At 65.6% G+C, this 55,101-nt stretch carries 56 protein-coding genes (1 of these 56 cut by a window edge); 38 read left to right on the top strand and 18 right to left on the bottom strand.

Annotated features, from left to right (window positions below):
• Positions 1-1,196, bottom strand: partial view of an RNA polymerase factor sigma-54 gene (gene rpoN / locus ACE039_RS22580; RefSeq protein WP_448709262.1) — the 5' portion only. The gene continues 232 nt to the left of window position 1, outside the view; the window shows 1,196 of its 1,428 coding nt (coding positions 1-1,196); its start codon is at positions 1,194-1,196; its stop codon lies beyond the left edge, outside the window.
• 16 nt (positions 1,197-1,212) lie between these two features.
• Here rpoN and ACE039_RS22575 point away from each other — a divergent pair, with 16 nt between their 5' ends.
• The 3 genes from ACE039_RS22575 (at position 1,213) to leuA (ending at position 5,135) form a co-directional block, all read left to right on the top strand.
• Positions 1,213-1,869: a hypothetical protein gene (locus ACE039_RS22575; RefSeq protein WP_448709261.1), complete on the top strand. Its 657-nt coding sequence runs from the start codon at positions 1,213-1,215 to the stop codon at positions 1,867-1,869.
• A 181-nt stretch (positions 1,870-2,050) separates the two neighbouring features.
• A complete protein-coding gene (locus tag ACE039_RS22570) occupies positions 2,051-3,028 on the top strand; it encodes a tripartite tricarboxylate transporter substrate binding protein (RefSeq protein WP_448709260.1) in 978 nt (325 codons plus the stop codon).
• 394 nt (positions 3,029-3,422) lie between these two features.
• Entirely contained in the window at positions 3,423-5,135 is a 1,713-nt protein-coding gene (gene leuA, locus ACE039_RS22565) for a 2-isopropylmalate synthase (protein ID WP_105559373.1), read from the top strand.
• A gap of 132 nt (positions 5,136-5,267) precedes the next feature.
• On the opposite strand, the gene ACE039_RS22560 is transcribed toward leuA, so the two are convergent.
• Complete coding sequence (locus ACE039_RS22560) at positions 5,268-6,596, bottom strand: amidase (protein ID WP_485823387.1); 1,329 nt, start codon at positions 6,594-6,596, stop codon at positions 5,268-5,270.
• Between the two features lie 322 nt (positions 6,597-6,918).
• Here ACE039_RS22560 and ACE039_RS22555 point away from each other — a divergent pair, with 322 nt between their 5' ends.
• From ACE039_RS22555 to ACE039_RS22530, 6 genes are all read left to right on the top strand, one after another.
• Positions 6,919-7,932: a LacI family DNA-binding transcriptional regulator gene (locus ACE039_RS22555; protein WP_485823386.1), complete on the top strand. Its 1,014-nt coding sequence runs from the start codon at positions 6,919-6,921 to the stop codon at positions 7,930-7,932.
• 30 nt (positions 7,933-7,962) lie between these two features.
• Entirely contained in the window at positions 7,963-8,760 is a 798-nt protein-coding gene (locus ACE039_RS22550) for a phosphodiesterase (RefSeq protein ID WP_448709257.1), read from the top strand.
• 136 nt (positions 8,761-8,896) lie between these two features.
• The gene (locus ACE039_RS22545; RefSeq protein WP_105559377.1) at positions 8,897-9,952 is read left to right on the top strand and encodes an ABC transporter ATP-binding protein; all 1,056 of its coding nucleotides are present in this window, start codon (positions 8,897-8,899) and stop codon (positions 9,950-9,952) included.
• Between the two features lie 62 nt (positions 9,953-10,014).
• A complete protein-coding gene (locus tag ACE039_RS22540; protein ID WP_105559378.1) occupies positions 10,015-11,310 on the top strand; it encodes an ABC transporter substrate-binding protein in 1,296 nt (431 codons plus the stop codon).
• 13 nt (positions 11,311-11,323) lie between these two features.
• Positions 11,324-12,199 carry a carbohydrate ABC transporter permease gene (locus ACE039_RS22535; protein WP_105559379.1) on the top strand — a complete coding sequence of 292 codons (876 nt, stop codon included), beginning with the start codon at positions 11,324-11,326 and terminating at the stop codon, positions 12,197-12,199.
• Entirely contained in the window at positions 12,196-12,996 is an 801-nt protein-coding gene (locus ACE039_RS22530; RefSeq protein WP_105559380.1) for a carbohydrate ABC transporter permease, read from the top strand. The genes ACE039_RS22535 and ACE039_RS22530 overlap by 4 nt, the downstream gene beginning before the upstream one ends.
• An 83-nt stretch (positions 12,997-13,079) precedes the next feature.
• Here the strand turns inward: ACE039_RS22530 and ACE039_RS22525 are convergent, their stop codons facing one another.
• Both ACE039_RS22525 and ACE039_RS22520 read right to left on the bottom strand, forming a co-directional pair.
• Complete coding sequence (locus ACE039_RS22525; RefSeq protein ID WP_054420998.1) at positions 13,080-13,397, bottom strand: hypothetical protein; 318 nt, start codon at positions 13,395-13,397, stop codon at positions 13,080-13,082.
• A 78-nt stretch (positions 13,398-13,475) separates the two neighbouring features.
• Positions 13,476-13,814: a DUF1840 domain-containing protein gene (locus ACE039_RS22520; RefSeq protein ID WP_485823385.1), complete on the bottom strand. Its 339-nt coding sequence runs from the start codon at positions 13,812-13,814 to the stop codon at positions 13,476-13,478.
• Between the two features lie 303 nt (positions 13,815-14,117).
• Here ACE039_RS22520 and argS point away from each other — a divergent pair, with 303 nt between their 5' ends.
• The 5 genes from argS (at position 14,118) to ACE039_RS22495 (ending at position 19,623) form a co-directional block, all read left to right on the top strand.
• Positions 14,118-15,803: an arginine--tRNA ligase gene (gene argS, locus ACE039_RS22515; protein WP_105559382.1), complete on the top strand. Its 1,686-nt coding sequence runs from the start codon at positions 14,118-14,120 to the stop codon at positions 15,801-15,803.
• A gap of 9 nt (positions 15,804-15,812) precedes the next feature.
• Positions 15,813-16,556, top strand: a complete 744-nt coding sequence (locus ACE039_RS22510; protein ID WP_105559383.1) for an SPOR domain-containing protein — start codon at positions 15,813-15,815, stop codon at positions 16,554-16,556.
• A 90-nt stretch (positions 16,557-16,646) separates the two neighbouring features.
• Positions 16,647-17,279 carry a thiol:disulfide interchange protein DsbA/DsbL gene (locus ACE039_RS22505; protein ID WP_310035560.1) on the top strand — a complete coding sequence of 211 codons (633 nt, stop codon included), beginning with the start codon at positions 16,647-16,649 and terminating at the stop codon, positions 17,277-17,279.
• Positions 17,280-17,437: 158 nt separating this feature from the next.
• Positions 17,438-18,655: an ABC transporter substrate-binding protein gene (locus ACE039_RS22500; RefSeq protein ID WP_485823384.1), complete on the top strand. Its 1,218-nt coding sequence runs from the start codon at positions 17,438-17,440 to the stop codon at positions 18,653-18,655.
• The gene (locus ACE039_RS22495) at positions 18,634-19,623 is read left to right on the top strand and encodes an alpha/beta hydrolase (protein ID WP_485823383.1); all 990 of its coding nucleotides are present in this window, start codon (positions 18,634-18,636) and stop codon (positions 19,621-19,623) included. The genes ACE039_RS22500 and ACE039_RS22495 overlap by 22 nt, the downstream gene beginning before the upstream one ends.
• Before the next feature lie 57 nt (positions 19,624-19,680).
• On the opposite strand, the gene metC is transcribed toward ACE039_RS22495, so the two are convergent.
• Both metC and ACE039_RS22485 read right to left on the bottom strand, forming a co-directional pair.
• Positions 19,681-20,874, bottom strand: a complete 1,194-nt coding sequence (gene metC, locus ACE039_RS22490) for a cystathionine beta-lyase (RefSeq protein WP_485823382.1) — start codon at positions 20,872-20,874, stop codon at positions 19,681-19,683.
• Between the two features lie 96 nt (positions 20,875-20,970).
• The gene (locus tag ACE039_RS22485; protein WP_485823381.1) at positions 20,971-21,705 is read right to left on the bottom strand and encodes a nitroreductase; all 735 of its coding nucleotides are present in this window, start codon (positions 21,703-21,705) and stop codon (positions 20,971-20,973) included.
• Between the two features lie 101 nt (positions 21,706-21,806).
• On the opposite strand from ACE039_RS22485, the gene ACE039_RS22480 reads away from it, so the two are divergent.
• On the top strand, positions 21,807-22,433 hold the full coding sequence (locus ACE039_RS22480) for a LysE family translocator (protein WP_105559389.1): 627 nt from the start codon (positions 21,807-21,809) through the stop codon (positions 22,431-22,433).
• 59 nt (positions 22,434-22,492) lie between these two features.
• On the opposite strand, the gene ACE039_RS22475 is transcribed toward ACE039_RS22480, so the two are convergent.
• Positions 22,493-23,560 carry an MBL fold metallo-hydrolase gene (locus tag ACE039_RS22475; RefSeq protein ID WP_105559390.1) on the bottom strand — a complete coding sequence of 356 codons (1,068 nt, stop codon included), beginning with the start codon at positions 23,558-23,560 and terminating at the stop codon, positions 22,493-22,495.
• Positions 23,561-23,633: 73 nt separating this feature from the next.
• Here ACE039_RS22475 and ACE039_RS22470 point away from each other — a divergent pair, with 73 nt between their 5' ends.
• Together ACE039_RS22470 and ACE039_RS22465 are read left to right on the top strand one after the other, a co-directional pair.
• On the top strand, positions 23,634-24,014 hold the full coding sequence (locus ACE039_RS22470) for a MerR family transcriptional regulator (protein ID WP_006226120.1): 381 nt from the start codon (positions 23,634-23,636) through the stop codon (positions 24,012-24,014).
• Between the two features lie 10 nt (positions 24,015-24,024).
• Positions 24,025-24,357: a YnfA family protein gene (locus tag ACE039_RS22465; RefSeq protein ID WP_448708707.1), complete on the top strand. Its 333-nt coding sequence runs from the start codon at positions 24,025-24,027 to the stop codon at positions 24,355-24,357.
• A gap of 40 nt (positions 24,358-24,397) precedes the next feature.
• Here the strand turns inward: ACE039_RS22465 and ACE039_RS22460 are convergent, their stop codons facing one another.
• The gene (locus ACE039_RS22460) at positions 24,398-25,369 is read right to left on the bottom strand and encodes a Bug family tripartite tricarboxylate transporter substrate binding protein (RefSeq protein WP_485823380.1); all 972 of its coding nucleotides are present in this window, start codon (positions 25,367-25,369) and stop codon (positions 24,398-24,400) included.
• 75 nt (positions 25,370-25,444) lie between these two features.
• The gene (locus ACE039_RS22455) at positions 25,445-26,623 is read right to left on the bottom strand and encodes a M20 aminoacylase family protein (RefSeq protein WP_485823379.1); all 1,179 of its coding nucleotides are present in this window, start codon (positions 26,621-26,623) and stop codon (positions 25,445-25,447) included.
• Positions 26,624-26,869: 246 nt separating this feature from the next.
• On the opposite strand from ACE039_RS22455, the gene ACE039_RS22450 reads away from it, so the two are divergent.
• The 6 genes from ACE039_RS22450 (at position 26,870) to ACE039_RS22425 (ending at position 36,445) form a co-directional block, all read left to right on the top strand.
• Positions 26,870-28,048: an isovaleryl-CoA dehydrogenase gene (locus ACE039_RS22450; protein WP_105559392.1), complete on the top strand. Its 1,179-nt coding sequence runs from the start codon at positions 26,870-26,872 to the stop codon at positions 28,046-28,048.
• 19 nt (positions 28,049-28,067) lie between these two features.
• The gene (gene aceK, locus ACE039_RS22445) at positions 28,068-29,978 is read left to right on the top strand and encodes a bifunctional isocitrate dehydrogenase kinase/phosphatase (protein WP_485823378.1); all 1,911 of its coding nucleotides are present in this window, start codon (positions 28,068-28,070) and stop codon (positions 29,976-29,978) included.
• A gap of 23 nt (positions 29,979-30,001) precedes the next feature.
• Entirely contained in the window at positions 30,002-31,183 is a 1,182-nt protein-coding gene (locus ACE039_RS22440; RefSeq protein WP_105559394.1) for an acetyl-CoA C-acetyltransferase, read from the top strand.
• Positions 31,184-31,400: 217 nt separating this feature from the next.
• Positions 31,401-33,008, top strand: coding sequence for a carboxyl transferase domain-containing protein (locus ACE039_RS22435; protein ID WP_485823377.1), 1,608 nt, complete (start codon positions 31,401-31,403; stop codon positions 33,006-33,008).
• A gap of 62 nt (positions 33,009-33,070) precedes the next feature.
• Complete coding sequence (locus ACE039_RS22430) at positions 33,071-35,098, top strand: acetyl/propionyl/methylcrotonyl-CoA carboxylase subunit alpha (protein ID WP_485823376.1); 2,028 nt, start codon at positions 33,071-33,073, stop codon at positions 35,096-35,098.
• Between the two features lie 111 nt (positions 35,099-35,209).
• Positions 35,210-36,445, top strand: a complete 1,236-nt coding sequence (locus ACE039_RS22425; RefSeq protein WP_105559437.1) for an MFS transporter — start codon at positions 35,210-35,212, stop codon at positions 36,443-36,445.
• 71 nt (positions 36,446-36,516) lie between these two features.
• On the opposite strand, the gene ACE039_RS22420 is transcribed toward ACE039_RS22425, so the two are convergent.
• Positions 36,517-36,933, bottom strand: a complete 417-nt coding sequence (locus ACE039_RS22420) for a VOC family protein (protein WP_485823375.1) — start codon at positions 36,931-36,933, stop codon at positions 36,517-36,519.
• Positions 36,930-37,403: a helix-turn-helix transcriptional regulator gene (locus ACE039_RS22415; protein WP_485823388.1), complete on the bottom strand. Its 474-nt coding sequence runs from the start codon at positions 37,401-37,403 to the stop codon at positions 36,930-36,932. Before ACE039_RS22415 ends, ACE039_RS22420 begins: the two co-directional genes overlap by 4 nt.
• Before the next feature lie 177 nt (positions 37,404-37,580).
• Between ACE039_RS22415 and ACE039_RS22410 the strand changes: the two genes are divergently transcribed.
• Positions 37,581-37,955: a glutaredoxin family protein gene (locus ACE039_RS22410; RefSeq protein ID WP_313460622.1), complete on the top strand. Its 375-nt coding sequence runs from the start codon at positions 37,581-37,583 to the stop codon at positions 37,953-37,955.
• A gap of 15 nt (positions 37,956-37,970) precedes the next feature.
• A complete protein-coding gene (locus tag ACE039_RS22405) occupies positions 37,971-38,393 on the top strand; it encodes a hypothetical protein (RefSeq protein ID WP_310035533.1) in 423 nt (140 codons plus the stop codon).
• Between the two features lie 37 nt (positions 38,394-38,430).
• On the opposite strand, the gene ACE039_RS22400 is transcribed toward ACE039_RS22405, so the two are convergent.
• The 3 genes from ACE039_RS22400 to ACE039_RS22390 form a co-directional block, all read right to left on the bottom strand.
• Positions 38,431-39,018 (bottom strand): mobile mystery protein B, encoded by a 588-nt coding sequence (locus ACE039_RS22400; RefSeq protein ID WP_485823374.1) that lies wholly within the window; start codon positions 39,016-39,018, stop codon positions 38,431-38,433.
• Positions 39,009-39,470 carry a mobile mystery protein A gene (locus tag ACE039_RS22395; protein WP_485823373.1) on the bottom strand — a complete coding sequence of 154 codons (462 nt, stop codon included), beginning with the start codon at positions 39,468-39,470 and terminating at the stop codon, positions 39,009-39,011. Before ACE039_RS22395 ends, ACE039_RS22400 begins: the two co-directional genes overlap by 10 nt.
• A 327-nt stretch (positions 39,471-39,797) precedes the next feature.
• Entirely contained in the window at positions 39,798-40,412 is a 615-nt protein-coding gene (locus ACE039_RS22390) for an ABC transporter ATP-binding protein (protein ID WP_485823372.1), read from the bottom strand.
• Positions 40,413-40,499: 87 nt separating this feature from the next.
• Between ACE039_RS22390 and ACE039_RS22385 the strand changes: the two genes are divergently transcribed.
• The 4 genes from ACE039_RS22385 to ACE039_RS22370 all read left to right on the top strand — a co-directional run bounded on the left by ACE039_RS22385 (position 40,500) and on the right by ACE039_RS22370 (position 42,901).
• Entirely contained in the window at positions 40,500-40,931 is a 432-nt protein-coding gene (locus ACE039_RS22385; RefSeq protein ID WP_485823371.1) for a hypothetical protein, read from the top strand.
• Positions 40,931-41,581, top strand: a complete 651-nt coding sequence (locus ACE039_RS22380; RefSeq protein WP_485823370.1) for a hypothetical protein — start codon at positions 40,931-40,933, stop codon at positions 41,579-41,581. The genes ACE039_RS22385 and ACE039_RS22380 overlap by 1 nt, the downstream gene beginning before the upstream one ends.
• Before the next feature lie 12 nt (positions 41,582-41,593).
• On the top strand, positions 41,594-42,043 hold the full coding sequence (locus ACE039_RS22375; protein WP_485823369.1) for a DUF6389 family protein: 450 nt from the start codon (positions 41,594-41,596) through the stop codon (positions 42,041-42,043).
• 93 nt (positions 42,044-42,136) lie between these two features.
• The gene (locus ACE039_RS22370; protein ID WP_485823368.1) at positions 42,137-42,901 is read left to right on the top strand and encodes a hypothetical protein; all 765 of its coding nucleotides are present in this window, start codon (positions 42,137-42,139) and stop codon (positions 42,899-42,901) included.
• 59 nt (positions 42,902-42,960) lie between these two features.
• Here the strand turns inward: ACE039_RS22370 and ACE039_RS22365 are convergent, their stop codons facing one another.
• Together ACE039_RS22365 and ACE039_RS22360 are read right to left on the bottom strand one after the other, a co-directional pair.
• Positions 42,961-44,034 (bottom strand): hypothetical protein, encoded by a 1,074-nt coding sequence (locus tag ACE039_RS22365; RefSeq protein WP_485823367.1) that lies wholly within the window; start codon positions 44,032-44,034, stop codon positions 42,961-42,963.
• Positions 44,035-44,150: 116 nt separating this feature from the next.
• Complete coding sequence (locus tag ACE039_RS22360; protein WP_485823366.1) at positions 44,151-44,765, bottom strand: class I SAM-dependent DNA methyltransferase; 615 nt, start codon at positions 44,763-44,765, stop codon at positions 44,151-44,153.
• A 238-nt stretch (positions 44,766-45,003) separates the two neighbouring features.
• On the opposite strand from ACE039_RS22360, the gene ACE039_RS22355 reads away from it, so the two are divergent.
• Positions 45,004-45,369 (top strand): hypothetical protein, encoded by a 366-nt coding sequence (locus ACE039_RS22355; RefSeq protein WP_313463078.1) that lies wholly within the window; start codon positions 45,004-45,006, stop codon positions 45,367-45,369.
• Between the two features lie 188 nt (positions 45,370-45,557).
• Here the strand turns inward: ACE039_RS22355 and ACE039_RS22350 are convergent, their stop codons facing one another.
• A complete protein-coding gene (locus ACE039_RS22350) occupies positions 45,558-46,751 on the bottom strand; it encodes an acetylornithine transaminase (protein WP_485823365.1) in 1,194 nt (397 codons plus the stop codon).
• A 218-nt stretch (positions 46,752-46,969) separates the two neighbouring features.
• Between ACE039_RS22350 and ACE039_RS22345 the strand changes: the two genes are divergently transcribed.
• The 7 genes from ACE039_RS22345 (at position 46,970) to ACE039_RS22315 (ending at position 52,992) form a co-directional block, all read left to right on the top strand.
• On the top strand, positions 46,970-47,935 hold the full coding sequence (locus ACE039_RS22345) for a Bug family tripartite tricarboxylate transporter substrate binding protein (protein WP_485823364.1): 966 nt from the start codon (positions 46,970-46,972) through the stop codon (positions 47,933-47,935).
• Positions 47,936-48,131: 196 nt separating this feature from the next.
• Positions 48,132-48,905, top strand: a complete 774-nt coding sequence (locus ACE039_RS22340; RefSeq protein ID WP_105559416.1) for an SDR family oxidoreductase — start codon at positions 48,132-48,134, stop codon at positions 48,903-48,905.
• Between the two features lie 128 nt (positions 48,906-49,033).
• Positions 49,034-49,942: a LysR family transcriptional regulator gene (locus ACE039_RS22335; protein ID WP_485823363.1), complete on the top strand. Its 909-nt coding sequence runs from the start codon at positions 49,034-49,036 to the stop codon at positions 49,940-49,942.
• A gap of 209 nt (positions 49,943-50,151) precedes the next feature.
• On the top strand, positions 50,152-50,934 hold the full coding sequence (locus ACE039_RS22330; RefSeq protein WP_485823362.1) for a transporter substrate-binding domain-containing protein: 783 nt from the start codon (positions 50,152-50,154) through the stop codon (positions 50,932-50,934).
• 18 nt (positions 50,935-50,952) lie between these two features.
• Positions 50,953-51,621, top strand: a complete 669-nt coding sequence (locus tag ACE039_RS22325; protein WP_485823361.1) for an amino acid ABC transporter permease — start codon at positions 50,953-50,955, stop codon at positions 51,619-51,621.
• Positions 51,618-52,274: an amino acid ABC transporter permease gene (locus tag ACE039_RS22320; RefSeq protein WP_448711245.1), complete on the top strand. Its 657-nt coding sequence runs from the start codon at positions 51,618-51,620 to the stop codon at positions 52,272-52,274. Before ACE039_RS22325 ends, ACE039_RS22320 begins: the two co-directional genes overlap by 4 nt.
• Positions 52,255-52,992, top strand: coding sequence for an amino acid ABC transporter ATP-binding protein (locus ACE039_RS22315; protein WP_448711243.1), 738 nt, complete (start codon positions 52,255-52,257; stop codon positions 52,990-52,992). Before ACE039_RS22320 ends, ACE039_RS22315 begins: the two co-directional genes overlap by 20 nt.
• Positions 52,993-53,042: 50 nt before the next feature.
• Here the strand turns inward: ACE039_RS22315 and ACE039_RS22310 are convergent, their stop codons facing one another.
• Complete coding sequence (locus ACE039_RS22310) at positions 53,043-54,182, bottom strand: DSD1 family PLP-dependent enzyme (RefSeq protein WP_448711241.1); 1,140 nt, start codon at positions 54,180-54,182, stop codon at positions 53,043-53,045.
• Between the two features lie 284 nt (positions 54,183-54,466).
• On the opposite strand from ACE039_RS22310, the gene ACE039_RS22305 reads away from it, so the two are divergent.
• Positions 54,467-55,101, top strand: a 635-nt coding sequence (locus ACE039_RS22305; RefSeq protein ID WP_485823360.1) for a TAXI family TRAP transporter solute-binding subunit, incomplete at its 3' end; no start/stop codon positions are given.

The following is a 55,101-nucleotide window of genomic DNA, read 5'->3' as shown; positions in this document are numbered from 1 at the left end:
CCAAAAAAACGCTTGAGCTCCAGCGTGCCAAACGGAGTGAGCATGTACTTCTGCGTTGTGGCGCGTGAAATGGTCGATTCGTGCAAGCCGAGCTCGCCCGCGATGTCCTTCAGGATCAGCGGCCGCATGGCGGCGGGCCCCTGGCTGAAAAACGCGGTCTGGCGCTCGACGATGGCCTGGGACACCCGCAGGATGGTGTCGAAACGTTGTTCGACGTTGCGGATCATCCATTTGGCCTGCTGCAACTGGGATTGCAGGCCGGCGTGGGCGGATTCCTTCTGGTTGCCCAGCATTTGCGCATACAACCCGTTGATCTGCAGGCGCGGCACGGCAGCGCTGTTGAGCGTGACCTGCCACCCGCGCCGCGTCTTGCGCACGATGACGTCGGGCACCGCGTAGTCGGCGGCCGGCACCGTCCAGGCGCGCCCGGGGCGCGGCTCCAACCGCAAGATAAGGGAGTGGGCGGCTCGGAAGGTCGCGTCGTCGCAGCCCACCGCCGCACAGAGGCGGGCGGCGTTGCCGGTAGCCAACAAGGGCAGGTGCTGCGTGCAGATCTGGCGGGCGCACGCCAGGACGGCGGGATCGGCCGCTTCCGGCAGGCGGGTCAGGTCGGGGTTGCGCAATTGCAACACCAGGCATTCGGCCATGTCGCGCCCGCCGATACCGGGCGGGTCAAAAGATTGCAGCAACGACAGCGCCGCGCGCAGTTCGTCGATATCGGGTTCGGTATCGGCGGGCAGCCAGCCCAGAATCTCTTCCAGCGGCGATCCCAGGTAGCCGTTTTCGTCCAGCTCGTCGATCAGCAGTGTCGCCAGCACGACGTCGCGGGGCGCCGCGCGCGTCAGCATCAACTGCCCCAGCAGGTGTTCGCGCAAGGTATCCGGCCGCGCCGTCTCGGGCGGGCCGGAATCGTCATCGGAATAGACCCCGCCCGAACCGGGCATTTCATCCACCGGCGTCTCACGCTCCGCGGCGGGCTCGTCGTCCTGCACGGACGATTCGCGCTCGGATTCGGCCTGCGCCTCCGCTGCGGGGGTATCGTCTTCACGCTCCAGCAGCGGATTGTCCGCGAGCACTTGCGAGATCTCGGCCTCAAGGTCGAGCGTAGACAACTGCAACAATCGTATCGATTGTTGTAGCTGTGGGGTCAGCGTCAGATGCTGACCAGGTCGCAGTTCTAAAATTGGGCGGGTCATAGGTACAATATTTTGCATGATGAATCTGACTTCGCCCGCAAGCGTTCGCCAGGACAGCCGACTTATCGGCCAAACCCTGCTCAAATTGGCGCTTCCCCGACTCGTTGTGCGCGCGATAGTCATCGCTGTCGCCGTCGTCCTCTGGTATCTGGTTGCCTCCTGGATACTCGACTTCGGCAAACGCATGAACTACGACTTCCTGCATTCCCTGGGCCAGCCGACCATGGACATGGTGCAGAAGGTCAACCCGTACATCTGGTGGGTCGTGACCGGCATCTGGTCGCTGATCGTCTTTTTCTCGGTCAAGGCCTGGTTCTCGGCCAGCCTGGCGTCGGGCGCGGCCACGCCGGTCGGTACCGACGTGCTGGCCGACCTGGCGCCGAACCTGTCCGAGGAATCGCTGGGCGTGCTGCGCTGGACCTGGGGCGACCGCCAAGAACCCTTCACGGTGGGCGATCTGCGTCGCGCATTGTCTGAAATTCGCCACAATCGCATCGGCAAGATCGCCATGGTGGCCGAACAGGCGCAGATCCTGGAAGGTTCCGCCGCCCGCCCCCACCGCGATCCGCGCGATGACGGCCGCCGGGAACCCCTGGCCGCGCCGCGCGCCGACGTCCGCGGCGAAACCCGTGGCGACCGCTACGTCGAGCCCCGGATCGGTCCCGCCCGCTAAACGCCACGCACTTTCCTGATTCCGGGCCGCCCACGGGCGGCCTGTTTGTTTCAGTCGCCTGCCAGCCGGGCCGCCCTATACTGCCCCTCCAGGCTCGCGCAACCGCAGCCGCGCACACAAATAAAACGCTACCGGCAGCCGAGACCTGCCGGATGCGCGGCCAGCCCCTGGAGCCGTACCCATGTTTCGCACCCCCGTCCGCTACGCCACCGGCTTGCTGGTGGCCTGTTCGGCCGCCTTCGCCGCCGCGCCGGCGCTGGCCGCCTGGCCCGATAAACCCATCACGTTCGTCGCCCCTTTCAGCGCGGGCGGCGCCAACGATCTGGTCGCGCGCATCATCGCGAAAGCGGTGGGCGCAACCCTGCACCAGACGGTCATCGTCGAAAATCGTCCTGGCGCGGGCGGCGTCGTGGGCGCCGCCCATGTGGCCCGCAGCGAGGCCGACGGCTACACCTATCTGGTCGGCAGCAACGGCACCGTCACCAACAGCCTGATCCGCGCGGACCAGCCCTACAAGGACGAATCGCTGACGCCCGTCGCGTTGCTGTCGATCACGCCATCCGTCATCGTGGCCAACCCCTCCAATCCGGCCAAGGACTTGAAGGACTTCGTCCAGCGCGCCAAACAGGCCAAGACCGACCGCATCACGTTCTCGACCGCTGGCAACGGCAGCACGCCGCATTTCGTGGCGGAAATGGTGAAAGAAGCCACGGGTCTGCCGATCGAGCCGATCGCCTACAAAAGCGGCTCGGAAGGCGTGACTGCCGTGATCGGCAACCAGGTCGACGCCACCTCCGAAGCCAGCATCGTGACGCTGCCGCTGATCCAGAGCGGCAAGCTGAAAGCGCTGGCCACGACGTGGGACAAGCGCATGGCCAGCGCGCCGGACATCCCCACCACCGCGGAAGCCGGCTTTCCCACGGTCCGCATCGGCCACTGGGCCGGCTTGTTCGCGCCCGCCGGCACGCCGGCCGAGGTACTGGACAAGATGAACGCGGCGGTCGAGAAATCCCTGCAGTCCAAAGAAGTGAAGGATGCGTTGAGCCAGAGCAGCATTGAACCGGGCGGTGGCTCGCGCGCAAGCTTCGTGGAGTTCGCCGCCAGCGAGCGCGAACGTCTGGGTAAAGTCGTGAAAAACGGCCACATGCAAACCCAGTGAATCTGCGATGAAGCACACGGCGGGGCCATCCGCCCCCCGTTTTCCAGGACTTTTTCGTTTGCGCTCCAGCGCAAAGTATGTTTGACTAGCAACCTATGGCCGCACACCGCACCTCCCTCGCGATTGCCACCGGACGCTCCGCCGCTCCGGTTGCCGGCCTGCGCGCTCGCTCCTCCTCGTTTGCCGCGCTATCGCTATACCTACCGATCGGTTGCCGGGCCTAGTGTCCCCGTGGTAGCTCGGCAGCCACGCTTGCCACACGCGATTTCCCCCTTTTATTTGTGAATCCTGCCGGTCAATCACGGCAAACCCTGGCACCAGACCGTCATCCGGTCACAAATGCCGCCGAGAGTAGTGCTCCCGGGATTCAAAAGAAACCGATCAAGGTGTAGTCATGATGCTTGCCAACCCCGCTACCAAATACGTCCCCTTCGCGCCCTTTACCCGCGACTTCTCCGAACGCACCTGGCCCAGCCGCCGCATCACCAAGGCGCCGATCTGGATGAGCACGGACTTGCGCGACGGCAACCAGGCGTTGATCGAGCCGATGAGCGTCGAGCGCAAGGTCCGCTTCTTCGAACAGCTCGTGAAGATCGGCTTCAAGGAAATCGAAGTGGGCTTCCCGTCCGCCTCGCAGACCGATTTCGACTTCGTCCGCAAGCTCATCGACGAAAAGCGCATCCCGGATGACGTGACCATCATCGTGCTGACCCAGTCGCGCGAAGACCTGATCAGCCGCACCGTGGAAGCCGCGGCGGGCGCCAAGCAAGCCATCGTCCACATGTACAACGCGTGTGCGCCGGCCTTCCGCAAGGTCGTGTTCAACATGTCCAAGGACGAGATCAAGACCATCGCCACGACCGGCACGCGCCTGATCAAGCAATACACCGCGCAGCGTCCGGAAACCAAGTGGAGCTACGAGTACTCGCCCGAAGTGTTCAGCACGACTGAACCCGAATTCGCGCTGGAAGTCTCGGATGCCGTGGCGGACGTCTGGCAACCGACGCCCGACCACAAGATGGTGCTGAACCTGCCCGCCACGATCGAGGCCACCAGCCCCAACCTGTACGCCGACCAGATCGAGTGGATGCACAAGAACCTGGCGCGCCGCGACAGCATCGTGCTGAGCGTGCACCCGCACAATGACCGCGGCACCGCTGTTGCCGCCGCCGAATTCGCCGTGATGGCCGGCGCCGACCGCATCGAAGGCTGCCTGTTCGGCAGCGGCGAGCGCACCGGCAACGTCGACCTCGTCACGCTGGCCCTGAACCTCTACACGCAGGGCGTGCACCCGGGGCTGGACTTCTCGGACATCGACGAAGTGCGCCGCTGCGCCGAATACTGCAACCAGTTGCCGGTGCACCCGCGCCATCCGTACGCCGGCGACCTTGTCTTCACCGCGTTCTCGGGTTCGCACCAGGACGCCATCAAGAAGGGCCTCGCGCTGCAACAGCCGGACGCGGTCTGGGAAGTGCCTTACTTGCCCATCGACCCCGCCGACCTCGGCCGCAGCTACGACGCCGTCATCCGCGTGAACAGCCAATCAGGCAAGGGCGGCGTGTCGTACCTGCTTGAGCAGGAACACGGCCTGGTCTTGCCGCGCCGCTTGCAGATCGAATTCAGCCGCGCCATCCAGCGCGTGACGGACGAGACCGGCCGCGAAGTCACCGCCGACGACGTGCACACCATCTTCAACCGCGAGTACCTTGAACAGAAGGCGCCGTGGAAGCTGATCCGCCACCGCATCGACGGCAATCCGTCGGCCGGCGAAGGCCAGCACTTCAGCATCGAAGCCGAACTCGAATACAACGGCGAACGCCGCATCGTGACGGGCAAGGGCGACGGCGCCATCTCGGCCTTCGTGGCCGCGCTGGACGTGCCCGTGCGCATCATGGACTACCACGAGCACGCCATCGGCACCGGCACCGACACGCGCGCCGCCTCGTACGTGGAATTGCGTGTTGGCGAATCCAGCACGGGCTTCGGCGTGGGCATCGACCGCGACATCGTGACGGCCTCGTTCCAGGCCGTGCTGAGCGCCGTCAACCGCCACATCAACGCGGGCGCCGTGACGGCGGCCGAGCAGGAAGCCGCCGAGGCCGCGTGATCCGCATGCCGGCATGACTTGAAGCGCCCGCCGCAAGCCCGAAACATGGGCTTGCGCGCCCCGGAAGACACACCGCTTTTCCGCGAGGCCCGGCCAAAAAAAAGCCCACCGTACCTGGTGGGCTTTCTGTTTTCAGCCGCGAGGCCACATGTCCGAGGCGCCAATATCGGGCGCGTTGGCGGCCAGCAGGCGCTCGTGCACCCAGGCGGCCACCGCCAGCGTGCGGTGGTCGTCGTAGCGTTGCCCGACCACCTGCAGCCCCACGGGAAGGCCCTGCGGGCCGGTCGCGAAAGGCAGGTTCAGGCACGGCAAACCGAACAGGGTCCAGGCGCGCGAAAACTGCGGGTCGCCCGTGCCCAGGTCAGCGAAGGGCGCTTCGCCCGCGGCGCTGGGCGCCAGCAGCACGTCGAAATCCTGGAACCAGCCGTTCACGCGGGCGCGCGATTCCTCGGCGCGGGCCAGATTCCTGATATGTTCCTCGGCCGTGATCTGCGCGCCGGCTTCCAGCACCGCCTGGATCTTGGGGCTGAGCTGGCTGGCGTGTTCCAGGCGTTCGTAGGCAAGCGACTGCGAGGCCTCGTACGCCATGATGTCCGCGTGCAACTGCACCAGCATGCAATCCTGCGACGGCAGCGGCACCTCTTGGACCTCGGCGCCCGCGCGCGACAGCGTGGCGGCGGCTTGGGCGAAGGCTTCCTTGGTTTCGGCCTGCGCGTGGCGCCACTGCAGCGTGCGGCACATGCCGATGCGCGGCTTGCCTTCATAGGTCAGGTTCAGCATGCGAGGGTCGCGCATCATGACCGACGCAAACAACGCCACGTCCGGCACCGACCGCGCGAAGCCGCCGACGGTGTCCAGCGATTCGGCCAGGCTTTTCACGCCCGCGCGCGGCACCGCGCCGAACGTGGGTTTGAAACCCACGATGCCGCAGTACGACGCGGGCCGGATGATCGAGCCCGCGGTCTGCGAACCCAGCGCGAAAGGCACCATGTCGTCGGCCACCGCGGCGGCCGAGCCGCTGGACGAGCCGCCCGGCGTGTAGGCTTCGTTGCGCGGGTTGCGCGTGGGGCCCGCCTGATAGGTGGCGAATTCGGTCGTGACGGTCTTGCCGACCACGACCGCGCCCGCGCCGCGGCACAACGCGACGGAGGCGGCGTCCAGGCCGGGACGGTGGCGTTCGTAGATGGGCGAACCGTAGCGGGTGGGCAGGTCGAACGTGTCGAACAGGTCTTTGACGCCGATGGGCAGGCCGTGCAGCGGCCCGCGCAGCGCGCCGCCGTCCAGCACGGCCGCATGGTCCAGGGCGGCCTGTTTCTGCAGCGCCGTCCAGGCGTGGATGGTGTTCTCGCGTTGCTCGATGCGGGCGAAGCACGCCCGCACCAATTGCACCGCGGTTAATTCGCGCCGTTGCAGCTTGTGCGCGGCTTCAAGCGCGCCAAGTCTGTTTAAGGCAGTAGACATGTTCCTTTCCTCTTTACCGGTGTCTCGCATCACGCAAGACAGCTGAACTCCGCACCCGGTCCCCTTGACCGAGGGTCTGCCCTTGCCGGCCCCGCGGCATATTTGCCACAGTGTTCCAGCGGACCGATCCCAGCCATTGTGCGCGCCGCGTCAATTGGGAAAAACACCAAAAACACCGTGTTTTCCCGGGTAAACCGACTGCGCCGCGCCATGGCTTTCTGTTGTTGCGTCGTTACCAGCATAGCGCAAACCCGTGCAATACAAAGGTCATATTTGTCTTGTAAGATGAAATCGTTTTCAGTAAACCGACAGCAATAAAGATATGGCAACGCGCCCGTCGCCCCGCTTTTCGATTATTGAAGTGGCCCGCAAGGCCGGGGTGTCCCCGGCAACGGTTTCGCGCGCGTTCAACCAGCCGGACATCGTTCATCCCGACACGCTGGCGCACATTCGCAACGTGGCCAAGCGAGCCGGCTTCCGACCAAACCGCGTGGGCCGCAGCCTGCGTTCAGGCAGCACCCGCACCATCGGGCTGATTCTGCCAACGCTATCGAACCCCGTGTTCGCCGAATGCTTCGAAGGCGCGGAACGCCGCGCCCGCGAATCCGGCTATAGCGTCATGCTGACCGCCACCGGCTACGACCCCGCGGTGGAATCCGCGGCGGTGCAGGGACTGATGGACCATCAGGTCGACGGCCTTATCCTGACGGTGGCGGACGTGAACAAAAGCGCCACGCTGGACGACCTGGACAGCGCCGGCATGCCGTACGTGCTGGTCTACAACGAATCGGGCACGCATCCTTTCGCATCCGTCGACAACCGCGCCGCCGCCAGCGACATGGTCGCGCACCTGGCTGCGCTGGGCCATCGCCGCATTGCGCTCGTGACGGGCCCGCTGACCGCATCGGACCGCGCGCGACGCCGCCTGGCAGGTGCGCGCGCCTGCGCCAAAAAAATGGGCTTGGAAGCGGTGCAGCATATCGCCATGAGCTCCCACACCGGCAGCGACGCCGACGCACTGAAAAGCGCGTTGCGCGGCAAGCAAGCGCCTACCGCGCTGTTTTGCTCCAACGACCTGCTGGCCACCGCCGTCATCGCCGATCTGGTGGCGCTGGGCCTGTCCGTGCCCGCCGACATCTCGGTATGCGGCTTTGACGGCATGCGTTTCGGCGCCTTGCTGACGCCACCGCTGACGACGGTTGCACAACCCAGCGACGGCATCGGGCAGACAGCCTGCTCGAACTTGCTGGCGCAGATCCATGGCCAGCCGCCGCAGTCGAACCGCCTGCCGCATTGCATCGTGGTCGGCGGCACGGCGGCATCCGTGCGCCGCTGACCTTTCCCACCCTGACTCCTGATCCGCATCATGCTCATCGCACAAATCACCGACCTGCACATGCGCACCCCGGGCGACAAGGCCTACGGCATTATTGATCCGGCGGCGTTCCTGGGCCCGGCCGTGCGCGCGCTGAACGCCCTGACGCCGCGTCCCGACTGCGTGCTGATCACGGGCGACCTGACCGACCTGGGCCGTCCGCACGAATACCAGGCGCTGCGCGACCACCTGCGAGCGCTGGAAATCCCGTACTTCCTCTTGCCCGGCAACCACGACGACCGCGCGCAATTGCGCGCCGCCTTTCCCGACCACGGGTACCTGCAAGGCGACGGGCAGTTCATCCAGTACGCGATCGAAACCTACCCCCTGCGCATGCTGGCGCTGGACACGGTAGTGCCGATGAAGAGCCATGGCGAACTGTGCCAGGACCGCCTGGACTGGCTGGCCGCGCAGTTGGCCGAACAGCCTGGCCGGCCCACGCTGGTGTTGATGCACCATCCGCCATTCCTGACCGGCATCGAACACATGGACGCCATCGGTCTGCTGGCCGGCGCGCCGGAACTGGAACGCATCGTGTCGCGGTTTCCGAACGTGGAACGCGTGCTGTGCGGCCATTTGCACCGCACCATCTTCCAGCGTTTCGGCGGCACGATCGCATCCACCTGTCCCGGCACCGCGCACCAGTTGGCGCTGGAGCTGGGGCCGCGCCCGACCCTGCAATACATCATGGAACCGCCGGGCTACCAGCTGCATTGGTGGCAGGGCAAGAACCTGGTCACGCACCACGCCGTCATCGGGGAATACCCCGGGCCTTACCCTTTTGCCTGAGTCGTTTGCCTGACCCGTAGGCCGGGGCTTGACCGCCCCGGGCAATGCCACGAATCCGTCATGTTTGCGCTGCACAATGAAAAGGTTTTCATAACAGGCAACAATGCGGATCTAACTATTAGATCGTCGAGACAGCATGTCATCCATCGTTCTGGATAACCTCACCAAACAGTATGGCGGCGCCGCCGCGATCCATGGCGTGAGCTTTACCGTGCCGGCAGGCAGCTTCACGGTGCTGCTGGGCCCGTCGGGCTGCGGCAAGTCGACCACCCTGCGCATGATCGCCGGGCTGGACACGCCCACATCGGGCACGATCCGCATCGGCGACCGCGACGTGACCGGGCTGCCGCCCGCCAAGCGCCGCATCTCGATGGTGTTCCAGTCGTATGCGCTGTTTCCGCACCTGTCGGTGCGCGAGAACATCCTGTTCGGGCTGCGCGTGCGCAAGGAACCGGCGCGCGACTTCGAGCGGCGCCTGCAACGCGTGGCCAGCCTGCTGGGCCTGGGCCATCTGCTGGACCGCAAGCCTTCGCAATTGTCGGGCGGACAGCAGCAGCGCGTGGCGCTGGGACGCGCGGTGATCTCCGAAGCGCCGGTGTGCCTGATGGACGAGCCGCTGTCCAACCTGGACGCGCAGTTGCGCCACGAAATGCGCCGTGAGATCCGCGCCTTGCAGCAAGACCTGGGCATCACGATGGTCTACGTCACGCACGACCAGACCGAAGCCATGAGCATGGCCGACCAGGTAGTGCTTTTGCGCGGGGGCCAGATCGAACAACACGACACGCCTGACGGCCTGTACGCGCGCCCGGCCAGCGAATTCGCGGCGCGCTTCATCGGCACGCCCCCCATGAATCTGATCGGGCTTGCCGCCGCCAACGGCACCGCCGTCATCGCCGGCACCCAAGGCCCCGTGATCGCGAACGCGCCGGCCGGCGCCATCAAGCTGGGCGTGCGTCCGGAACACATCCGCATCGACAGCGCCGGCATTCCGGCCATCGTCGAAAGCGTTGAGTACTTCGGCGCGGATTCCATCGTGGTGTGCCGGGTCGGCGACACCAGCGGCGTGGCCGTGCGAGTGGGCGGCCATTTGCGCGCCCGCGCCGGCGAGGCCCTGAACCTGTCCTGGCAGGACGGGCAACAGCATTTCTTTGCCGCCGATTCGGCGGTGATCAACACCGTCGGGCGCTAAGAAAAGTGGCCCCCACGCCGCGCCTTCGGCTTGCTGCCCCTTACACAGAAAAGGAAACCCCCATGCGACGCATCGTACTGAAGACCCTGGCCGCCAGCCTGGCCGCCGCCTGCCTCTCGCTGCCTGTGCAGGCGCAGAACAAACCCGTCGAAGTCGAGTTCTATTACCCGGTGGCGGTCGGCGGCCCCATCACGAAGATCGTCGATGACATGGTCGCGGATTTTCAGAAGGAAAATCCCGACATCAAGATCAAGCCGATCTACGCCGGTTCGTACCAGGACTCGATCGCCAAGGCGCTGACGGCGCTTAAGGGCGGCACGCCGCCGCAGCTGGCCGTGCTGCTGTCCACCGACATGTTCACGCTGATCGACGAAGACGCCATCGTCTCGATTGATTCGCTGGCGAAAAGCGATGCCGACAAGAAGTGGCTGGGCAGCTTCTACGACGCCTTCATGCAGAACAGCCGCACGGGCGGCCACACCTGGGGCGTGCCGTTCCAGCGTTCGACCATCGTCATGTACTACAACAAGGACCTGTTCAAGGCGGCCGGCCTGGATCCCGAGCGCGCGCCGGGCACCTGGGCCGAACTGGTCGAGTACGGCAAGAAACTGACCAAGCAGGACGCCTCGGGCAACACCACGCAGTGGGGCATCGAGATCCCGTCGGGCGGCGCGTTCGCGTACTGGCTGTTCCAGGCCCTGACCACGCCCAACGGCGCGATCCTGATGAACGAAGCTGGCAACGAGGTTTACCTGGACAAGCCCGCCGTGGTGGAAGCCGCCCAGTTCTGGCGCGACCTGTCGGCCAAGCACAAGATCATGCCGACCGGCACGATCGACTGGGGCACCACGCCGAAGGACTTCCTGGAGAAGAAGGCGGCGATGGTCTGGACCACCACCGGCAACCTGACCAACATCCGCAAGAACGCCGACTTCCCGTTCGGGGTGGCCATGATGCCGCAACAAAAGCGCGGCGGCAGCCCGACGGGTGGCGGCAACTTCTATATCTTCAAGAGCGGCACGCCGGCGCAACAACAGGCCGCGCTGAAGTTCGCGCAATGGGTGACGACGCCGGAACGCGCCGCCGACTGGAGCATCGCCACGGGCTATGTCGCGGTTACGCCGGCCGCCTGGCAGACCGAGAAGATGAAAAAGTATGCGCAGGAAGTGCCGGCCGCAGCGGTCGCGCGCGACCAGCTGGAAGTCAGCGTGGCGGAATTCTCCACGCATGAAAACCAGCGCGTCACCAAGACCTTGAACGACGCGCTGCAAGCGGCGTTGACGGGTTCGAAGACGCCGCAGCAGGCGCTGACCGATGCGCAACGCGAGGCCGACCGCATCCTGCGTTCCTATAAATAAACCGACAAGCACGATGAGCCGCTCTTTACATGCGCTTTATGGCTGGCTGCTGTTGCTGCCGGCCATCGTGCTGCTCGCCGCGTTCACGCACTACCCGGCGCTGGCGACGCTTTGGCACAGCTTCTTTTCCACGCCCAAGGGCGCGCGTCCGGCGCGCTTCGTGGGCCTGGAGAACTATGCCGTCATGCGTGACGATCCGGTGTTCTGGCAGTCGCTGTGGAACAACCTGTGGTTTGCGCTGGGCACGATCCCCACGTCCATCGGCATTGCGCTGATCATGGCGCTGTGGGTAAACCGCAATCTGCGCGGCCGCGGCTTTCTGCGCATGGCGTATTTCACGCCGACGGTGCTGCCGATGGTGGCGGTGGCCAACATCTGGCTGTTCTTCTACACGCCGCAGTACGGGCTGATCGCCCAGGTGATGGGCTGGTTCGGTTCCCCCGGCCCCAACTGGCTGGGCAGCCGCGACACGGCGTTGCCGGCGCTGATGCTGGTGACGGTGTGGAAAGAATCCGGTTTCTTCATGATCTTCTATCTGGCCGCCCTGCAGACCGTGTCGCCGTCGCTGCGCGAAGCCGCCATGCTGGAAGGGGCGTCGCGCTGGCAGTACTTCCGCCGCATCCTGTGGCCGCTGCTGATGCCGACCACGCTCTTCGTGCTGATCAACGCGCTGATCAACGCGTTCCGGCTGGTGGACCACGTAGTCGTCATGACGCGCGGCGGGCCCGACAATGCCAGCACCTTGCTGCTGTATTACATCTACCAGGTGGGTTTCAGTTTCTGGGACACGGCTTACGCCGCCACGCTGACCGTCGTGTTGCTGGTGGTGCTGGCGCTGACCGCGCTGATCAAGTTCCGCTGGCTGGACCGCAGGACGCACTATCAATGAAAGACAAGCTAGATACCCTGGGCGCCTGGGCGCTTGGCCTCTTGTGGATCCTGCCGCTGGCGTACGCCATGTGGGCGGCGTTCCACCCGCCGGCCTATGCGACCCGCTTCGACCTGTTCGCCCCGCTGACGCTGGACAACTTCGCGCGGGCCTGGCAGGCCGCGCCGTTTCCGCGCTACTTCCTGAACACCTTCCTGCTGGTCACGATGGTGCTGGCGGCGCAACTGGTGCTGTCGACGCTGGCAGGCTACGCGTTCGCGCGCTTCGAGTTCCGCGGCCGGGACTTCGTCTTCATGCTGGTGCTGCTGCAGCTGATGATCATGCCGGACGTGTTGCTGGTGGAGAACTACCGGTCGATGAGCCAATTGGGCATCCGCGACACGGTGTTCGCGATTGGCCTGCCGTATTTCGCATCGGCCTTCGGCATCTTCTTGCTGCGCCAGACGTTCAAGACCGTGCCGCGGGAGTTGGAGGAAGCGGCGCGCATGGAAGGCGCCAACGCCATGCAGATCCTGTGGAAGGTCTATGTGCCGTTGGCCAAGCCGATCTACGTGGCCTATGGCCTGGTGTCGGTCAGCCACCACTGGAACAACTTCCTGTGGCCGTTGATCATCACCAACTCGGTCGAGTCCCGTCCGTTGACGGTGGGCTTGCAGGTGTTCTCGTCGACCGACCAGGGCATCGACTGGTCCGTCATCACGGCCGCGACGCTCATGTCGGCCGCGCCGCTGCTGATCGCCTTCCTGCTGTTCCAGCGCCAGTTCGTGCAATCGTTCATGCGGGCCGGGATCCGGTAACGCGCGGCCGGCATTTGCCTGGCGTCATGAAAAAGGCCCCGCCATGGCGGGGCCTTCGCATGCCCGGGCAGCGCCCGGCGGTGTCAGTAGCCCACCGTCAGGCCGGGCAGGTCGACCGTGATGCGCGGACGCTCCAGCGCCAGCGCCAGGTTCTCGGCGAATTCGCGGGCTTCCTTCTCGTCGGTGGACAGGGTGTCGTAACCCAAGGCGTCGGCCACGCCCAACACCTTGTCCAGCAGCAGCACCTTGCCGCTGGGGCGCAAGGGTTCGCAGCCCAGGGTTTCCCAGGCGCCGTCGAACCAGTCGCGCGCTTGCGCTTGGCGTTGCGGGGAGGTTTCCACCGTGGCCGTCAGGTCCAGCGAACGCCGGGGGTCGAAAACTATCGTGATGTCGCTGCGCATGGAAAATTCCTTGAATGGGCGTCAGGCGAGAAGGGTAGGCAAAAAACGCCGGCGGGAATGTCCGCCCGGCGACATTGCCTACCAGCCGCGCGATGCTTCCCAGGTGACCTCGACGCCGGCGGCCTTCGATTGCCGCATCATGTCCAGCAAAGGATAGGCGCGTTCCTTCAGGCCCACCACGCGGGCCATCGGCGAACGGGGGGCCTTGTCCTCGTCGTCTTCCTCTTCGGGAGGCTCGGCGTTTGCGATCGCGTTTTCGATGCCGCTGATGGCCGGTCCCAACTGCTCGACGGTGAATACGCCGCGTTCCGGAATCTTGTCTCCGATGGACTTGCCGGCCGCTTGCAAGATGCCTGCCGCGTGGTCGGACAGCATCAGGACCTCGGCCACGACCTTGGAGTGAAAGGTAATCAGCATGTTGCAGTCTCCTTCATTGAATGCGTTACATACACTACCGCAACGCCCGGGGGATGCCAACTGGGCACCCGGCGCCGTTCCGCGTACCCGGCGCCCCGCCCAGGGATGATGCGGCTATGAGTTTGATTTTATTGACAGTTCCGCCGTCCCGCTGAACGCTTGCCGGACGGTTTCCGGCCCCTCGGGCGCCGGTTGGGCCGCCAAATCAACTATCATTCAGGGGATTCCCGTGGCCTTGCCAGGCCGGACGCCGTCCGCCAGTTCTTCGCCTTGGCCGCTCACCCAGAACTTCTCCAGACGCCCATGCTCCCCGAGCAACAAAAACAGCTTATCTCCCTGATTCAGGCCGCCGTTGCGCAGAGCCTTCCCGACGCCCAGGCCAATGTGCTGCTGGAGCGCCCCAAGGTCGCCGCCCACGGCGACGTCGCCACCAACGTGGCCATGCAGTTGGCCAAGCCCGCCGGCCGCAACCCGCGTGAACTGGCCCAGGCCATCGTGGACGCGTTGCTGGCCGCGCCGGCCGCGCGCGACCTGGTCGAAAGCGCTGAGATCGCCGGCCCGGGTTTCATCAACCTGCGCGTCACCGCCGCCGCCCGCCAAGCCGTCATCGGCACCGTGGCCGAGCAAGGCGCAAGCTTTGGCCGCGCGCCCCGCAGCGGCGAAAAAATCCTGGTTGAATTCGTTTCCGCCAACCCGACCGGCCCGCTGCACGTGGGCCATGCCCGCCAGGCCGCCCTGGGCGACGCCCTGTGCCGCCTGTACGACGCCAGCGGCTGGGACGTGACCCGCGAGTTCTATTACAACGACGCCGGCAACCAGATCGAGAACCTGGCCATCAGCGTGCAGGCCCGCGCCCGCGGCCTGACGACCGACTCCCCCGAATGGCCGGCCGACGGCTACAAGGGCGACTACATCGTCGACATCGCGCGCGACTTCCAGGCCGGCAAGACCCTGCAGGCGTCGGACGGCCAGCCCGTTACCGCCACCGGCAACATCGACAGCCTGGACGACATCCGCGCCTTCGCCGTGGCCTACCTGCGCCGCGAACAAGACCTGGACTTGCAGGCGTTCGGCCTGAAGTTCGACAACTACTACCTGGAAAGCTCGCTGTACACGTCGGGCCGCGTCGAGGCCACCGTCAAGGCGCTGGTCGCCGGCGGCCACACCTATGAAGAAGGCGGCGCGCTGTGGCTGCGCACCACCGAACTTGGCACGGGCGACGACAAAGACCGCGTCATGAGAAAGAGCGAAGGCGGCTACACCTACTTCGTGCCGGACGTGGCGTATCACAAGGCCAAATGGGAACGCGGCTTCCACCGCGCCGTGAACATCCAGGGCAGCGACCACCACGGCACCGTGGCCCGCGTGCGCGCCGGCCTGCAAGCGCTGGAAGAGGGCATCCCGAAGGACTACCCGTCCTACGTGCTGCACAAGATGGTCAAGGTGATGCGCGGCGGCGAAGAGGTCAAGATCTCCAAGCGCGCCGGCAGCTACGTGACCATGCGCGACCTGATCGACTGGGTGGGCCGCGACGCGGTGCGCTACTTCCTGATCCAGCGCCGCGCCGACACCGAATTCGTATTCGACGTGGACCTGGCGCTGTCCAAGAGCGACGAGAACCCCGTCTATTACATCCAGTACGCCCACGCGCGCATCTGCACGATGATCAACAACGCCGGCATGCCGGCCGCCGACGTGGCCGCCGCCGATGCCTCCCTGCTGACCGCGCCGACCGAATTCGCGCTGATGCAGCGCCTGGCCGAATTCCCGCACGTGGTGGCCCTGGCCGCCCAGGACCTGTCGCCGCACCACATCGCTTTCTGGCTGCGCGACTGCGCCTCGGATTTCCACGCCTGGTACGCCGCCGAACGCGTGCTGATCGACGACGTGGCCCTTAAATTGGCCCGCCTGCGCCTGGCCGCCACGACGCGCCAGGTGCTGGCCAACGGCCTGGAGCTGCTGGGCGTTTCCGCCCCCGAGCGGATGTAACATCGGTACATGGCAACCAAGCGCAAAACCACCCGCCGTTCCTCTGGCGAAAGCGGCAGCACCCTCTACGGGGCGCTCGCCGGCCTGCTTATCGGCCTGATCGTGGCCGCCGTCGTGGCGTTCTACGTCACCAAGGCGCCGGTACCCTTCGTGGACCGCGCCAGCCGCCAAGGCGACACGGGCAAGCTGCCCGATCCCCGCCAGGCGCCGGACCCCAACGCCGGCCTGTACGGCCGCGACGGCGCGGCGGGTGCGCCGCCCACCGGCCCGACCGCCACCGCGCCGGTGCCGCTGCCTGGCGCAGGCGCCGGCACGGCTGGTACGGCCAAGCCGGACGAAACGCCGTCCAAGCTGGACGACCTGGGCGCGCTGATCGCCACGCTGCCGTCAACCGCCAAACCGCAGGCATCGTCTTCCGCCCCCGCGCAGGTCGCCGTGGCGCCCACGCAGGCGCCCACGCCGATTTCAAAAGCCGCACCGGCCCCGTCCCCCAAAGCCGCCACCGCCACCGCGTCGGCGGCAACGGGCACGTACTACCTGCAAGCGGGCGCCTTCCGCGGCGAAAACGATGCGGAATCGCTGAAGGCCCGCATCATCCTGCTGGGGTTGCCGGTGGCCGTGCAGAAAGCCGAAGTGAACGGCAAGGCGATCAACCGGGTGCGCGTTGGCCCGTTCGCGCGCCTGGACGACATGAACCGCGCCCGCGGCAGGCTGGGCGAGAACAAGATTGAAACCGCCGTGGTGCGCCAATAAGGCGCGGCCGCCGCCCGCTTTGCACACTTGGTATTGAACTTATCCGGCCCCGGGCCTGTCTGTCACTTTTTACCCAGGAACCTCTCATCCATGTTGTCCACCAAGATTATCCGCATCATGGCCGCGGCCGCGCTGACCGCCACGGCGTTCTTCAGCCAGGCAAGCCACGCTCAAGGCACGCCGGCCTATGTGTCGATCAACCCGCCGCTGCCGTCGGACACCCCGGGCAAAGTGGAAGTGCTGGAGTTCTTCGCCTACACCTGCCCGCATTGCGCCGCCATGGAACCCATGGTTGAAGACTGGGTCAAGACCGCGCCGTCGGACGTCGTGCTCAAGCAAGTGCCGATCGCCTTCAACGCCGGCATGAAGCCGCTGCAGCAGGTGTACTACACGTTCCTGGCCCTGGACCGCCCGGACCTGCACGCCAAGTTCTTCACCGCCATCCACGGCGAGCACAAGCGCCTGTTCGACAAGAAGGCCATGGGCGAGTGGGTCGCATCCCAAGGCGTGGACCGCGCCAAGTTCGACTCGGTCTTCGATTCGTTCAGCGTGCAAACCCAGGTGCAGCGCGCCAACCAGCTGGCCGAGGCCTACCGCATCGACGGCACGCCCTCGTTCGCCGTGGGCGGCAAGTTCATGACCTCGCCGGTCATGGCGGGCAACAGCTACGAAGGCGCCCTGAAGGAAGTCAACCAACTGATCCCGATGGCGCGCAACAAGTAATCCGCGCCCGCGCTTCACGGCAAAGCGCCCCGGCCTGATGGCCGGGGCGCTTTCTTTTTGGAGAAGATGTTTCAGCAGCGCCCGGCCCTTGAACGCCGGCGCTACACTTTCGCCACAAAAATTCGCCGCAACGACGGCATCAAACGGGTGGAAGACAAATGAAACAGCAATCCCTGCGCAACCGCGCGGCATTGGGCGTTGGCCTGTGCCTGGCGTTCGGCGCGCTTGCCGCGCACGCCAGCACGGCCGACGGCGTGAAGATCGGCGTTCTGACGGACATGGCGGGCGTTACCGCTGACGCCACGGGCAAGGGGTCGGTGGAAGCCGCCCGCCTGGCCATCGAGGAAATGGGAGGCTCGGTGCTGGGCAAGCCCATTTCACTGGTGTCGGGCGACCACCAGCATCGCCCCGACATCGGCAGCGGCATGGTTCGCAAATGGTACGACACCGACGGCGTGGACGTCGTGGTGGACGTGCCCAATTCGTCCGTCGCGCTGGCCGTGCAGGGCATTGCGCGCGAAAAGAAGAAGCTGGTGCTGTTCTCCAGCCCCGGCACCACCGCACTGTCGCAGGCGCAATGCTCGCCCTACGGCGTGCAATGGACGTACACCACCTATGCGCTGTCGCGCGGCACCGCCACCGCGGTCGTCAACGAAGGCAACAAGCGCTGGTTCATCCTGGCGTCCGACTACGCGTTCGGCAAGCAGTTGGCCGCGGACACCGAAAGCGTCGTCAAAGCCAATGGCGGCGAAGTGGTGGGCACCGTGTTCCACCCGCTGAACGCCTCCGACTTCGCATCCTTCCTGCTCCAGGCACAGGGCACCAAGGCGCAGATCATCGCCATCGCGAACGCCGGCGGCGACACCATTTCCGCCATCAAGCAAGCTGCGGAATTCGGCATTGGCGGCGCGCAGCAGCTGGCCGCCATGCTGCTGCTGATCACCGACGTGCACAGCCTGGGCCTGCAGGCGGCGCAGAAGACCTATCTGACCGTGCCCGCGTATTGGGACATGAACGACGGCACGCGCGCCTTCACCAAGAAATTCGAAGCGCGCGTCGGCCGCCCGCCCACTTTCCTGCAAGCGGGCGTCTACAGTTCGGTGCGCCACTACCTGCAGGCGGTGAAGGCCGCTGGCACGGCGGATTCGGACGCCGTGATGGCAAAAATGAAGGCGCTGCCCATCGACGACCCGTTCAGCCTGAATGCGCGCATCCGCGAAGACGGCCTGGTGGTGCGCGACATGATGCTGGCGCAGGTGAAGACGCCCGCGCAGTCCAAAGCGCCCTGGGACTACTACAACATCGTGCGCACTATCCCCGGCGATACGCTGGCCTGGCCGCTATCGGAAAGCCAATGCCCGCTGGTCAAGAAATGAAGCCGGCCGGCGCGACGTCGGCCCCGGCGCCGGTTGCGCTGGCGGACTTCGGCAGCTTCTACGCGGGCGGCAAGCCCGTGCGCGTGGCCGGCCTGCCGCAGCGCGACATCGCTTTCACGCAAAGCGCGTCGCTGGCGTACGACCCCAATGGCCTGTACCACTTCGAGCAGGCCTACGTGCAGTATTTCATCCCGGCCCGGTTGTCCCATCCGCTGCCGGTGGTGCTGCTGCACGGCGGCGGCATGACGGGCGCCATGTGGGAACAGACGCCGGATGGCCGGCCGGGGTGGATGCAGCATTTCCTGCGCCAGGGCCACGCGGTGTATGTGGTGGACAACGTCGAACGCGGCCGCGCCGGCTGGGCACCGTTCCAGCAGGTCTGGCCCGAGCCGCCCATCATCCGCAACGCGGAAGAAAGCTGGTCGCTGTTCCGCTTCGGGCGCGCCGAGGATTTCGAGGCGCGGCGCGCATTCGACGGGCAGCGCTTTCCCGTCGGCGCGTTCGACGACTTCATTCGCCACGCGGTACCGCGCTGGCTGGGCAACAACGACGCGGCCTTGCGCGGATTCTGCGCCGTGCTGGACCGCGTGGGCCCCTGCCTGGTGGTTGCGCACAGCCACGGAGGCGAAGTGGCCTACCGGGCCCTGCATGCGCGGCCGGACCTGGTGCGCGGCGTGATCGGCATCGAACCGTCGGGTTTCTCCAGCGACGTCGTGGCCGCCGCGGTGGCGGAAAAGCCCTTCCTGTTCGTCTATGGCGACTATCTGGACGCCACGCCGCTGTGGCAGCGCCTGTGCGCCGCCGGCCAGGATTATGCCGAAGCGCTGGCGCGGCATGGCGCGCGGGTAGAAGTATGGCGGCTGGCGGACCAGGGCGTTGCCGGCAACTCCCACATGCCGATGATGGACGACAACAGCGACGACATCGCCGGACGCATCGGCGCCTGGATCCGCAGCGCGGCGGTGTGAAGGCAGGGCGCGGCGCGCCGATGGCGCCATGCCCTGCGGGCTGCGCGGGGTGCGGCGTTACTCGCGTACCGCCGCGGCCTTTTCCAACGCCTGGGTCAGGTCGGCGATGATGTCTTCCGGCGATTCCAGGCCGATGTGCAGGCGGACGACCGCGTTGTCGCCATCGCCCCAATAGCGGTGTTTGGACAGATCATTGGGCGACACAAGCTGCACCAGGCTTTCGTAGCCGCCCCAGGAAAAGCCGATGCCAAACAGGGTCAGCGCATCCACGAAGGCGCGCGCGGCCGCGGGCGACAGGCGCAGTTCCACCGACAGCATACCGTTGGATCCCGTGCAATCGCGCTGCCACAGCGCATGGCCCGGGTCCGCTGGCCAGGCCGGATGGAACAGGCGCACGGTTTCGGGGCGGCTCTTGAAGAATTCGCACACCTGCAACGCATGTCGCGCGTGCTGGGCCATGCGGATGGGCATGGTGCGCACGCCGCGCAGCGCCAGCCAGGCGTCATCGGCGCTGATGGAATAGCCCATCGCGTACTGCGTGCGGTTCAGCTTCCTGGCGATGGCTTCGTCGTTGGTGACGACGGCCCCCAGCATCAGGTCGGAGTGGCCCCCCACGTACTTGGTGCCCGCGATCACCGACACCTGCGCGCCCAGCGTCAGCGGACGGTAGATGTAGCCCGACCCCCAGGTGTTGTCGGTGGCCAGCACCAGCCCGTGATCCTTCGCGAACGCGGCCATCGCGCCCATGTCCAGCATTTCGAACAGCAGCGAACCGGGCGACTCCACATACAGTAGCTTGGTGTTCGGCTGCACCAGCGCATCCAGGTCATCGCCGGCCGCGAAATACGTGATGTCGATATTCATGCGCTTGAGCACGGCATCGTCCAATTCGCGCATCGGGCCATACACGCAGTCGGAGATCAGCGCGTGGTCGCCCGCCGAGCACAACGCCATCATGACCATCGTCATCGCCGACAGCCCCGACGACGCCAGATAGCAATGCGTGCCGCCTTCCAGCTGGGTGAACACTTCTTCCAGCGCGGCATGCGTGTCCATGCCCATGCGGCCATAGGTGGTGGCGCGGCCGCCGGCCGCCTTGGTGCGTTGCGCCAGCTCCAGCGCGGCCAGGTTTTCGAAGCGGACCGTGCTGGCGCGCATGGGCGGCAGCGGCACCGGCGCCGTGCCGGTTTCGGGGTGGAACGGGGCGGTGCCCGCGTGCTGCAAAACCGTATCGATGTGTTTGGTGGTCATCTTCAAGGGACTGCTTAAGAATGAACAGGGCCGGAATGAACAGGCTGGATCAAGGGCGGACAGGGTGAACCATATCAGGCGCGCGGCCCGCTGTCCCTAGGCCGTGACCCACGCCACGGTGTCCGACAGGCCGGCACGGTGGGTGCGGTAGCGGTTGGCGGGATGCGTAGCGTCGGCGTAGCCGAAGGAAATGCCGCAGACGACGCGACGGCCCGGGCCGATGCCCAGCACGTCGCGCAACACCTCGGGGTACATCGCCAGCGAGGCCTGCGCCACGGTCGCGACGCCGTTGGCCTGGGCCGCCAGCAGGAAATTCGCCACGTAGCCGCCGCAGTCCATCGCGCCGTACTCACCCAGCGCCTCGTCAGTGGTGATGATGGCCACGTGCGGCGCGTCGAACAATTGGAAGTTGCGCATTTCCTGGCGGCGGTAGGCCTCGCGGTCGCCGCGTTCCACGCCCACCGCGCCATACAGCTGGAAGCCCGACTCGCGGCGACGCGCCAGATATTCGCCGCGATACTCGCGGGGGAAGGGAAAGTCGGGCGTGAAGCCGGGGGTGACCGCTGCTTCTTCCGCCCGCGCTTGCAGCGCCGTGCGCAGACGTTCGGTGCCCGCGCCTTCGGTGATCGCCACTTGCCAGGGCTGGCAGTTGCACCAGGACGCCGTGCGCTGCGCAAGGGTCAGGATGCGTTCGATCGTGGGGCGAGGCACCGGCGCGGGCAGAAAAGCCCGGCAACTGTGCCGGGCTCGCAGCCACGTTTCCAGCGCGGCGTCGGGACGGGTGTCGTTGTCGTCGCGGGCTTGCGACTCCTGCGGGGCGTTAGCGGTCATGAGGCGTCTGTCTCCGGTTGTCGGCACGCAAGGCCGGTGGATTTTGCCCTTATGATGCCATTCTCCGGCTGACCGGAGCCTTCCCGTTCCAGGCGAGACCCATGCTGCCCTTCGATACCCTGATCGCGTTTTTCGGCATTGCCGTCCTGCTGGCCCTGACGCCCGGACCCGACAACCTGTTCGTGCTGATGCAGTCGGCCATCTGGGGACGCAAGGCGGGCATGCTGGTGGTGCTGGGGCTATGCACCGGCCTGCTGGGCCACACCGCCGCCGTCGCGTTCGGCCTGGCGGCGGTGTTCGCCGCGTCGCCCATGGCGTTCACCGTGCTGAAACTGGCGGGCGCCGCCTACCTGGCGTACCTGGCATGGCAGATCCTGCGTGCGCCGGTGGAATCGGAAGCCGGCAAACCGCCCGAAGCGCGCAAGCCCGGTGCGCTGTATCGCCGCGGCATCGTGATGAACCTGACCAACCCGAAGGTGCTGCTGTTCTTCTTCGCCTTCCTGCCGCAGTTCACCTCGCCGGCGCTGGGCCCGGTCGGCATCCAGACCTTGCAGCTGGGCGCCGTGTTCATGGTGTCGACCTTGCTGGTGTTCGGCGCCATCGCGTTCTTCTCGGGCGCGTTCGGCGAATTGCTGCAGCGTTCGGTGACGGCCAAGCGCTGGTTGAACCGCATCGCCGCCCTGGTCTTCGTGGGCCTGGCCGTGCGCCTGGCGACCGCGACGCGGTAAAAGAGGCCGCGGGGATCGCGGGGTTGCCCGCTCGCCGCGCAACCCGCCCTGGTTTCCGATCAAACCGCCGTAAAGCGCACGATGCCGTCGGCGCCGGTGGCGCGCTTGAGCTTGCCTTCGAAATAAAGCGCGTGCAGGTGCGCCAGCGCCTCGCCCATGGCGAACGTCAGTTGGTGCAGGTCCAGCTTGCGCTTGAACAACACGGGCACGATGTCTGACGTGGACTGCGGCTGCGCGGCACACGCCTCCAGCACTTCCGCCAAACGGTCACGGTGATGCTCGTGCTGCTGCGCGATGCGCTCGTGCAGGCCGGTGAAGGGACGACCATGCGAGGGCAGCACCAGGGTGTCGTCCGGCAGGCCGTCATAACCGTCCAGCGAACGCAGGTACAGGGGCAGCGGGTTGGCGTCGGGTTCGTAGTCGAACACGCTGACGTTGGTGGAGATGCGCGGCAGCACCATGTCGCCCGAAATCAGCACGTTCAGGCCAGGCGAATGCAGCGACGCGTGCTCCGGCGCATGGCCATAGCCCACGATCACGCGCCAGTCGCGGCCGCCGATGCGGACCTGGTCGCCGTGCATGATGCGCGTGTAGCGCGAAGGCACGGCGGGCACAAGGTTGGGGAAGTAGTTGGCGCGCTGGCGGATCTGCGCTTGCGCCTCCGGGTCGGTCAGCCCGTGGCGGGCAAAGTGATCGACGGCCGACTGGCCGCCGGGGCCGGCGCCGGCCTCGTTCCTGCGCGAAGACCACAGCGACGCAACCATGAAGTCCGTCATCGTCATCCACAGCCGCGCGTCCCAGCGTTCGCACAACCAGTGGGCCAGGCCGATATGGTCGGGGTGCATGTGCGTGACCAGCACGCGCAACACGGGCAGCCCCTCCAGTTCATTCTTGAAGACGTCTTCCCACAGCGCCTTGACCTCGTCGCGCGAGATGCCACAGTCGACGATGGTCCAGCCGTCGCGGCCGTCGATGTTGTCGCGCAACAGCCAGAGGTTGATATGATCCAGCGCGAACGGCAGCGGCATCCGAATCCATTTGACCCCCTCCGCCACGATGTGCGCCCGGCCGGCTTCGGGCTGGAAGTCTGCCCAGGGGTAGTTCAGTTTCTGTTCGTTGGGGTTCATTGCCTCTCGCTCCACGCTTGACGTTGACGTCAAGTCATCATAATTTACGTTTACGTAAACTGCCACACGCCGCATGCCCTCGTCAACCTGGACCATCTCTGAACTCTCCCGCGAGTTCGACGTCACGCCCCGCACGATCCGCTTCTACGAAGACCAGGGGATCGTCAGCCCGGCGCGCGAGGGACGCAACCGCATCTTCGGTCCGCGCGACCGCACGCGCCTGAAACTGGCGCTGCGGGGCAAGCGGCTGGGGCTGCAACTGTCTGAAATCCTGACCCTGATCGACATGTACGACGGCCCGGGCGACACCGAGGTGCAGCTGCGCCAGTACCTCAGCGTACTGGAACAGCATCGCGCCACGCTGGAGCAACAGCGCCGCGACATCGAAGACACGCTGCAAGAGATCGCCCAGCAGGAACGCGAATGCCGCGCCCTGTTGGCGCAAAAGCCCTGAGGACGGGCACGTGGGCGCCCTGCAGACCCTCGCGCTGTTCATCCTGACCGCAGTGGCCGAGATCGTCGGCTGCTACCTTCCGTACCTGTGGCTGCGCAAAGGCCATTCCATCTGGCTGCTGGCGCCCGCCGCCGCCAGTCTGGCGCTGTTCGCCTGGCTGCTGACGTTGCACCCGACGGCATCCGGGCGGGTCTACGCCGCCTATGGCGGCGTCTACATCGGCATGGCGCTGCTGTGGCTATGGGCGGTGGATGGCGTGCGGCCCAGCGCCAGCGACTGGGTCGGCGTGGGCCTGTGCCTGGCCGGCATGCTGGTGATCATGTTCGGGCCCAGAAGCAGCTAAGAGGGCCGACGATGTCGGCCGCCCCCGATACACGCCCCGGTCATTCCGCCTTGATATTGCCTTCCTTGATGATGCGGGCGTTGTTCGTGAACTCTGCCTGCACCTGCTTGGCGAACGCGTCACCCGATACCGTGCCCGGTTGCAGGTACGACTTGGCCAGCAGGTCCTGGAAGTCGGCGCTGGCGATTGCTTTCGTCAACGCGGCCAGCAGCGGTTGCGACACGGTCGGTGGCAGGTTGGCGGGCGCGAACACGCCGAAGTTGGAGTAGTACTGCGCCTGCGGCAGTTTCAGTTCGGCCATCGTGGGCACGTCCGGCCAGGCGGCCAGGCGTTGCGGCGCCATCACCGCCAGCGGCCGTAGCGCGCCGTTGGCCACATGCGGCAGCACGACGTCGCTGTTGACCACCAGCAGCTCGACCACGCCGCCCAGGCCGTCGGTCAGCGCCTGGCTGTTGCCGCGGTAAGGCACGTGCAGCATCTTCGTGCCGGTCTGCGTGGTGACGGCGGCCATGCCGATGTGGGCGACGGTGCCCTGGCCCGGCGTGCCGTAGCGCACACCCTCGGGGTGCGCACGGGCGTACTCCACCAAACCGGCGAAGTCCTTCACCGGCAGCGCCTTGGTTGCCACGATGGCGACCGGCGCCACGGCCACGCTGGTCACCGGCGTCAGATCCTTCATCGGGTCGTAGTTGGTCTTGGCCAGATGCGGGAAGATCGTCAGCGGACTGGTCGAGGCCAGCAGCAACGTGGTGCCGTCCGGCTGCGCGCGGGCGACGAAGTCCGTGCCCACCGACGCGCCGGCGCCCGGCTTGTTTTCGACGATGACGGTGATACCGGTTTCCTTGCGCAGCACATCACCCAGGCGGCGCCCGATCGCGTCGGCGCTGCCGCCCGCGGTGTAGGGCACGACCAGCGTAACGGGCTTGGCGGGCCAGCTTTGGGCCATCGCGCCGCTTGCCATGATTGCCAGGGCCGCCCCCGCGGCCTTGATCAGCACTGTCTTCTTTTTCATATTGTCCTGGTGATGTTGCGTAGCACTGCGTTGAGTCAAGCGTGAAGCGGGAAACCCATCAAGCGGGCGCGGCGGTCAGGCCGCCAGATAGCGTTGCGCCAGGCGAACCCAGTACGACGCGCCCGCCGGAATCAGGGCGTCATTGAAGTCATAGCTGGCGTTGTGCAGCATGCATGGGCCCAGGCCATGGCCGGCCATGCGGTGTTCGCCGTCGCCGTTGCCCAGGAACACATAGCAGCCCGGCTTTTCCTGCAGCAGGAAGGCGAAATCTTCCGAGGCCATGGCGGGTTCGATGGTCAGCGCGCGGTCTTCGCCGACCACGTCGCGCATGACGCCCATGCAGAACTCGGTCTCGGCCACGGTGTTGACCAGCGCCGGATAGCGGCGTTCGAAGAACACGTCGGCCTCGCAGCCGTGCGCGGCGGCGATGTTGCCGGCGATCTCGTTCATGCGGCGTTCGATCAGGTCCACCACGTCCGTGCTGTAGGCGCGCACCGACCCGCCCAGCCAGGCGCTGTTCGGAATCACGTTGATGACGCTGCCACCGGCCTGGACTTGCGTGATGGACAGCACCGCGGCGTCCAGCGGCCGCTTGCTGCGGGTCAGGATGGTCTGTAGCGACTGGCCGATGGCAAACAGCGCCGGCACGGGGTCGGCGCAATCCTGGGGTGCGGCGGCGTGGCCGCCCTTGCCCTTCACCGTGATCTTGAAACCGTTGGCCGCCGCCATCATCGGCCCCGCGCACACGCCGAACGACCCGGCCGGCAGGCCCGGCCAGTTATGCATGCCGAACACCGCTTCGCACGGGAAGCGCGTGAACAGGCCGTCCTGGATCATGGCGCGCCCGCCCGCGCCGCCTTCCTCGGCGGGCTGGAAACACAGGTACACCGTGCCGTCGAAACCGCCCGCGCTTTGCAGGTGCCGCGCGGCGGCCAGCAGCATCGCGGTATGGCCGTCGTGGCCGCAGCCGTGCATCTTGCCGTCGTGGCGCGAACGGTGTTCGAACTGGTTCTCTTCCTGCATGGGCAACGCGTCCATGTCGGCGCGCAGCATGATGGCCCGGTTGGACGCGCCGTGGCGAATCACGCCGACCACGCCGGTCTTGGCGATGCCGGTATGCGTTTCGATGCCCCAGCCGCGCAGCGTGTCCGCCACCACCTTGGCGGTCCGGTGCTCTTCATAGCAAAGCTCGGGGTGCATGTGGATATCGCGCCGCAGCGCCACAATTTCGTCCAGATTCGATAGTTCGAGCACGGCAAACTCCATAGCGCCAAAGCGGGATTCAGGGATCGGCTGGAATGTTACTCACCGCCGCTTCCTGGGAAGGACGCATTTCCCTAGGGATAACCCGACTCCAATTTACGTTTACGTAAACGTAATATTTGCACTGCATCATTGCGCAGCAAGACGCGATCGGCGCATGATGAGCCTCCGGTGGCGGCATCGCGCCGATGGCAGGCGACCATAAGAATGTAAGTACCCACTATCACGGAGACATCGATGAATCTTCCCGGCCTGAACTTCGACCTGGGCGAAGACCTGGACATGCTGCGCGACGCGGTGCGCAATTTCGCGCAGGCCGAGATCGCGCCCCGCGCGGCGGAAGTCGATCGCAGCGACCAGTTCCCCATGGACCTCTGGCGCAAATTCGGCGAACTCGGCGTGCTGGGCATGACGGCCGACGAGGAATACGGCGGCGCCAACATGGGCTATCTGGCCCATATGGTGGTGATGGAAGAGATCTCGCGCGCCAGCGCCTCCGTTGGCTTGTCCTACGGCGCCCACTCCAACCTGTGCGTAAACCAGATCAACCGCAACGGCACGGCGGCCCAGAAGGCCAGGTACCTGCCCAAGCTGATTTCCGGCGAGCACGTGGGCGCCTTGGCCATGAGCGAGCCGGGCGCCGGTTCGGACGTGGTCAGCATGAAGCTGCGCGCCGAGAAGAAAGGCGACCGTTACGTGCTGAACGGCACCAAGATGTGGATTACCAACGGGCCGGACGCCGACACGCTGGTCGTCTACGCCAAGACCGACCCTGAAGCGCACCAGCGCGGCATCACCGCGTTCCTGGTGGAAAAGGGCTTCAAAGGCTTTTCGGTGGCTCAGAAGCTGGACAAGCTGGGCATGCGCGGCAGCCACACGGGCGAACTCGTGTTCCAGGATTGCGAGATCCCCGAAGAAAACGTGCTGGGTCAGGTCAACGGCGGCGTGAAGGTACTGATGAGCGGCCTGGACTATGAACGCGCCGTGCTGTCCGGCGGCCCGCTGGGCATCATGCAGGCCGTGATGGACGTGGTCGTCCCCTATATCCACGACCGCAAGCAGTTCGGCCAGGCCATCGGCGAATTCCAGCTGATCCAGGGCAAGGTCGCCGACCTGTACACCACGCTGCAGGCCAGCCGCGCCTTTTGCTACCAGGTGGGCAAGAACCTGGACAAGCTGGGCGCCGAACACGTGCGCCAGGTTCGCAAGGACTGCGCCGCGCTGATCCTGTACACGGCCGAGAAAGCCACGTGGATGGCGGGCGAGGGCGTGCAGATCCTGGGCGGCAACGGCTACATCAACGAGTACCCGGTGGGCCGCCTGTGGCGCGACGCCAAGCTGTATGAAATCGGCGCCGGCACCAGCGAAATCCGCCGCATGCTGATCGGCCGCGAACTGTTCAACGAGACCGCCTGACCCCCAGGACGCCGCCGCCATGATCCGCATGTCCGATGTCCAGCATATCGAGCAGGCCCCCGCCCCGGGGCCGTCGCCGCTGGATGTCGCGCGGCTGATCCTGGCCGGGTTCGACCGTCACTACGCGTTGTTCCGCTACAGCGCGCAGCGCGCCAAGGCGCTGTTCGAATCGGGCGATTGGCACGGCATCCAACATCTGTCCCGCGAACGCATCGAGTACTACGACATGCGGGTGCGCGAATGCGCCACGCAGCTGGAAGGTGTGCTGCGCGGCCGCCCGGAGGGCGCGTTGGGTGTCGCGGCTGCCAATGGTGGCGGGGCCAATGGCGCAAATGGCGCCACCGGCACCGACGCGCCGGCGCTGACCGACGCCCAGACCGCCTACTGGCAACAGATCAAGCAGGAATTCGTGGGGCTGCTGGGCGACCACCGCCAGCCCGAATGCGCCGAGACCTTTTTCAATTCGGTGTCGTGCCGGCTGCTGCACCGCGACTATTTCCATAACGACTTCCTGTTCGTGCGTCCGGCCGTCGCGACCGACTACCTGGACAGCAGCACGCCGTCGTACCGGGTGTACTACCCGGCAACCGATGGGCTGGAGAAAAGCCTGATCCGCATGGTGGCGGACTTCGGTCTGGCGCTGCCCTTCGAAGACCTTCCGCGCGACACCCGCATGCTGGCGCGCGCCGCGGTGACGCAGTTGCGCCAACTGTTGCCGCGGCACGTCGGACGGCGCATCGCCAGCGATTGCCAGGTCCATGCGCTGGGCTCGCTGTTCTTTCGCAACAAGGGCGCCTATATCGTCGGCCGCCTGATCAACCAGACCACCGTCTACCCCTTTGCCGTGGCGCTGACGCGCAACCCGGCGGGGCAGGTGACGCTGGACGCGCTGCTGCTGGGCGCGGACGACCTGAGCACGCTGTTCAGCTTCACGCGCGCATATTTCCTGGTCGACATGGAAGCGCCGGCCGCCGTGGTGAACTTCCTGGCGACGCTGCTGCCGCGCAAGCCCAAGGCCGAGCTTTACACCATGATCGGCCTGCAGAAGCAGGGCAAGACGCTGTTCTATCGCGACTTCCTGCATCACCTGGCCCACTCTCGCGACGCCTTCGACATCGCGCCCGGCATCAAGGGCATGGTGATGTGCGTGTTCACGCTGCCGTCCTACCCCTACGTGTTCAAGCTGATCAAGGACCGCATCGACAAAGACGGCATGGACCACGCCACCGTGCGCCGCAAATACCAGATGGTGAAGCTGCACGATCGCGTCGGCCGCATGGCCGATACCTGGGAATATTCGCAGGTGGCGCTGCCGCGCAGCCGTTTCGCGCCTACATTGCTGGAAGAACTACGCCGCCTGGTGCCCAGCCTGATCGAGGAAACCGGGGACACGGTCGTCATCCGCCATGTCTACATCGAACGGCGGATGACGCCGCTGAACATCTATCTGCGCCAGGCGTCCGACGCGCTGCTGGAGCCCGCCGTGCGCGAGTACGGCGACGCGATCCGGCAACTGGCGGCCGCCAATATCTTCCCCGGCGACATGCTTTACAAGAACTTCGGCGTCACGCGGCTGGGCCGGGTCGTCTTTTATGACTACGACGAAATCCAGCGCATGACCGAAATGAACTTCCGGCGTATTCCGCCGGCCCCCAACGAAGAAGCGGAAATGGCCTCCGAACCCTGGTACGCCATTGGACCGAACGACGTATTCCCAGAAGAATTCGGCCGCTTCCTGCTAGGCGATCCGCGCGTGCGCGGCGCCTTCATGCGCCACCACGCCGACCTGCTGGAACCGGATTGGTGGCAAGCCTGCCGTGCCCAGGTGGCGCAGGGCAGGATTGAAGAATTTTTCCCTTACGATACGGACAGACGCCTGCGATCGGCACGCCCTTCAAGCGACCGCGCCGTGCCGATACCCAGACGCTGACCCGACCCTCACAGGAGCTAGCCATGTCAGATCCCATTGTTATCGTTTCCATCGCCCGCACGCCCATGGGCGGCATGCTGGGCAGCCTGTCCGGCCTGGCCGCGCACGAGCTGGGCGCGGTGGCCATCAAGGCCGCCATCGAACGCGCCGGCATCAAGCCCGAGCAAGTCGATGAAGTCATCATGGGCAACGTGCTGCAAGCCGGCCAGGGCCAGGCGCCCGCGCGCCAGGCAGCGCTGGGCGCTGGCCTGCCGCTGGGCGTGGCTTGCACCACGGTCCACAAGGTGTGCGGTTCGGGCCTGAAGGCCGCCATGTTCGGCCACGATCTGCTGGCGGCCGGCAGCGCCGAAGTCGTCGTCGCGGGCGGCCAGGAAAGCATGAGCAACGCGCCGTACCTGCTGCTGAAAGCCCGCCAGGGCTACCGCTTCGGCCACAACACCGTGTATGACCACATGGCGCTGGACGGCCTGGAAGATGCCTACGACAAGGGCAAGGCCATGGGCGTGTTCGCCGAAGACTGCGCCGCCAAATATGAATTCACGCGTGAACAGCAGGACGCGTTCTCGCTGGAATCGCTGCGCCGCGCGCGCGCCGCTTCGGAAGACGGCAGCTTCAAGTGGGAAATCGCCCCCGTGACCGTTGCCGGCCGCAAGGGCGACACGGTGATCGACACCGACGAAGCCCCCACCAAGGCCATGCCGGAGAAGATCCCCACGCTGAAGCCCGCGTTCAAGAAAGACGGCACCATCACCGCCGCCAACTCGTCGTCGATTTCCGACGGCGCCGCCGCGATGGTGCTGATGCGCGCCTCCACCGCCGAGAAGCTCGGCGTGAAGCCGCTGGCCCGTATCGTCGGCCACAGCCAGCATTCGCAAGAACCGGGCTGGTTCACCACCGCCCCCGTCGGCGCGCTGAAGAACCTGTTCGCCAAGACCGGCTGGAAAGCCGAGGACGTCGACCTGTACGAAATCAATGAAGCCTTCGCGGTGGTCACCATGGCCGCCATGAACGACTTCAAGCTGCCGCACGACAAGGTCAACGTCCATGGCGGCGCCACCGCCCTGGGTCACCCGATCGGCGCATCGGGCGCGCGCCTGATGGCCACGCTGGTCGGCGCGCTGCGCAAGACCGGCGGCAAGCGCGGCGTTGCCACGCTGTGCATCGGCGGCGGTGAAGCCGTGGCGATGGCGATCGAGATGGTCTAAGAAAACGCTTGGGGGACGGACGGGCGTCCGTCTCCCAAGCGGGTTTTCGCTGCGCCTTTCCTGCATGGCTTCCGGACGCGACGGGTCCGTCGCGGGCCGTGTCGCGAAAGGCGCAACGAAAACCCAGATCGACAAGAATGCCCGGCCCACCGGGCAGCGAGACAAACCGCTCCTCGAGCGCCTTCAAATTCCAATCAAGCAGGACGGGTGGAACCCCATGCCCATCATCGAATCCCGCATCAATCCGCGGTCGCAGGACTACACCGACAATGCGCGTGCCATGCAGGCGCAGCTGGATGACCTGAATCAGAAACTGGCGCAGACGGCGCTGGGCGGCAGTGAAGCCGCGCGCGCCAAGCACGTGGCGCGCGGCAAGCTGCTGCCACGCGACCGCGTCGAAAACCTGATCGATCCGGGTTCCCCCTTCCTGGAACTGTCGCCCATGGCGGCGCACGACATGTACGACGGCGACGCGCCCGGCGCGGGCGTCATCACCGGCATCGGCCGCGTGTCCGGCACCGAATGCGTCATCGTCTGCAACGACGCCACCGTCAAGGGCGGCACGTACTACCCGATGACGGTCAAGAAGCATCTGCGCGCGCAAGAGATCGCGGCGCAGAACCATCTGCCCTGCGTCTACCTGGTGGATTCGGGCGGCGCCAACCTGCCGCAGCAAGACGAAGTGTTCCCCGACCGCGAACACTTCGGCCGCATCTTCTACAACCAGGCGCAGATGTCCGCGCAGGGCATTTCGCAGATCGCCGTGGTGATGGGGTCTTGCACCGCCGGCGGCGCCTACGTGCCCGCCATGAGCGATGAATCCATCATCGTGAAGAACCAGGGCACCATCTTCCTGGGCGGCCCGCCGCTGGTGAAGGCCGCCACGGGCGAAGAAGTCAGCGCCGAAGACCTGGGCGGTGGCGACGTGCACACGCGCCTGTCCGGCGTGGTGGACCACCTGGCCGCCAACGACATGCACGCGCTGCAACTGGCGCGCAACGCCGTGGCCAGGCTGAACCGCAAGAAACCCGCGCCGCTGGCCACGATCCCCGTGCGCGAGCCGCGCTTCGACCCGAGCGAACTGAACGGCATCATTCCCGCCGACACGCGCAAGCCCTACGACGTGCGCGAAGTCATCGCACGCATCGTGGACGGTTCCGAATTCGACGAATTCAAGGCGCGCTTCGGCCCCACGCTGGTGACGGGTTTCGCCCATATCCAGGGCATGCCCGTCGGCATCGTCGCCAACAACGGCATCCTGTTTTCCGAGTCCGCGCAGAAAGGCGCGCACTTCATCGAGCTGTGCGCGCAGCGCAAGATCCCGCTGGTGTTCCTGCAGAACATCACCGGTTTCATGGTGGGTCGCAAGTACGAAAACGAAGGCATTGCGCGCCACGGCGCCAAGATGGTGACGGCCGTGGCCACCGCCGCCGTGCCGAAGTTCACCGTACTGATCGGCGGCTCGTTCGGCGCCGGCAACTATGGCATGTGCGGCCGCGCGTATTCGCCGCGCATGCTGTTCATGTGGCCCAACGCCCGCATCTCCGTCATGGGCGGCGAGCAAGCCGCAAGCGTTTTGGCCACGGTCAAGCGCGACGGCATCGAAGCGCGCGGCGGCCAGTGGTCGGCTGACGAAGAGGCCGCTTTCAAGGCGCCCATCCGCGAACAGTACGAACACGAGGGTCACCCGTACTACGCCACCGCGCGTCTGTGGGACGACGGCATCATCGCGCCGGCGGATACCCGCCGCGTGCTGGGGCTGGCGTTGTCGGCTGCGCTGAACGCGCCGATCGAAGACACGAAGTTCGGCGTGTTCCGGATGTAGGGCGCCCGCCCTCCCGCTTGCAGCACCGCAGTTCAAGAAGAATTACAGCCAGGATGACATTCATGTTCGACACTTTGCTGATTGCCAACCGCGGAGAGATCGCCTGCCGCGTCGCCGCCACCGCCCGCCGCTTGGGGCTGCGCACCGTCGCCGTGTATTCGGACGCGGACGCCAACGCGCGTCATGTGGCGGCCTGCGATCAGGCCGTGTACATCGGCGGATCGGAACCGCGCGCCAGCTACCTGCGCGCCGACGCCATCCTGCAGGCCGCGATCGACACCGGCGCGGGCGCCATCCACCCCGGCTACGGATTCCTGTCGGAAAACGAAGCGTTCGCCGAAGCCGCTGAAAAAGCCGGCATCGCGTTCGTGGGCCCGCCCGCGTCCGCCATTGCCGCCATGGGCAGCAAGTCCGCCGCCAAGACCCTGATGGAGAAGGCCGGCGTGCCGCTGGTGCCCGGCTATCACGGCGACAACCAGGACCCGCAGTTCCTGAAGACCCAGGCCGACGGCATCGGCTACCCCGTGCTGATCAAGGCCAGCGCAGGCGGCGGCGGCAAGGGCATGCGCGTGGTGGAATCGTCGGGCGCGTTCCTGGACGCCCTGGCCTCGTGCCAGCGTGAAGCCGCGTCCAGCTTTGGCGACGACCGCGTCCTGATCGAACGCTATCTGCAAAAGCCGCGCCACATCGAAATCCAGGTGTTCGCGGACACGCACGGCAACTGCGTCTACCTGTTCGAGCGCGATTGCTCGGTGCAGCGCCGCCATCAGAAGGTGATCGAAGAAGCGCCGGCGCCCGGCATGACGGAAGAACGCCGCCGCGCCATGGGGGAAGCCGCCGTCGCCGCCGCGCGCGCCGTCGGGTACGTGGGCGCGGGCACGGTGGAGTTCATCGCCGAGCCGGACGGCCGCTTCTACTTCATGGAAATGAACACCCGGCTGCAAGTCGAGCACCCCGTCACCGAAATGATCACGGGCCACGACCTGGTGGAATGGCAGCTGCGCGTGGCCGCCGGCCAGCCGCTGCCGGCGCGCCAGGAAGACCTGCGCATCAACGGCCACGCCATCGAGGCCCGCATCTACGCCGAGAACCCCGAAAAGGGCTTCCTGCCGTCGATCGGCACGCTGGCCTACCTGGGCCTTCCCCCGCACACCGCCTTCGCCAACGCCGACATCCGCGTGGACGGCGGCGTGCGCACGGGCGACACGATCACCCCGTTCTACGACCCCATGATCGCCAAGCTGATCGTGCACGGCGCCGACCGCGATCAGGCCCGCGCCCGCATGCTGCAGGCGCTGGCCCAGACGCAGGCCGTGGGCGTGCAGACCAACGTGGCGTTCCTGTCGCGCCTGATGCAGGACAGCGCGTTTGCGGCCGCGGACCTGGACACCGGCTTGATCGAGCGCCAGCGCGCCACGCTGCTGCCGGAACCGCAGGCCGCCAGCGCCGCCACGCTGGCGCTGGCCTCGGCCGCCGTGCTGGTACGCCAGGGCCTGGCCCAACCCGGCGCGCAAACCGCCGCCAAGGGTCCGTCCGACCCCTGGGACGCCCGCGACGGCTGGCGCCTGGGCAACCAGTACCAGCGCCATCTGCAGTGGGTGGACAACGGCGAAACGCGCCGCGTGACCGTCGCCCGCCAAGGCGGCGCCTGGACGCTGGATACCGGTTCGGGCCCGCAGCCGTTCCTGTGGCGCTCACATGCCAGCGCCAATCCCAATCTGGCCTACGGCCTGCGCGTCACGCTGGCAGGCCATGAGAACGCCGGTACGGTCGTTCTGCATGCCGACCGCGCCCATGTGTTCGGCGAAGGTGGCGTGCACGTGCTGGAGCTCTACGACCCCCTGGCGCATGCCCAGGACACGCAGGGCGAACACGGCGGCGGCCTGACGGCGCCGATGCCCGGCAAGATCATCTCGATCTCGGTCAAGGCAGGCGACACGGTCGAAAAGGGCCAACCCCTGCTGGTCATGGAAGCCATGAAGATGGAGCACACGATCTCGGCGCCGGCCAACGGTCGCGTCGAGGAAGTGTTCTACGGCGTGGGCGACCAGGTCACCGAAGGCGCCGAACTGGTGTCGATCGGCGAATAACCCCGCGGCGCATTGCCCCTGCTGCCGGCTGGCGCTTTAGTTTGGCGTCAGCCGGCTGTCACTAGAATGGCGGATTCCGGCACCGTCCGCGCGCCTGCCGCGCAAGCTCCCATGCCCGCCCCCGACTCTCCCAGTCCGCTTTCTCGCCCCCCGTTCCTGCATTTCCTGTTCGCGCGCGTCAGCGCGTCGCTGGCCTTCCAGATCGTCTCGGTGGCGGTCGGCTGGCAGATCTATGCGCTGTCGGGCAGCGCCATCGACCTGGGGCTGATCGGGCTGGCGCAGTTCCTGCCCATGGCGGCGCTGACACTGGTGGTAGGCCACGTGGCCGACCGCTACGACCGCCGCAAGATCGTTGCCCTTTGCATGGCGCTCGAAACCCTGGCCACGCTGGTGCTGGCGATCGCGGCGCTGCACGGCGTGGGCGGCAAGACGCTGATCTACGCCACGATCATCATCATGAGTTCAGCGCGCGCCTTCGAAGCGCCGACCCTGTCCACCCTGATTCCCGCTGTTGTGCCCCGCGAGTGGCTGCCACGCGCCACCGCCCTGGCGTCTTCCGGCGGCCAGATCGCGCAGATCGCCGGCCCCGCGCTGGGCGGCATCGGCTACAGCCTGGGGGCAGGGTGGATCTATTGCGTGGCGGCGGCGCTGTACCTGACGGCCTTCGCGTCCATCGCCACGCTCGTCATCGACCGTGCCCCGCCGCGCAAAGAGCCGACCACGTGGCGCACCCTCTTCGCCGGCATCACCTTCATCTTCCAGCGCCGGCTGCTGCTGGGTACCTTGTCGCTGGACCTGTTTGCCGTGCTGCTGGGCGGGGCGACCGCCTTGCTGCCCATCTTCGCCAAAGACATCCTGAATGCGGGCCCGTGGGCGCTAGGCGCCTTGCGTGCCGCGCCCGCCTGCGGCGCGGCGTTGATGTCGCTGACGCTGGCGCGCCTGAGCCTGGGCGACAACGTGGGCCGCCTGCTGTTCGGCTCGCTGATTCTGTTCGGGCTGGCAACAACGGTGTTCGGCCTGTCGACCTCGATTCCGCTGTCCGTGGGCGCGCTGGTCGTGCTGGGCGCCGCGGACTCGATCAGCGTCGTCGTGCGTTCGTCGCTGGTGCAGTTGAATACGCCCGACCACATGCTGGGCCGGGTCAGCGCCGTGAACACCTTGTTCATCGGCGCGTCCAACCAACTGGGCGAGTTCGAATCCGGCGTAACCGCCGAACTGTTCGGGGCGGTACCGGCCGTGGTGATTGGCGGCATGGGCACGATCGCCGTGGCGGGATTGTGGATGCGGTGGTTCCCGGAATTGAGGAAACTCAGAACGCTGCACGGGAACGAAACGGCGCCCACCTGAAGGAGGGCGTTGCATGGCGGGCTCATCCACGGCTGTGCCCGCCATGCCGTCGATCCCCCTTTGTCCGCGGCTTACGCGGTACTGCGCGGCGCCTGGATCATCTTCCAGCCATTGCCCGCCGGGTCGCGAAAGCCAGCGTCGACGCTGCCGTAGCGGTCCGTCGGCTCTTGGGTGAACTCCACCCCCAGCGCTTTCAGCTTGGCGTACGTGGCGCGGCAATCAGACACCGACAGCACCAGCGGCGGCATGGCGCCTTTGGCGACCATCGCCCGCAGGGTTTTCGCGGTAGCTTCGTCGTGGACGGGCGGGCCCGGCGCGAACAGGCCAAGCTGGAACGCGGGCTGCTCCGGGTGCTGGACCGTGAGCCAGCGGTACGGGCCATTGCGCACGTCCGTGTGGATGCGGAATCCCAATTTGCCTACGTAGAACGCAAGCGCTTCGTCCTGATCGTCAACGTACACGCCTATCACACTGATACCTTCGTTCATGGCTTCTCCTTGGTGGATGCCGCCAATTTATCCTTGGCGCTGCGGCGGCGCTTCTCCAAAACTGCGGTGCCCAGATCAGGGCGTTGCGCGGCTTTCAGCACGCAAGCGGGAACGCGGCCGAGTTCAGCCGTCTTCGCCCGGACCTCGACGCGCAGGGCGCTGGGGCTTGCGCCCGTAACGTCATGGAAAATGCGGCCGAACGTGCCCAGGCTTTGCCAGCCGGTCGAGAAGGCGATGTCGGTGATGCTGAGTTCGGTGTCGCGCAGCAACGAGACGGCCTGCTCGATCCGCCGCGTCAACAGATAGCGGTGCGGGGGAAGGCCAAACGCCCGCTTGAAAGAGCGCGCGAAATAGGCCGCGGAAACGCCGCTGACCTCGGCCAGGCGGCTAACCGGCCAGGCCTCGTGCGAGGCGGCATCCATGCGATCTTTGGCGCGCAGCAAACGGCGCAGCAGGGCGGCATCCTGCAAGGGTTCGACTAAGGCCGGGGCCGGACGGAACGCAGGCGGCTGTGCTTGTCGGCTGTGCTTGTCGTATGACACGAGATCCCATGGCTTTCGGCGCGGGCAAGAATCGGAGCGTTCCAGTGTAGAACACGCGCAGGGAGTAGACTGAGCGCCTTACTTTGCCCTTTCGAGTCCATATCCATGATTGTTAAAGCCTTGCGTGTCGGCCTGGGTCAATTGATCGTCGCGGGCGACGCCCTGACCCGCCCGCGTCCGCAGAAGCGTTCGCCGCAAGGCCAGGCCACCGTCAACAAGGAAGCGGCTGCGCTTGCGCTGTACCAATTCCACGCCTGCCCGTTTTGCGTCAAGACGCGGCGCGCCATGCATCGTCTGAACGTGCCGGTGGCCCTGCACGACGCCAAAGCCGATCCGCAGGCGCGCGAACAACTGCTGGCCGGCGGCGGCAAGGTCAAGGTGCCTTGCCTGCGTATCGAAGAGGCGGGCGGCACGCGCTGGATGTATGAGTCCAGCGAGATCATCGCCTATCTTGAAAAACGCTTCGCCCACGTGGCTTGATCGGGACTCTCCAAGATGACGCGCCTTGCCCGCCGATTGGCATTGACGCTATGCGCGGCCGGCGTGCTGGCGGGTTGCGACCCGTCGCTTCCGCCGCCGCCGCCCGGCTCGACACTCACCGCCGAAACCATCGCCACGCGCGAAACGCCGGAGCGACTGCAGTTCAAAGGCGTGTTGGCCGGCAAGCCGATTCACTTGCTCGTCAATAACTGCAAGGTCTACAAGGTAGATGCGGCTGAAGGCGAGAACGTAAGCTGGACGCTCGTATTGGAAGGTGAGTTCTATCCGCTGCCCACGATATGCGTCAACCAATCGCTGACCGAAGGCAAAGGCTTTATCACGGCCTTCATCGGGCGTCAGGCGTTCGGCGCAGGCGGGTGCTGCTCGGGCCAGCCCGAGTACCGTTCGAAAGACGGGCTAACCTGGAAGCCGCACTGATTCCGTGTCCCGAGCACAGCACCACCCGTCTCTTCGGTCAGCTACGCACGAATGCAAGCAGAGGCTGGTAGTCATTTTTGTCGGCCGCCCGTAACGCCTCCAAATAGCAAGACCGGATTTCCGACGCGCTTACCAGGTTACTGCCACCCCAGGAGAACGACGGTTGGCCCAAACCTCGCAGGAGAGCATCTGCCATCATCCGGGCGTGCCGCCCATTACCATTGGGGAACAGATGAATCCAGACCAGGTCGCGGTGAAACCGGGCGGCGATTTCGTCTGGAGAATAGGTGCCGTGCTCGACCCACCAGCGCGTATTGCCAAGCAGTTGAGCCAGTCTGGTGCTCACTTGCGTCCAATCACAACCCAAGTTCTTGTCTGACTGGCGGAACGTTCCTGCCCAGGCCCAGGTTTGATCAAACATCTTCGCGTGAAGGCTTCTGCAGAACCTCTCATTGAGGACATCCAGCGGCCGGGTTCGCTTCAACCAGCGCACCGCACGCAAGATGTTCTCCTGCTCCCAATCGTTCAAATCACCCTGGGTATTCAGGTGCTCGGGAATGAGTCCTGCCCTTTCGTCAGGATCCAGCGGCGTCTGGCCGTCCTGCTCGTCAAGGTCTAGCGCCATAGGTCGGACCATCTACCTCGCAGCAATTCCTCGGCCCGTCGTTCCACCTGCTTGCTACTGCGCGCTTCCGCCGGGCGCTGGTCTTCCAGGCTCATCGTGTGCACAACGCTGTCAACCTCTTCAAGCGCAATAGCGCGGGCCCGCTCATGAACGACCTCCGTAAGAGGTCGGCGCGGCACCAGGGCATAGACAAGTTCGCAGTCGAGGCCGTCGGCGAGTTTGCGCAAATGCCCAAGAGTAATCCGCTCATCTGATTCTGCTTGTTCTGATTTGTGTAGCGTTGGCCCTGAGATTCCCAGGCGTTGCGCTTGTTGGCGCTGTGTGAGCCCCAGCGATTCGCGAATAAGCTTCAGCCAGCCACGCGCAGGTGCTTTCCTCGCTACCAACGTGGAATAGGCGGACAGGGATGCCTGCAATTGCTCCAGGCGCAGTTGATTCAGTTCTGGGGACATGGGCAAACCTATGGTCGGATTTTATCGACAAATGATAGCCCATAATGCAGCAAATCTCCAGATTATGCTTCCTTATAACGCAGCAAATGTTTATATTTTGCTGCACTATAAGGAAGCATAAAAGCAAATATGCACCTCAGAATATTAAGAAATCCACCTTACTGCGGCTTCGGCCACGTCAATGATTGAAGCTTAAGCTGCCAGAACGCGTTTTCGACAGCGAGAGCGATTGCCCGATGAAAATTACAGACGAAGTGAAGGCAGTATTGGCAGCGGCCTGACAATCGGGCACCGTTCGGTTCGGCCCCACCTGAGCACCGCGCCCCGTCAGCGCAATTCAGCGACGTTGATCGTCTCGGCCTCGCACGCCTGCACCAGCTCGGGATCATGACTGGCGAACAGCACCACGCGATCCTTGGCCCAGGCCTTTAAGACCTCGGCCAGCACGGCGCGGCCCTGTGCATCGAACCCGTTGCTGGGTCCGTCTGCGATCACCACGGCCGGATTGCCCAAGGCGGCTGCCGTCACGAATACCTTGCGGCGCGTACCCGTCGACATCTGTTCGAAACGCTTGTCCAAATGCGGTTCCAGCCCCAGCCGGTACGCCAGATCAAGCACCGCATCGTCCACGGCAACCTGCTTTTCCGCGGCCACTTGCTCCAACAACCCGCGCCCCGTAATCGCCGGAAAGGCCAGGCAATTGTCGGGCACATACGCCATACGGGCACGGGCCTGTTGCGGCGCCTGGATGATTGAATGCCCGTCAATCCAGACATCTCCGGCATCCGGCGCGACCACGCCTGCAATGATATTGAGCAGGCTGGATTTGCCGGTGCTGTCTTCTTCGCACAGCGCCACGCAGCCCGGGCCGAACGTGTGAGTCAGCCCCTGGAAGACGAGATAGTCGCCGTAGCGCTTGGTGAGATTGTCGATGCGTAGCATGCCGAAAGTGTACGCACGAATGCAGCGTGCGGCCAGATCCTGCGTCTGGATTTTGGCCGTTTGCGATCAGGTATATTCGTCGCACCTATGACCCAAAAAATCAACCTGACGCCGATTCCCTGGCCCATCGGCGCAGCCAGTGCAGCGGCGATATTCGCCCTGATCTGGCTGCTTTCCAAGCCCGGCGCGCAGCTCTTCGATGCCAGCCGAATTTCGGTGATCAGCGTCTGGACGGGCGCGCTGGCCGCGCTTTGCCTGCTGTACATCAAGCGCTATGCGCTGGCGTTGTGGCTACATGGCGCGCTGGCCGCGTGCTTCTGGACCCGCATCTTTGCCGGCGCGGATCAGGAACGTTCGCGGGCGTTCGGGCCGTACGGCCTGGGCGATCAACTGACCTGGATCATCACCGACGATCTCTTTCCGCTGTTCGGCATCGCTACGCTGACGAGCCTGATGCTGATCGCCGCCAGTATCGGGGGCGCAAGACTGTATCGCCGGGCTGGCAAGGCGGTGCAGTGATGCTTGCCGGATTCACGCTCTACCACTACGGGATGGTTGCCGGCTACGCGCTGTTGTTCGTGGCGGCGCATTTGCTGCTGGCGCTGGGCGCATTGCGCTATGCCGGCAGGCGCCTGCCCACCTGGCCGTTTGGCGCAGGCGCGGCGATGCTGGCGCTGGCCTTCGCCGCGCTGCTCTTTGGCAGCACGCAGCGCGCCGAATTGACGGCCCGGCTGGCACAGAACCTGGCCAAGGAGATTCCAGGCGTCTGCCAGCAAGCCCAGCTGCTGATCGCGGGCATGGGCGGCGACGCGTCGCCCGACGACGAACCGTTGCGCGAAAAAATTCAGCAAGCCCTACGTGCCCATTTCTCGCAAGCGGCTCGGAGCCGTTTCGGAGATGACCGATACGCGCCCGTGTCGGTGGTGGAATCCGGACAGGATCCGAAATGGGGCGACCTGGTGATCGCGTTGCGAACGCATGGCAAGGGCCGCGACCCCGTGCATGTCGGTTGCTACAACCAGTATGAGCATCGCTACAGCGGCTTTTCCGGCGCCACCAAGCCGTACTGGCGCTGGGATGCCGATCCGATTCCCTTCGAGAACATCGTGTTTTTCCGTCAGGACCCGGGTAGCCAGCCGGTGGTGGAATATGAACCCGCGCAACCATAAGGACGACGCCACATGAACCAGCAGGACTATCAGGCCGCGCTGCGGCGCGTGCTGGACCAGCATTCCCACACCGCGCAAACCCGCCTGGCCGCGCTGATCGCGGCCCTGCCTGAAAAGGCCCGCGAAATCCACGTTGGCATCTTCCCGGACCAGGACGGCGAGGGCACGTTTTCCGTCGTCGTCAGCCTGGAAGGCCCTGACCTTTATGTGCTGAACAAGGCGGTGGATGCCCATCGCACCTTGTTCGACGTGCGGCACACCGCCACCGGGGTAACGCCGGCCGTGCCGATGTTCGCTTCGGACGGCGCCGGCTTTGTCGTGCAAGACGTCATCGTCGATACGGCGGCGGACTGGGTCGAAGCACTGTGGGCAAGTGTCGGGCGTGGCAAATCGCCGTTGCCCGGGCTGGTCTATGGCGACGACGACTACGGCACGACGATGCCGCGCGCATTGCCGGCCTAAGACGACGCGGCATCCCCGCCCACGCGCCGGCCAGGCCTGATGCCGCGGCTGGGGTATATAACGAAACCCCTCAATTCAGAACAAAGGAATCTTGTGTCGAGCCAACTCGGGGCAGGTCGCTTTCTTGCCGAGACAGCAGGCGTCATTCAACGCCAGGGGCGTGCCATGCTGGCCGCCGCGCCATGGTCGTTGGCAGTCTTCACGCTGTCGCTGCCGTTCGCGTTGGCGGACACGCCGCTGTATCGGCTGACGGATCTGCTGTTCGTCGCGCTGACGCTGATCAACCTGATCGCGTTCGCGCGGATGACGTTCAGTTGGCATCGGGTTGTCGTCCTGGCAGACGGGGCCCGTCACGCCACCGCGCACGGCGGCACCGCAGAGGCCAAGCATCTGGTCCTGCTTGGCGCGATCGCCATCGTGGTGGCGGCCCTGGGGCACGCGACCGGCAATCTGCCGTTCGTGGTCTACGTGCTGCTGAACGGCGCGAATGACACCGGGTTCTGGAGCGCGTTGATCGCCTCGGCCGCGGTCATCTGGGTGCCCGTCCTGTACGCGCTTGCGACGTATGGCCTGAGCCTGCCGCGCGTCGCGACGACGGGTGAATACGGCTTTCGCGGCATCCGCGCGGCAATGCCCTATCGGCGTTGGCCGTTGATGCTGGTGCTGCTGATGCTGGTCGTCGTGGCCGGTTTCACCGCAAGTGCGCTGTACCCGCTGACGTACACGTTCGCGATGGGCGCTGACCTGGCCTATGCCGCGTTGGGCGTCGTGCTTTGTGTCCTGATCACGTTCGCGGCGACGGCGATGTACGCCGTCGCGTATCGCGATTCCGTGGACGGCATGGGCGACAGGGCATAAGGCCCGGCAGCAGCATGACCATCGTGTCTCGGACGACGGCATCCACGTTGTTTTGAAACCTAGTCCGTTCCCACGGCCCGGATCTGGTTCGGCGCCGCCTTGGACACCGGCGGGTAGTGCAGCGTGGGCGCGCGATACGTAAGGTCGCGCAGCGCTGCATCCAGCTCGGGCAAATTGAAACTGCCCGCGCTTGGCGCTTGCCGGAAATCTTCCAGGCTGGCGGGCAGGCGCGTCAAGGTCAGAGAATCCATCGTGCAAACGGGGCCAAAGGACGTGTCCTCGCACGAATCCGGGGTCATGACGGGCTGGTCGACGGGCAACACGAAACCGTCCGTCAGCACCGCTTCGCCCGCTTCAAGCTTGATCGACGCAATCGGCGAGAAAATCAGCTCGGCCTCGAAACCCGGCGCCGGCGCGGCATCGGCCTCGCCGGCATTGAACGCGATTTCGCCGTTCAGGCGCCACCGCACCTCGCGCGCCGCCTCGTCGCATCCCCCGCCAGCCCGCAACATCACTTCGCAGCCCTTGCCCAGGCCGTCGTCTTCATCCTGGGCGGATTGCGTCTGGGGCACAGCCGTCTTGAACTCTCGGTCCACCGTGTAATCCAGCGTCGCGATGCCGATTTTCTTAATCCGTTCCGTGGCGCTTTGAGGTGGCACGGTTTTCGGCAGCTCGGTACGAGGCTGATGATAGGTAATACGGTTAAGCCGGTATTCGCCCGGCCACACCGGAATTACTTGATACAGCAGCTTGCCGCGCACCGTCTGGAACTGCGGCCCGGGGTCCGTCGGATTCAGCTTGTGGTCCCCCGCGCCGGCGCTGATCGCGGTGTCCTTTTCCGACTTGTGGTTCCAGCGCATAAACGTGCTGCGCTGACGCACAAAGCGGTCGCGCGTCGCGTCGTCATTGAAATCGCGCTGGGGCTCGGCATCCAGGTTCAGGGTCGGAATCACCAGCAACGCCATTCCCTCCTGCCGCGCATTACCCAGCAATCCGTCCACATTCACGCGATGGCGCTCCACCAGCGCCGCGGTGCGCCCGGCGAAATCCGGCGCGGCGGGCTGGGCAAGCGCCAGCGATGGAGTGAAAAGGGCGATCAGGCAAGCGCGGGCAAGCACGGGGAAAGACTGCATCGTTCTGGGTTCCTGTGTCCGAAGCGGGAAGGAACGGGGCATTGCAAGAGGCGGAGCCAGGCAATACCCCGGCGGGGAAAGGCGGGGCCATGATATCGCGTCGGTGCCGCCTCTTGCTAACAGCTGGTCTGCGTGGCCAGCCACACCGTCGCGCCGCCGCACGCTGGGTCTTCCTGCTGATGCCGAACCACCGAGAATCCGTTTTCCGCCAGCAATTGGCGATATTCACAAGCATCCAGACTGCCGTGATAAAGCGGCTTGCCTTCAAACGTCCCAATGGCTTCGCCCAACGCCGTGCCGCTGGTGAACATCAGCACCGCGCCCGGCGCGGCCAGGCGCCGAAAGATGGGGAACATCAGCCGCTGATCCTCGGGCCGAAGGTGGAAAAAGCTGTGCCAGGCGATCAACCCATGAAACGGTCCGATGCCAGCCAGCTGCCGCATGTCGGCGGCGATCCAATGGTGGTCGGGAAACGACGCCTTGGCCCGCGACAGCAGCGGCAACGAGGTATCGATGCCGGTGATTCGGCAGCCGTTTTCGATCAGATGGCGGGCGATGGGAACGCCAGTGCCGCAACCTATATCCAGCACTTGCGGATGGGGGACGGCAAGCCGTTCCAGGAACGCGGCCAGCCAGGCGCGCTCGATCAACTCTGTACTCCGCAGCGTCGCAAACGCCGCGGCATGCGCTTGGTACAGGGCGATCACGTCATCAGCGGGAGAGGAGGGCATGTCGGGACTCTGGCAATTTGGGACTTGAAGTCAGCGCCGGCGAATTTACCAGCTTCCACACCGGCCTACCGTTGTGGCGGTAGTGGGGAGCCTTCCACACCCCACCCGTTTTAGGCCTATCGCAACGTTTTCTTGCACATGGCTAACTCTGGATAGTTATCTAAAGGACTGCAAAGCAATGCGAATGTTGCACCAATTGTGGGCTAGGATGGATTCGTGTCCTTTCAAGGAAACCATCATGGCTCCTATCTCGCAAAACCCGCTTGCCCTCAAGTCGGTTCGCCCCAATGTCATGGAGGTCGAGTTCGGCGCATTTCGTGGCTACGTGGATGTGATCGACCATACTCAACAGATGCCGCTTTGCAAGACGCACTTCTGCCGCACCGTCTGGCCGTCGCGCGACATGGCCGAACAGCAGGCGATGGAATTGGCGCGTGACCTTCAGCGTGCGCGCGGATTCGGCGCATTGCGCGCCGTCTTGCTCACTGCCAGCCTGAGCGACGCGGCAGCCGGACGCAAGCCGTTGGAGTTCGTACCCGCAAGTCTGGTGAAGCAGCAGCCCACGATGCCTGTGACCAAGCGTCATCTGCGCCTGGTGGCGTAATCGGCCGCATTCTGCCCGATGCTGGCGCAGGCACTGCGCGCACTCGTTCCGCATTACTGCGCGCAGTCTCGGTTGCCCATTGAGCAACTGCGGCATGCCGCCCGGATGGCCATCGCGGCGCTCAGGCCACGCAAAGCACAAGGGCCGCGAATACGCGGCCCTTGCCCCTTACGACGCTACAAGCCCGGTCAAGCCTCGCGCGCCTGCGCGATCAGCTTGTCCAGTTCGCTCAGCATCAGGTCGATTTCTTCTGCCGTCACGTTCAACGCCGGCATGAAGCGCAGCAAATTCGGACGCGGGGCGTTCAGCAGCAGGCCTTGCGGTTCCAGCTTGCGGGCGGCTTCGACAATCGCGGGACCATCATCGCGGTCCATCACCAGCGCGCGCAGCAGGCCCATGCCGCGTTCGCCCTTCATGCCGTACTTGGCCGACAGGGCCAGCAGGCCTTCGGACAGTTGCTTGGAACGCGCATTGACGGCGTCCATGAAGCCCGGGGCGGCCAGTGCGTCAAACACGGCCACGCCCACGGCGGTGGTCAGCGGGTTGCCGTTGTACGTGCCGCCCTGGTCGCCGTGCGAGAACACGCAAGCGTCCTGGCGGGCCAGCAGCGCAGCCAGCGGCACGCCGCCGCCGATGCCCTTGGCCAGCGTCATGATGTCGGGGATGACGTCGGAATGCTGGTAGGCAAACATCTTGCCGGTGCGGCCCATGCCGGTCTGCACTTCATCGACGATCAGCAGCAACTGGTTTTCATCGGCCAGCTTGCGCAGGCCTTGCATGAATTCCTTGGTGGCCGGGATCACGCCGCCTTCGCCTTGCACCGGTTCCAGCATGATGGCGACGGTCTTGTCGTCGATCAGCTTCTTCACCGATTCCAGGTCGTTCAGTTCGGCCTTGGGGAAGCCTTCCACTTGCGGGGCAAACATCTTGTCCCAGCCCGGCTTGCCCGATGCGGACATCGTGGCCAGGGTGCGGCCGTGGAAGCCGTGGTTCATCGTGATGATCTTGTAGGCGCCGTTCTTCTTGACCTGGCCCCACTTGCGCGCCAGCTTGATGGCGCCTTCGTTGGCTTCGCCGCCGCTGTTGGCGAAGAAGACGCGGTCAAAGCAGGACGCGCCGGTCAGGCGTTGGGCCAGTTCGATCGAGGGGATGTTGTAGAACGCCGGCGACGGGTTCATCAGTTTTTGCGACTGTTCCACCAGCGCGCGCTGCATTTCCGGCGCGGAGTGGCCCAGCGTGTTCACCGCCCAGCCCTGCACGAAGTCCAGATATCGCTTGCCCGCGTGATCCTCCAGCCAGGACCCCTTGCCGCTGACGAACACGAGGTCCGGGCGGGAGGTGATCTCCATGAGGGTGTTGACGTTGAACTGGCTGAATTCCATGGCGGTTCCTGCGGGGTAAAAGGACAGGGATGAAGGGGAAACTTCAAGGGGGGAAGCGCGAAAACGCAAATGTAGCACCGACAGAGGGATGCTATCGTGACGCACCCCCCGCCGATCCGCCCCGGGCCGCCTCAAAAGGGCCGACTGCTCGGGCGCTCTATTTTATGCAAGTGGCGCGCCCCCGCGCGCCGCCCGTTGTCGCTTTTTACTGACCAATCATGAAACGTATCCTTTCCAGTCTTGCCGCCGGCCTGGCGCTGGCGGCGGCCGGCGCGCCGGCACATGCCGAATACCCCGAACGCCCCATCCGCCTGATCGTGCCGTTCCCGCCCGGACAAGCCACCGACATCTTCGCCCGCGCCCTGGCTGAAAAGCTGGGCGCCGCCGTCAAGCAGCCGATCGTGGTGGAAAACCGAGCGGGCGCCGGCAGCAACATCGGCATGGAGCAGGCCGCGCGCGCCGCGCCCGATGGCTACACGCTGGTCATCGCGGGCTCTGCCGCCGCAGTCAACCAGACGCTGTACAAAACCATCAACTACAGCCTGACCAAGGATTTCGCGCCGGTGTCGGGCGTGTTCTCGGTACCGCTGATGTTCCTGGCCACGCCGGCGTCCGGCATCACCTCGCTTAAGCAATTGGTGACGCAAGCGCGCGCCAATCCGGGCGAACTGGCCTACGCCAGCGCCGGTATCGGCGGCACGCAGCACCTGTCGGCGGAAATGTTCAAGGCCGCGGCCGATATCGACATCCGCCACATCCCCTACAAGGGCAGCGGCCCGGCCCAGGCCGATTTCCTGGGCCACCAGGTGCCGCTGATGGTGGACTCCGTCACGGCGGGCCTGCCGCACGTGCAAAGCAAGAAGGCCGTGCCGTTGGCCGTGACGACAGCCAAGCGCCTGCCGCAGCTGCCCGAGGTTCCGACCGTGGCCGAATCCGGCTACCCCGGCTTCGAGGCCATCGGCTGGGCCGCCGTGCTGGCTCCGCGCGACACGCCGCCGGCCGTCACCGCCTACCTCAGCAAGCAGATCGGCCATGCGCTGGGCACCCCGGAAATGCAGAAATTCCTGCGCGACCGCGGCGCCGAACCCATGCCCCTGACCCCCGAAGGCACCGGCACGTTCATCGCCAGCGAAGTCGAAAAGTGGGGCAAGGCCGTCAAGCAGTCCGGCGCCCAGGTGGACTAAAGATCCAGGATCAAGACTTCCGCTGCCCGTCGCATCGGCAGCCGCCGGTCGCAAAAGCCGTTCCCGTAAAAAGGGACGGCTTTTTTCATGGCGATTGGGCGGATTTTCTGGATGATCCATCCAGCCTCGGGTGGTTTATCGCCGGGATGCACTTGCCTAAGCTCTACGCTCCAATGACTTGTGTAGGGGATTTTCCATGGCAGACCATTCCATCAAGGGCAAAGTCGCATTGATCGCCGGCGGCGCCAAGAACCTGGGCGGGCTGATCGCGCGCGACCTGGCGCAGCATGGCGCCCGCGCCGTGGCGATCCACTACAACAGCGCCGCGTCCAAGGCCGATGCCGACGCGACCGTTGCCGCGATCCAGGCGGCCGGCGCCAAAGCGGTCGCGTTGCAAGGCGACCTGACCACCGCCGCCGCCGTCGAAAAGCTGTTCACCGACGCCGTCGCCGCCGTGGGCCGGCCGGACATTGCCATCAACACCGTCGGCAAAGTGCTGAAGAAGCCCTTCACCGAGATCAGCGAGGCGGAATACGACGAGATGACCGCCGTCAACTCCAAGACCGCCTTCTTCTTCTTGCGCGAAGCAGGCCGCCACGTGAACGACAACGGCAAGGTCTGCACGCTGGTGACGTCGTTGCTTGGCGCGTTCACGCCGTTCTACGCCGCCTATGCGGGCACGAAGGCGCCTGTCGAGCACTACACCCGCGCCGCGTCCAAGGAGTTCGGCGCACGCGGTATTTCCGTCACCGCCGTCGGCCCCGGTCCGATGGATACGCCGTTCTTCTACCCGGCCGAAGGCGCCGACGCCGTGGCGTATCACAAGACCGCCGCCGCGCTGTCGCCGTTCAGCAAGACCGGGCTGACCGACATCGAGGACGTGGTGCCCTTCATCCGCCATCTGGTCAGCGACGGCTGGTGGATCACCGGCCAGACCATCCTGATCAACGGCGGCTATACGACGAAGTAAGCAGCCGGGCCTGCGCAAGGTTCCTTTTGGTCTGGGCGGGGTTCCTTATAGTATTGACGGGCCCAACCCTCTTACCTGCCGTTATCCACAGGGCGATCCGCCCGTGGGCGGCAGGGGATGCCAAACGCATGGACCGCTTCGATCAGTACCGCGTGTTCGCCCAAGTCGCCGACATGGGCAGTTTCATCAAGGCCGCCAACGCCCTGGAGGTGCCGCGCGCGTCGGTCTCCGCTGCCATTCAGCAATTGGAGACGCAGTTGGGCGTGCGCTTGCTGCATCGAACGACGCGGCAGGTACGGCTGACGGCGGACGGCGAACAATTGCTGGAACGCGTCCGCCCGCTATTGGCGGAAGTGGAAGACATCGACCAGCTGTTCCACGCCGGACAGCGCCAGGTGTCGGGCCGGCTCAGCATCGATGCGCCCAGCCGCGTCGCACGCCGGCTGATCGCGCCCGCGCTGCCGGGCTTGCTGCGCCGCCATCCTCGCCTTGAACTCGTGCTCAGTTCGACCGACCGCGCCATCGACCTGGTGCAGGAGGGCGTGGACTGCGCGGTGCGCATCGGCGCGCTGGACGACAGCAGCCTGGTGGTGCGGCCGCTGGGGCATATTGCGTTGATCAATTGTGCAAGCCCGGACTATCTGCGCGAACAGGGCGAACCGCGCCTGCCCGATGACCTGTCGGTGGGGCATTGGTCCGTGGGCTACGCGTCGCCGAAAACCGGCCGCGAACTGCCCTGGGAGTACCTGGCGGAAAGCGGTGCCGGGCAGGTGGCGCGCGTGCCCGCCCGCGTGGTCGTGAACAACGCCGAAAACTACATCGCCTGCTGCCTTGCCGGGCTGGGGCTCATCCAGATTCCCCGTTTCGATGTGCAGCACCTGCTGGATGCCGGCAAGCTCATCGAGGTCATGCCGGGCTGGCGCCCGGCGCCGATGCCGGTGTCGCTGCTGTACCCCCACCGGCGCCAGCGCTCTCGCCGCCTGGCCGTCTTCCACGACTGGTTCGCCGCCCTGATGCAGCCCCGTCTGGAGGGTTGAGCCGGCGCCAGCGGCGCGACCCAAACCGGTGCCGCGCATGCCCGCATCCGGCGCGTCCGCCGCACCAAAGCGGGGCGCCGTCAGCCCGGTTGCCGGCGCCTGCTTGGCGGGCGTGAAATGGCACGGAACTTGCTTTTCCAGTTTTGTATACCGAATCGGTGTGCAACGCATTGACCCGTCCCGGGCGGTGCGCGCCCTGGAGAGTGCTCATGAACCGTAGAACCCTGTTGTTGTCTCTTTGCACCGCCGCCAGCCTGCTGGCCGCGCCGCTGACGCACGCCGACACGCTGGACGATATCGTCCGCGCGGGCACGATCAAGATCGCCGTGCCGCAGGATTTCCCGCCGTTCGGTTCGGTGGGCGCCGACATGAAGCCCCTGGGCTATGACATTGATACCGCGCAACTGATCGCCAAGCAGTTGGGCGTGAAGCTGGAACTGGTACCGGTTACCAGCGCCAACCGCGTGCCCTATCTGCAAACGCGCAAGGTGGACCTGGTGATCTCCAGCCTGGGCAAGAATGCCGAACGCGAGAAGGCCATCGACTTTTCGGATGCCTATGCCCCGTTCTTCAACGGCGTGTTCGGCCCGGCCGACCTGAAGGTGTCGTCGGCGGCCGACCTGGCCGGCAAGACCATCGGCGTCACGCGCGGCTCCGTGGAAGACATCGAACTGTCGAAGATCGCCCCCGAATCCTCCACGCTCAAACGCTACGAAGACAACAACGGCACCATCACGGCCTTTTTGTCGGGTCAGGTGCCGATGATCGCCACGGGCAACGTGGTTGCCGCCGCCATCCTGGCGCGCAATCCGGCCAAGAAGCCGGAAACCAAATTCCTGATCAAGAATTCGCCGTGCTACATCGGCCTGAACAAGGACGAGCCCAAGCTGCGCGCCAAGGTCAACGACATCCTGGCCGCCGCCCGCCGCGATGGTTCCCTGTCCGCGATTTCGCAGAAGTGGCTGGGCGCTGAACTGCCCAAGGACCTGTAAGCCCCGACGGCGGCCATCATGGCTTACCAATACGATTTCGGCGCGGTCTTCGATTACACGCCGGTGCTGGTCAAGGGCATCGGCGTCACGGTCGAATTGATCGCGTTCGGCGCGGTGGCCGGCGTGGCGCTGGGCATCGCCTGCGCCTGGGTCCGCACGCAGGGTCCGGCCTGGCTGCGCGCGCCGGTGGCGGCCTATGTCGAGGTGATCCGCAACACGCCCTTCCTGATCCAGCTGTTCTTCGTTTTCTTCGGCCTGCCGTCGCTGGGCGTGCAACTGGGCGAAATGCAGGCCGCCTGCCTGGCGATGGCGCTGAACCTGGGCGCCTACAGCGCCGAGATCATTCGCGCCGGCATCGATGCCACGCCGAAGGGCCAGTACGAGGCAGGCGCCAGCCTGGCGATGACACGCTTCCAGGTGTTCCGGCATGTGGTGCTGAAACCGGCGCTACAGCGGATCTGGCCGGCGCTGTCGTCGCAGATCGTGATCGTGATGCTGGGGTCGGCGGTGTGTTCGCAGATCGCCGCCGAAGACCTGACCTTTGCCGCCAACTTCATCCAGTCGCGCAATTTCCGCGCGTTCGAGGTGTACCTGATCACCACCGGCATCTATCTGGCGTTGGCCATCCTGCTGCGCCAGTTGCTGCGCCTGACCGGACGGCGCCTGTTCCACAAGGCGGCAAGATGATTGAATTCACCCCCTGGGACATCGTCCGCAATCTGCTGTTGGCCGCGCGCTGGACCGTGGCGCTATCGCTCGTGGCGTTTGTCGGCGGCGCGCTGATGGGCGTGCTGGCGCTGATGATGCGGACTTCGCGCGTGGCCGCAATGCGGCGCGTCAGTTGGGCCTATATCGAATTGTTCCAGGGCACGCCGCTGTTGATGCAGCTGTTCCTGGCGTTCTTCGGCCTGTCGCTGCTGGGCGTGGAAGTGCCGCCCTGGCTGGCCGCCGGTGCGGCGCTGACATTGTGGTCGGGCGCCTTCCTGGCCGAGATCTGGCGCGGCTGCGTCGAGGCCATCCCGAAGGGCCAATGGGAGGCGTCGGCCAGCCTGGCGCTGGGCTACGTTCAGCAGATGCGCCATGTGGTGTTGCCGCAAGCGTTGCGCATCGCCATCGCGCCCACCGTGGGCTTCGCCGTGCAGATCGTCAAGAGCACCGCGCTGACGTCCATCATCGGGTTCACGGAGCTGTCCAAAGCCAGCACCGTCATCACCAACGCCACGTTCAGTCCCTTCACCGTCTATGCCTGCGCCGCGCTGGTCTACTTCGCGCTGTGCTGGCCCCTGTCGCGCCTCAGCCTCCGGCTGGAAAGGAAGTTGCATGCCCCTCATCGCCCTTGAAGACGTCCGCAAGAAATTCGGCGACAACGAAGTCCTGAAGGGGGTGACGCTACGCGTCGAACCCGGCGAGGTCATCGCCATCATCGGCAAGAGCGGCTCGGGCAAGAGCACGCTGCTGCGCTGCGTGAACGGACTGGAACAGATCGACGGCGGCGCCATCATGGTGGCCGACGCGCAACTGGGCGACGACGAGTTGCGGTTGCGCGCGTTGCGGCTGAAGGTGGGCATGATCTTCCAGCAGTTCAACCTGTTCCCGCACCTGACGGTGGGGCGCAACGTGATGCTCTCGCCCATGGTCGCCAAGCGCATGCCGGAAGCGGAAGCGGCCGACATGGCGCGCGCCATGCTGACGCGCGTGGGCCTGGCGCACAAGTTCGATGCGTGGCCCGAGGAACTGTCCGGCGGGCAGCAACAGCGCGTGGCCATTGCGCGCGCCTTGGCGATGCAGCCGCTGGCGCTGCTATGCGACGAGATCACGTCCGCGCTGGACCCGGAACTGGTGAACGAAGTGCTGTCGGTGGTACGTGAACTGGCGGCCGACGGCATGACCTTGCTGATGGTCACGCACGAGATGCGCTTTGCGCGCGAAGTGTGCGACCGCGTCGTGTTCATGCATCAAGGCCGCGTGCACGAGATCGGCCCGCCCGAGGAATTGTTCTCGGCGCCCGCCACCCCCGAATTGCGGCAATTCCTGGGGATGACGAACCTGGCCGCTTGAATCGCAGGAGCGGCGCGCACGGCACGCGCGCCCCGGCGGCCCGCTGCGGTTCAGCGCGAGAAGCCGCGCGCCGCGATTTCCCAAATGTCTTCGACCACGCCGTCGCGCACCACCACCAGCCCATCATGCAGGTTGAAGGTGGGATCGACATGCGAAGGCACCAGGCGCAACACGCTGCCCAATGCGGGCGCCTGCGCCCCCGGCGTCACGCGCACCACGCCGTGCTCGTCATTGATGGCGACATAGGCCAGGCCCTCTTCCTGGAAGACCGCGGGCGGGCCGCATTCGGCGGTGGTGGATTTCAGCCCGGCATCCAGGATGACGCGGTCCGGCGCGGGCACGCTCATCACCGTGGACAGCACAAAGAGGCTGTTCTGGAACTTCAACGGCCCATCCCATTCATTGGCGCCGTAGTCGCCGTCCATGAACGCGTAGGAGCCGGCCTGCAGTTCCGTGAAGACGCCGCTTGCCGCGTCAAATTCCGCGCTGCCCGTGCCGCCGCCGGTGATGACGTCGCACGCGATGCCGCTTTCGCGCAGCAGTTGCGCGTACGACGCCGCGATGCGCGCCGCCTGCCGGCAGACCTGCGACCGCTCTTCGCGCGTGCGAAAGTGTTGCACCGAGCCATGATAGGCCTGCAACCCCACGAAATTCACACCGGGCAGGTCGCGCGCCTGTTGCGCCAGCGCCAGCACCAGGGCGTCGTCCGACACGCCGCAGCGGCCTTGCCCCACATCCACTTCGACCAGCACGTCGATCTCGGCGCCGGCCTGCGCCATGGCCTGGGATATCTGCGCCAGATTTTGCGAATTGTCGACGCAGACGCTCATTTTGGCGGTACGCGCCAGTTGCGCCAGCAGGGCCAGCTTGGCGGGCCCCACCACTTCATTGCTGATGTGGATGTCGCGAACGCCGGCCGCCACGAAGGGCAGGGCTTCGCTGACTTTCTGGCAGCAGATGCCGCGCGCGCCCAGTGCCAGCTGGCGCAACGCGATTTCCGGGCATTTATGCGCCTTGGCATGCGGGCGCAACGCCACCTCATGGCGATCGGCCCAGGCCTGCATGGCGCGCAGGTTGGCCTCGAACGGCGCCAGGTCCAGCACCAGGCTAGGTGTGTCGACGCGGGCCAGAGGGTCGCCCGGTTGCGCGGGCGGGGGCAGCGCTATGCCGCGTATGACTTCCTGGGACATCAGGGTGACTCCGTTATCTGCACCGCATGGGACGTAAGCGCGTGATCGTGTAACCGCACGCCATAACCAAAGCATGACCGTCCATAACCCAAAGGACAATTCACCCCCAGGTAAACGATAGCCCCGTAACCATTGGCTACGGGACCCCTACATGCCAGAATTTCATCATAGAAATGGCCCCCAGGGGGAGGCCCGTTTTTGCCCTGGCGAACGCCCGCGGCAAGAACGACCCGACGCAAGGCGTCACGTTGATAAACCCGTCATACAGTCCCGGAGAAGCTCGCATGAAACTCAAGCATTGGATTACCGCCCTGACCGTCGCCGTCGCCGCGGTCGGCACCGTGGGTTCCGCACAGGCCCAGCAATTCTTCCGCATCGGCACGGGTGGCACCGCCGGCACGTACTATCCGATCGGCGGCATCATCGCCAACGCCGTCTCCCAACCGGGCAAGCTGGTCGCCACGGCGGTTGCGTCCAACGGATCCGTTGCCAATATCAACGGCATCCTGGGCGGCTCGTTTGAATCCGGCTTCACGCAATCCGACGTGGCGTTCTGGGCCTACAGCGGCACCGGCACGTTCGAAGGCAAGCCCAAAGCCCAAGACCTGCGCCTGATCGCCACCCTGTATCCGGAAAGCATCCACCTGGTGACGCGCAAGGGCGCGGGCATCAAGAGCGTGGCCGACCTGAAGGGCAAGCGCGTGTCCATGGACGAGCCGGGCTCCGGCACGCTGGTGGACGTGCGCCTGATCCTGGGCGCCTACGGCATGACCGACAAGGACATCAAGGCCGAATACCTGAAGCCGAACCAGGCGGGCGACAAGCTCAAGGACGGCGGCCTGGACGCCTTCTTCTTCGTGGGCGGCGCGCCGGCCGGCGCCATCGCCGAGCTGGCCTCCAGCGGCGCGGGCATCGAGAT

The sequence above is a fragment of the Achromobacter maghribensis genome (assembly GCF_057334215.1).
Note: the sequence above shows the minus strand (reverse complement) of the source record. Positions and strands in the feature narration are given on the sequence as shown.

What these genes read in the sequence shown, in the direction of transcription:
- ACE039_RS22420 (WP_485823375.1), bottom strand. Translation starts at nt 36,933, where the DNA reads ATGAACGAAGGTATCAGTGTGATAGGCGTGTACGTTGACGATCAGGAC.
- ACE039_RS22540 (WP_105559378.1), top strand. Translation starts at nt 10,015, where the DNA reads ATGCGACGCATCGTACTGAAGACCCTGGCCGCCAGCCTGGCCGCCGCC.
- ACE039_RS22340 (WP_105559416.1), top strand. Translation starts at nt 48,132, where the DNA reads ATGGCAGACCATTCCATCAAGGGCAAAGTCGCATTGATCGCCGGCGGC.
- ACE039_RS22365 (WP_485823367.1), bottom strand. Translation starts at nt 44,034, where the DNA reads ATGCAGTCTTTCCCCGTGCTTGCCCGCGCTTGCCTGATCGCCCTTTTC.
- ACE039_RS22345 (WP_485823364.1), top strand. Translation starts at nt 46,970, where the DNA reads ATGAAACGTATCCTTTCCAGTCTTGCCGCCGGCCTGGCGCTGGCGGCG.
- ACE039_RS22530 (WP_105559380.1), top strand. Translation starts at nt 12,196, where the DNA reads ATGAAAGACAAGCTAGATACCCTGGGCGCCTGGGCGCTTGGCCTCTTG.
- ACE039_RS22550 (WP_448709257.1), top strand. Translation starts at nt 7,963, where the DNA reads ATGCTCATCGCACAAATCACCGACCTGCACATGCGCACCCCGGGCGAC.
- ACE039_RS22500 (WP_485823384.1), top strand. Translation starts at nt 17,438, where the DNA reads ATGAAACAGCAATCCCTGCGCAACCGCGCGGCATTGGGCGTTGGCCTG.
- ACE039_RS22525 (WP_054420998.1), bottom strand. Translation starts at nt 13,397, where the DNA reads ATGCGCAGCGACATCACGATAGTTTTCGACCCCCGGCGTTCGCTGGAC.
- aceK (WP_485823378.1), top strand. Translation starts at nt 28,068, where the DNA reads ATGATCCGCATGTCCGATGTCCAGCATATCGAGCAGGCCCCCGCCCCG.
- ACE039_RS22425 (WP_105559437.1), top strand. Translation starts at nt 35,210, where the DNA reads ATGCCCGCCCCCGACTCTCCCAGTCCGCTTTCTCGCCCCCCGTTCCTG.
- ACE039_RS22350 (WP_485823365.1), bottom strand. Translation starts at nt 46,751, where the DNA reads ATGGAATTCAGCCAGTTCAACGTCAACACCCTCATGGAGATCACCTCC.
- ACE039_RS22505 (WP_310035560.1), top strand. Translation starts at nt 16,647, where the DNA reads ATGTTGTCCACCAAGATTATCCGCATCATGGCCGCGGCCGCGCTGACC.
- ACE039_RS22395 (WP_485823373.1), bottom strand. Translation starts at nt 39,470, where the DNA reads ATGTCCCCAGAACTGAATCAACTGCGCCTGGAGCAATTGCAGGCATCC.
- ACE039_RS22385 (WP_485823371.1), top strand. Translation starts at nt 40,500, where the DNA reads ATGACCCAAAAAATCAACCTGACGCCGATTCCCTGGCCCATCGGCGCA.
- ACE039_RS22460 (WP_485823380.1), bottom strand. Translation starts at nt 25,369, where the DNA reads ATGAAAAAGAAGACAGTGCTGATCAAGGCCGCGGGGGCGGCCCTGGCA.
- ACE039_RS22560 (WP_485823387.1), bottom strand. Translation starts at nt 6,596, where the DNA reads ATGTCTACTGCCTTAAACAGACTTGGCGCGCTTGAAGCCGCGCACAAG.
- ACE039_RS22325 (WP_485823361.1), top strand. Translation starts at nt 50,953, where the DNA reads ATGGCTTACCAATACGATTTCGGCGCGGTCTTCGATTACACGCCGGTG.
- ACE039_RS22375 (WP_485823369.1), top strand. Translation starts at nt 41,594, where the DNA reads ATGAACCAGCAGGACTATCAGGCCGCGCTGCGGCGCGTGCTGGACCAG.
- ACE039_RS22435 (WP_485823377.1), top strand. Translation starts at nt 31,401, where the DNA reads ATGCCCATCATCGAATCCCGCATCAATCCGCGGTCGCAGGACTACACC.
- ACE039_RS22380 (WP_485823370.1), top strand. Translation starts at nt 40,931, where the DNA reads ATGCTTGCCGGATTCACGCTCTACCACTACGGGATGGTTGCCGGCTAC.
- ACE039_RS22450 (WP_105559392.1), top strand. Translation starts at nt 26,870, where the DNA reads ATGAATCTTCCCGGCCTGAACTTCGACCTGGGCGAAGACCTGGACATG.
- ACE039_RS22510 (WP_105559383.1), top strand. Translation starts at nt 15,813, where the DNA reads ATGGCAACCAAGCGCAAAACCACCCGCCGTTCCTCTGGCGAAAGCGGC.
- ACE039_RS22355 (WP_313463078.1), top strand. Translation starts at nt 45,004, where the DNA reads ATGGCTCCTATCTCGCAAAACCCGCTTGCCCTCAAGTCGGTTCGCCCC.
- ACE039_RS22555 (WP_485823386.1), top strand. Translation starts at nt 6,919, where the DNA reads ATGGCAACGCGCCCGTCGCCCCGCTTTTCGATTATTGAAGTGGCCCGC.
- ACE039_RS22310 (WP_448711241.1), bottom strand. Translation starts at nt 54,182, where the DNA reads ATGTCCCAGGAAGTCATACGCGGCATAGCGCTGCCCCCGCCCGCGCAA.
- ACE039_RS22335 (WP_485823363.1), top strand. Translation starts at nt 49,034, where the DNA reads ATGGACCGCTTCGATCAGTACCGCGTGTTCGCCCAAGTCGCCGACATG.
- metC (WP_485823382.1), bottom strand. Translation starts at nt 20,874, where the DNA reads ATGACCACCAAACACATCGATACGGTTTTGCAGCACGCGGGCACCGCC.
- ACE039_RS22570 (WP_448709260.1), top strand. Translation starts at nt 2,051, where the DNA reads ATGTTTCGCACCCCCGTCCGCTACGCCACCGGCTTGCTGGTGGCCTGT.
- ACE039_RS22430 (WP_485823376.1), top strand. Translation starts at nt 33,071, where the DNA reads ATGTTCGACACTTTGCTGATTGCCAACCGCGGAGAGATCGCCTGCCGC.
- ACE039_RS22535 (WP_105559379.1), top strand. Translation starts at nt 11,324, where the DNA reads ATGAGCCGCTCTTTACATGCGCTTTATGGCTGGCTGCTGTTGCTGCCG.
- leuA (WP_105559373.1), top strand. Translation starts at nt 3,423, where the DNA reads ATGATGCTTGCCAACCCCGCTACCAAATACGTCCCCTTCGCGCCCTTT.
- ACE039_RS22315 (WP_448711243.1), top strand. Translation starts at nt 52,255, where the DNA reads ATGCCCCTCATCGCCCTTGAAGACGTCCGCAAGAAATTCGGCGACAAC.
- ACE039_RS22495 (WP_485823383.1), top strand. Translation starts at nt 18,634, where the DNA reads ATGCCCGCTGGTCAAGAAATGAAGCCGGCCGGCGCGACGTCGGCCCCG.
- ACE039_RS22480 (WP_105559389.1), top strand. Translation starts at nt 21,807, where the DNA reads ATGCTGCCCTTCGATACCCTGATCGCGTTTTTCGGCATTGCCGTCCTG.
- ACE039_RS22400 (WP_485823374.1), bottom strand. Translation starts at nt 39,018, where the DNA reads ATGGCGCTAGACCTTGACGAGCAGGACGGCCAGACGCCGCTGGATCCT.
- argS (WP_105559382.1), top strand. Translation starts at nt 14,118, where the DNA reads ATGCTCCCCGAGCAACAAAAACAGCTTATCTCCCTGATTCAGGCCGCC.
- ACE039_RS22440 (WP_105559394.1), top strand. Translation starts at nt 30,002, where the DNA reads ATGTCAGATCCCATTGTTATCGTTTCCATCGCCCGCACGCCCATGGGC.
- ACE039_RS22575 (WP_448709261.1), top strand. Translation starts at nt 1,213, where the DNA reads ATGATGAATCTGACTTCGCCCGCAAGCGTTCGCCAGGACAGCCGACTT.
- ACE039_RS22545 (WP_105559377.1), top strand. Translation starts at nt 8,897, where the DNA reads ATGTCATCCATCGTTCTGGATAACCTCACCAAACAGTATGGCGGCGCC.
- ACE039_RS22360 (WP_485823366.1), bottom strand. Translation starts at nt 44,765, where the DNA reads ATGCCCTCCTCTCCCGCTGATGACGTGATCGCCCTGTACCAAGCGCAT.
- ACE039_RS22390 (WP_485823372.1), bottom strand. Translation starts at nt 40,412, where the DNA reads ATGCTACGCATCGACAATCTCACCAAGCGCTACGGCGACTATCTCGTC.
- ACE039_RS22520 (WP_485823385.1), bottom strand. Translation starts at nt 13,814, where the DNA reads ATGCTGATTACCTTTCACTCCAAGGTCGTGGCCGAGGTCCTGATGCTG.
- ACE039_RS22410 (WP_313460622.1), top strand. Translation starts at nt 37,581, where the DNA reads ATGATTGTTAAAGCCTTGCGTGTCGGCCTGGGTCAATTGATCGTCGCG.
- ACE039_RS22485 (WP_485823381.1), bottom strand. Translation starts at nt 21,705, where the DNA reads ATGACCGCTAACGCCCCGCAGGAGTCGCAAGCCCGCGACGACAACGAC.
- ACE039_RS22475 (WP_105559390.1), bottom strand. Translation starts at nt 23,560, where the DNA reads ATGAACCCCAACGAACAGAAACTGAACTACCCCTGGGCAGACTTCCAG.
- ACE039_RS22330 (WP_485823362.1), top strand. Translation starts at nt 50,152, where the DNA reads ATGAACCGTAGAACCCTGTTGTTGTCTCTTTGCACCGCCGCCAGCCTG.
- ACE039_RS22320 (WP_448711245.1), top strand. Translation starts at nt 51,618, where the DNA reads ATGATTGAATTCACCCCCTGGGACATCGTCCGCAATCTGCTGTTGGCC.
- ACE039_RS22405 (WP_310035533.1), top strand. Translation starts at nt 37,971, where the DNA reads ATGACGCGCCTTGCCCGCCGATTGGCATTGACGCTATGCGCGGCCGGC.
- ACE039_RS22470 (WP_006226120.1), top strand. Translation starts at nt 23,634, where the DNA reads ATGCCCTCGTCAACCTGGACCATCTCTGAACTCTCCCGCGAGTTCGAC.